The organism is Vibrio sp. Isolate34 (assembly GCF_022397915.1).
Lineage (GTDB): Bacteria > Pseudomonadota > Gammaproteobacteria > Enterobacterales > Vibrionaceae > Vibrio.
The window spans coordinates 1-57,671 of sequence record NZ_JAKEUO010000023.1; the positions used below are offsets into that span (position 1 = coordinate 1).

At 44.3% G+C, this 57,671-nt stretch carries 47 protein-coding genes, 1 rRNA gene and 1 other annotated feature (1 of these 49 running past the window's edge); of the genes, 17 read left to right on the forward strand and 31 right to left on the reverse strand.

The window, feature by feature from the left end:
- From L1D22_RS19280 to rluD, 4 genes are all read right to left on the reverse strand, one after another.
- Positions 1–195, reverse strand: a 16S ribosomal RNA gene (locus L1D22_RS19280); the annotation flags it as partial.
- A gap of 668 nt (positions 196–863) precedes the next feature.
- Positions 864–3,437, reverse strand: a complete 2,574-nt coding sequence (gene clpB, locus L1D22_RS19285; RefSeq protein ID WP_239830897.1) for an ATP-dependent chaperone ClpB — start codon at positions 3,435–3,437, stop codon at positions 864–866.
- A gap of 142 nt (positions 3,438–3,579) precedes the next feature.
- Positions 3,580–4,320, reverse strand: a complete 741-nt coding sequence (pgeF, locus tag L1D22_RS19290) for a peptidoglycan editing factor PgeF (RefSeq protein WP_239830898.1) — start codon at positions 4,318–4,320, stop codon at positions 3,580–3,582.
- Positions 4,321–4,322: 2 nt separating this feature from the next.
- The gene (gene rluD, locus L1D22_RS19295) at positions 4,323–5,297 is read right to left on the reverse strand and encodes a 23S rRNA pseudouridine(1911/1915/1917) synthase RluD (RefSeq protein ID WP_239830899.1); all 975 of its coding nucleotides are present in this window, start codon (positions 5,295–5,297) and stop codon (positions 4,323–4,325) included.
- 137 nt (positions 5,298–5,434) lie between these two features.
- Between rluD and bamD the strand changes: the two genes are divergently transcribed.
- From bamD to yjjX, 6 genes are all read left to right on the forward strand, one after another.
- Positions 5,435–6,163, forward strand: coding sequence for an outer membrane protein assembly factor BamD (bamD, locus tag L1D22_RS19300; protein ID WP_239830900.1), 729 nt, complete (start codon positions 5,435–5,437; stop codon positions 6,161–6,163).
- 138 nt (positions 6,164–6,301) lie between these two features.
- A complete protein-coding gene (locus tag L1D22_RS19305) occupies positions 6,302–7,726 on the forward strand; it encodes a lytic transglycosylase F (protein WP_345772816.1) in 1,425 nt (474 codons plus the stop codon).
- Between the two features lie 408 nt (positions 7,727–8,134).
- Positions 8,135–8,470, forward strand: a complete 336-nt coding sequence (raiA, locus tag L1D22_RS19310; protein WP_239830901.1) for a ribosome-associated translation inhibitor RaiA — start codon at positions 8,135–8,137, stop codon at positions 8,468–8,470.
- Positions 8,471–8,580: 110 nt separating this feature from the next.
- Positions 8,581–8,702: a sequence feature (Phe leader region), on the forward strand.
- 12 nt (positions 8,703–8,714) lie between these two features.
- Positions 8,715–9,890 (forward strand): prephenate dehydratase, encoded by a 1,176-nt coding sequence (gene pheA / locus L1D22_RS19315; RefSeq protein WP_239830902.1) that lies wholly within the window; start codon positions 8,715–8,717, stop codon positions 9,888–9,890.
- A gap of 331 nt (positions 9,891–10,221) precedes the next feature.
- Complete coding sequence (locus L1D22_RS19320) at positions 10,222–12,600, forward strand: EAL domain-containing protein (protein WP_239830903.1); 2,379 nt, start codon at positions 10,222–10,224, stop codon at positions 12,598–12,600.
- Positions 12,563–13,084, forward strand: coding sequence for an inosine/xanthosine triphosphatase (gene yjjX, locus L1D22_RS19325; RefSeq protein WP_239830904.1), 522 nt, complete (start codon positions 12,563–12,565; stop codon positions 13,082–13,084). The genes L1D22_RS19320 and yjjX overlap by 38 nt, the downstream gene beginning before the upstream one ends.
- Positions 13,085–13,190: 106 nt before the next feature.
- Here the strand turns inward: yjjX and trpR are convergent, their stop codons facing one another.
- Positions 13,191–13,484: a trp operon repressor gene (gene trpR / locus L1D22_RS19330; RefSeq protein ID WP_048615039.1), complete on the reverse strand. Its 294-nt coding sequence runs from the start codon at positions 13,482–13,484 to the stop codon at positions 13,191–13,193.
- A 173-nt stretch (positions 13,485–13,657) separates the two neighbouring features.
- Positions 13,658–15,607, reverse strand: a complete 1,950-nt coding sequence (gene sltY, locus L1D22_RS19335) for a murein transglycosylase (protein WP_239830905.1) — start codon at positions 15,605–15,607, stop codon at positions 13,658–13,660.
- Between the two features lie 263 nt (positions 15,608–15,870).
- Here sltY and ettA point away from each other — a divergent pair, with 263 nt between their 5' ends.
- The 3 genes from ettA to L1D22_RS19350 all read left to right on the forward strand — a co-directional run bounded on the left by ettA (position 15,871) and on the right by L1D22_RS19350 (position 19,058).
- Positions 15,871–17,538, forward strand: a complete 1,668-nt coding sequence (gene ettA / locus L1D22_RS19340) for an energy-dependent translational throttle protein EttA (protein WP_239830906.1) — start codon at positions 15,871–15,873, stop codon at positions 17,536–17,538.
- A 90-nt stretch (positions 17,539–17,628) separates the two neighbouring features.
- Entirely contained in the window at positions 17,629–17,997 is a 369-nt protein-coding gene (locus L1D22_RS19345) for a PilZ domain-containing protein (RefSeq protein ID WP_239830907.1), read from the forward strand.
- 50 nt (positions 17,998–18,047) lie between these two features.
- Complete coding sequence (locus L1D22_RS19350; RefSeq protein WP_239830908.1) at positions 18,048–19,058, forward strand: M23 family metallopeptidase; 1,011 nt, start codon at positions 18,048–18,050, stop codon at positions 19,056–19,058.
- Between the two features lie 164 nt (positions 19,059–19,222).
- Here L1D22_RS19350 and tyrA read toward each other — a convergent pair whose 3' ends face one another.
- From tyrA to nagZ, 3 genes are all read right to left on the reverse strand, one after another.
- Positions 19,223–20,350, reverse strand: a complete 1,128-nt coding sequence (tyrA, locus tag L1D22_RS19355; RefSeq protein ID WP_239830909.1) for a bifunctional chorismate mutase/prephenate dehydrogenase — start codon at positions 20,348–20,350, stop codon at positions 19,223–19,225.
- 101 nt (positions 20,351–20,451) lie between these two features.
- Positions 20,452–21,525: a 3-deoxy-7-phosphoheptulonate synthase gene (locus L1D22_RS19360; protein WP_017629783.1), complete on the reverse strand. Its 1,074-nt coding sequence runs from the start codon at positions 21,523–21,525 to the stop codon at positions 20,452–20,454.
- Between the two features lie 246 nt (positions 21,526–21,771).
- Complete coding sequence (gene nagZ / locus L1D22_RS19365; protein WP_239830910.1) at positions 21,772–22,761, reverse strand: beta-N-acetylhexosaminidase; 990 nt, start codon at positions 22,759–22,761, stop codon at positions 21,772–21,774.
- A 100-nt stretch (positions 22,762–22,861) separates the two neighbouring features.
- Here nagZ and L1D22_RS19370 point away from each other — a divergent pair, with 100 nt between their 5' ends.
- Positions 22,862–23,998 carry an anhydro-N-acetylmuramic acid kinase gene (locus tag L1D22_RS19370; RefSeq protein WP_239830911.1) on the forward strand — a complete coding sequence of 379 codons (1,137 nt, stop codon included), beginning with the start codon at positions 22,862–22,864 and terminating at the stop codon, positions 23,996–23,998.
- Between the two features lie 44 nt (positions 23,999–24,042).
- On the forward strand, positions 24,043–24,963 hold the full coding sequence (gene murQ / locus L1D22_RS19375) for an N-acetylmuramic acid 6-phosphate etherase (protein WP_239830912.1): 921 nt from the start codon (positions 24,043–24,045) through the stop codon (positions 24,961–24,963).
- A 108-nt stretch (positions 24,964–25,071) separates the two neighbouring features.
- Here murQ and L1D22_RS19380 read toward each other — a convergent pair whose 3' ends face one another.
- Positions 25,072–25,422: a DUF2799 domain-containing protein gene (locus L1D22_RS19380; protein WP_239830913.1), complete on the reverse strand. Its 351-nt coding sequence runs from the start codon at positions 25,420–25,422 to the stop codon at positions 25,072–25,074.
- 354 nt (positions 25,423–25,776) lie between these two features.
- On the opposite strand from L1D22_RS19380, the gene L1D22_RS19385 reads away from it, so the two are divergent.
- From L1D22_RS19385 to btsR, 3 genes are all read left to right on the forward strand, one after another.
- Entirely contained in the window at positions 25,777–27,267 is a 1,491-nt protein-coding gene (locus tag L1D22_RS19385; protein WP_017629791.1) for a carbon starvation protein A, read from the forward strand.
- Between the two features lie 264 nt (positions 27,268–27,531).
- Complete coding sequence (locus L1D22_RS19390) at positions 27,532–29,202, forward strand: sensor histidine kinase (protein ID WP_239830914.1); 1,671 nt, start codon at positions 27,532–27,534, stop codon at positions 29,200–29,202.
- 92 nt (positions 29,203–29,294) lie between these two features.
- Positions 29,295–30,026, forward strand: a complete 732-nt coding sequence (gene btsR, locus L1D22_RS19395; protein WP_239830915.1) for a two-component system response regulator BtsR — start codon at positions 29,295–29,297, stop codon at positions 30,024–30,026.
- A 101-nt stretch (positions 30,027–30,127) separates the two neighbouring features.
- Here btsR and ispH read toward each other — a convergent pair whose 3' ends face one another.
- From ispH to murJ, 6 genes are all read right to left on the reverse strand, one after another.
- Entirely contained in the window at positions 30,128–31,084 is a 957-nt protein-coding gene (ispH, locus tag L1D22_RS19400) for a 4-hydroxy-3-methylbut-2-enyl diphosphate reductase (protein ID WP_029235087.1), read from the reverse strand.
- A 158-nt stretch (positions 31,085–31,242) separates the two neighbouring features.
- A complete protein-coding gene (fkpB, locus tag L1D22_RS19405; protein ID WP_239830916.1) occupies positions 31,243–31,674 on the reverse strand; it encodes an FKBP-type peptidyl-prolyl cis-trans isomerase in 432 nt (143 codons plus the stop codon).
- A gap of 183 nt (positions 31,675–31,857) precedes the next feature.
- A complete protein-coding gene (gene lspA / locus L1D22_RS19410; protein ID WP_004739521.1) occupies positions 31,858–32,358 on the reverse strand; it encodes a signal peptidase II in 501 nt (166 codons plus the stop codon).
- A 158-nt stretch (positions 32,359–32,516) separates the two neighbouring features.
- Positions 32,517–35,375, reverse strand: a complete 2,859-nt coding sequence (ileS, locus tag L1D22_RS19415) for an isoleucine--tRNA ligase (protein WP_239830917.1) — start codon at positions 35,373–35,375, stop codon at positions 32,517–32,519.
- A 63-nt stretch (positions 35,376–35,438) separates the two neighbouring features.
- Positions 35,439–36,374, reverse strand: coding sequence for a bifunctional riboflavin kinase/FAD synthetase (ribF, locus tag L1D22_RS19420; protein ID WP_017062867.1), 936 nt, complete (start codon positions 36,372–36,374; stop codon positions 35,439–35,441).
- Between the two features lie 70 nt (positions 36,375–36,444).
- Positions 36,445–38,007, reverse strand: a complete 1,563-nt coding sequence (murJ, locus tag L1D22_RS19425) for a murein biosynthesis integral membrane protein MurJ (protein WP_345772817.1) — start codon at positions 38,005–38,007, stop codon at positions 36,445–36,447.
- Positions 38,008–38,258: 251 nt separating this feature from the next.
- On the opposite strand from murJ, the gene rpsT reads away from it, so the two are divergent.
- Positions 38,259–38,519, forward strand: a complete 261-nt coding sequence (gene rpsT, locus L1D22_RS19430) for a 30S ribosomal protein S20 (protein ID WP_004739529.1) — start codon at positions 38,259–38,261, stop codon at positions 38,517–38,519.
- A 269-nt stretch (positions 38,520–38,788) separates the two neighbouring features.
- Here the strand turns inward: rpsT and L1D22_RS19435 are convergent, their stop codons facing one another.
- Together L1D22_RS19435 and nhaR are read right to left on the reverse strand one after the other, a co-directional pair.
- A complete protein-coding gene (locus L1D22_RS19435) occupies positions 38,789–39,082 on the reverse strand; it encodes a metalloregulator ArsR/SmtB family transcription factor (protein WP_004735028.1) in 294 nt (97 codons plus the stop codon).
- 100 nt (positions 39,083–39,182) lie between these two features.
- Positions 39,183–40,073 carry a transcriptional activator NhaR gene (gene nhaR, locus L1D22_RS19440; protein WP_017629799.1) on the reverse strand — a complete coding sequence of 297 codons (891 nt, stop codon included), beginning with the start codon at positions 40,071–40,073 and terminating at the stop codon, positions 39,183–39,185.
- Between the two features lie 389 nt (positions 40,074–40,462).
- Here nhaR and L1D22_RS19445 point away from each other — a divergent pair, with 389 nt between their 5' ends.
- Positions 40,463–41,608 (forward strand): Na/Pi symporter, encoded by a 1,146-nt coding sequence (locus L1D22_RS19445; RefSeq protein WP_239830919.1) that lies wholly within the window; start codon positions 40,463–40,465, stop codon positions 41,606–41,608.
- 395 nt (positions 41,609–42,003) lie between these two features.
- Here L1D22_RS19445 and L1D22_RS19450 read toward each other — a convergent pair whose 3' ends face one another.
- Genes L1D22_RS19450 through rppH form a run of 5 tightly spaced genes read right to left on the reverse strand, consistent with a single transcriptional unit; the run spans position 42,004 to position 47,313 of the window.
- Positions 42,004–42,855, reverse strand: coding sequence for a thymidylate synthase (locus L1D22_RS19450; RefSeq protein ID WP_176681996.1), 852 nt, complete (start codon positions 42,853–42,855; stop codon positions 42,004–42,006).
- A gap of 9 nt (positions 42,856–42,864) precedes the next feature.
- Complete coding sequence (gene lgt / locus L1D22_RS19455; protein ID WP_017059338.1) at positions 42,865–43,686, reverse strand: prolipoprotein diacylglyceryl transferase; 822 nt, start codon at positions 43,684–43,686, stop codon at positions 42,865–42,867.
- Positions 43,687–43,742: 56 nt separating this feature from the next.
- Positions 43,743–44,534 (reverse strand): sulfite exporter TauE/SafE family protein, encoded by a 792-nt coding sequence (locus tag L1D22_RS19460; protein ID WP_017630215.1) that lies wholly within the window; start codon positions 44,532–44,534, stop codon positions 43,743–43,745.
- A gap of 8 nt (positions 44,535–44,542) precedes the next feature.
- Positions 44,543–46,792 carry a phosphoenolpyruvate--protein phosphotransferase gene (gene ptsP, locus L1D22_RS19465; RefSeq protein WP_239830920.1) on the reverse strand — a complete coding sequence of 750 codons (2,250 nt, stop codon included), beginning with the start codon at positions 46,790–46,792 and terminating at the stop codon, positions 44,543–44,545.
- Between the two features lie 2 nt (positions 46,793–46,794).
- The gene (rppH, locus tag L1D22_RS19470) at positions 46,795–47,313 is read right to left on the reverse strand and encodes an RNA pyrophosphohydrolase (RefSeq protein ID WP_004739545.1); all 519 of its coding nucleotides are present in this window, start codon (positions 47,311–47,313) and stop codon (positions 46,795–46,797) included.
- Between the two features lie 616 nt (positions 47,314–47,929).
- Here rppH and mutH point away from each other — a divergent pair.
- Entirely contained in the window at positions 47,930–48,595 is a 666-nt protein-coding gene (mutH, locus tag L1D22_RS19475; protein WP_261885264.1) for a DNA mismatch repair endonuclease MutH, read from the forward strand.
- Positions 48,596–48,664: 69 nt separating this feature from the next.
- On the opposite strand, the gene L1D22_RS19480 is transcribed toward mutH, so the two are convergent.
- The 8 genes from L1D22_RS19480 to xerD all read right to left on the reverse strand — a co-directional run.
- Positions 48,665–48,976: a DUF6482 family protein gene (locus L1D22_RS19480; RefSeq protein WP_176681991.1), complete on the reverse strand. Its 312-nt coding sequence runs from the start codon at positions 48,974–48,976 to the stop codon at positions 48,665–48,667.
- Positions 48,977–49,180: 204 nt separating this feature from the next.
- Complete coding sequence (locus tag L1D22_RS19485; RefSeq protein ID WP_004735015.1) at positions 49,181–49,432, reverse strand: hypothetical protein; 252 nt, start codon at positions 49,430–49,432, stop codon at positions 49,181–49,183.
- A 585-nt stretch (positions 49,433–50,017) separates the two neighbouring features.
- Positions 50,018–51,352 carry a cyclic-di-GMP-binding transcriptional regulator VpsR gene (gene vpsR / locus L1D22_RS19490; RefSeq protein WP_239830922.1) on the reverse strand — a complete coding sequence of 445 codons (1,335 nt, stop codon included), beginning with the start codon at positions 51,350–51,352 and terminating at the stop codon, positions 50,018–50,020.
- A 273-nt stretch (positions 51,353–51,625) separates the two neighbouring features.
- The gene (gene lysS, locus L1D22_RS19495) at positions 51,626–53,158 is read right to left on the reverse strand and encodes a lysine--tRNA ligase (protein ID WP_017059330.1); all 1,533 of its coding nucleotides are present in this window, start codon (positions 53,156–53,158) and stop codon (positions 51,626–51,628) included.
- A gap of 98 nt (positions 53,159–53,256) precedes the next feature.
- Positions 53,257–54,355, reverse strand: a protein-coding gene (gene prfB / locus L1D22_RS19500; RefSeq protein ID WP_102300662.1) for a peptide chain release factor 2 whose coding sequence is annotated in 2 segments (ribosomal slippage) — positions 53,257–54,279 and positions 54,281–54,355 — 1,098 coding nt in all. Because the reading frame shifts where the segments join, the coding sequence is not laid out codon by codon here.
- Positions 54,356–54,591: 236 nt separating this feature from the next.
- Positions 54,592–56,328 carry a single-stranded-DNA-specific exonuclease RecJ gene (recJ, locus tag L1D22_RS19505; protein WP_239830923.1) on the reverse strand — a complete coding sequence of 579 codons (1,737 nt, stop codon included), beginning with the start codon at positions 56,326–56,328 and terminating at the stop codon, positions 54,592–54,594.
- Positions 56,329–56,409: 81 nt separating this feature from the next.
- On the reverse strand, positions 56,410–57,189 hold the full coding sequence (locus tag L1D22_RS19510; RefSeq protein WP_239830924.1) for a thioredoxin fold domain-containing protein: 780 nt from the start codon (positions 57,187–57,189) through the stop codon (positions 56,410–56,412).
- Positions 57,190–57,215: 26 nt separating this feature from the next.
- Positions 57,216–57,671, reverse strand: partial view of a site-specific tyrosine recombinase XerD gene (gene xerD, locus L1D22_RS19515; RefSeq protein WP_239830925.1) — the 3' end only. The gene runs 459 nt beyond the window's last position; the window shows 456 of its 915 coding nt (coding positions 460–915); the start codon falls outside the window, past its right edge — the gene reads right to left on this strand; it ends in the stop codon at positions 57,216–57,218.

A 57,671-nucleotide genomic window follows, 5' to 3' on the forward strand; every position in this document is an offset into this window, starting at 1 on the left:
GGTATTAGCGGTATTAGCCATCGTTTCCAATGGTTATCCCCCACATCAAGGCAATTTCCTAGGCATTACTCACCCGTCCGCCGCTCGACGCCCATTAACGCACCCGAAGGATTGTTAGTGTCGTTTCCGCTCGACTTGCATGTGTTAGGCCTGCCGCCAGCGTTCAATCTGAGCCATGATCAAACTCTTCAATTTAAAGTTTTGATTACCTAAATTAATAGGTGTGACTCAACGAATACTGACTTCAAAACTAATATTTACCGCTCTTTCGAAAAAGAACAGAAACATGTAATTCTAAAGCTATTATCTTTCCAACAGAAAGATAATGAATTGACTGTGCTCTTTTTGGCTTTCACTTTAAAAAGTGAAATCAAACAGCTCAAGGCTGTACCAAATTGAATTGGTCACTCAGTTCATTGAAACCAAAGTTGATTCCGAGGAATCTGTTTTACTTCTCTTAATAAAAAAGGAAGATAAAACGTTTTGATATTCATCAACGAGTGCCCACACAGATTGATAGGTTTAAATTGTTAAAGAGCTTTACTTCTTGAGCGTTCCTTTTAGTAAGGAGCCTCTCGAAGTGGACGGCCATTTTAGCGAATTGGGATTCAGTGTCAAACACTTTTTCCTGCTAATTTTTCAAGCATCTTAAATGCTTATTTGCCGTTTCGTTGCTTTGTTCAAACCGCTTGGTTATCCCTGACAACGGAGGCGCATTATAGAGAGAATAATCTTGTGCACAAGCCTTAAAACGAAAAAAAGCCGCCACTGGCGAGCGTTCGGATATTATTTAAACAAAACGTTCAAAATAGGTACGATTACACCTTAATTTAAGTAAATCGTACCTACCGTTCTTGCTTTAACTATTGGTGAGCAATAATTCTGTCGTTGTTTACTAGTAGTTGTACTTTCTTCTCTGGGTTTATTTTTCCAGCCAGTATCGCTTTCGCTAGCGGGTTCTCAACACTCTGTTGAATCGCTCTTTTCAACGGTCGAGCACCATATACCGGGTCGAAGCCAACTTGAGAAATCAGCTTAAGCGCTTTTTCTGATACCTCAAGTTCATAACCATTATCTTCCATACGCTTTTTCAGATGCTCAAGCTGGATAGAAGCAATAGATTGAATGTGTTCTTGGCCTAATGGGTGGAACACAACACTTTCATCAACACGGTTTAAAAACTCAGGACGGAAATGCTTACCAACGACTTCCATCACCTCATTCTTTATCCCTTGATAGTCGAGTGTGTTGAAGCTCTCTTGAATTCTCGAAGAACCAAGGTTAGATGTCATGATCACTACCGTATTTCTAAAGTCGACTGTACGACCTTGTCCATCGGTTAAGCGACCGTCATCAAGAACCTGAAGTAAAATATTGAAAACATCCGGATGTGCTTTCTCAATTTCATCCAACAAAATTACTGAATATGGTTTGCGACGTACCGCTTCCGTTAAGTAGCCACCTTCCTCGTAACCAACATAGCCAGGAGGCGCGCCAACCAAACGAGCGACTGAATGCTTCTCCATGAACTCAGACATATCGATACGAACCATCGCATCATCACTATCAAACATAAAGTTAGCGAGTGTTTTACACAGTTCGGTTTTACCTACCCCAGTAGGACCAAGAAATAGGAAGGACCCAATCGGCTTATTCGGATCAGACAAACCTGCACGGCTACGACGAATCGCATTCGAAACTACTTCTACCGCTTCTGCTTGACCGATGACACGTTTATGCAGAACACCTTCCATTTTAAGAAGCTTCTCTTTCTCCGCTTCTAACATTTTAGAAACTGGGATACCCGTTTGCTTAGATAGCACGTCAGCAATTTCTGCGTCGGTAACTTTATTACGTAATAAGGTCATTTCTTGCATTTCAGCTTGAGTCGCGAGATCTAACTGCTTCTCTAATTCAGGGATTCGGCCGTATTGCAATTCAGACATTCGGTTAAGATCACCAGCACGTCTTGCAAAATCCATATCCATACGAGCTTGTTCTAGCTCTGACTTGATATGTTGCGTGCCAGACAATGCGGCTTTCTCTGCATTCCACACTTCTTCAAGCTCTGCAAAGTCTCTTTCTTTATCAGAAAGCTCAGCTTGCAATGTACGAAGACGTTTTTCACTGGCTTCGTCATTTTCGTTGGTCAGGGCTTGTTGCTCGATCTTAAGCTGAATGATCTTACGCTCGAGTTTATCCAGAGATTCAGGTTTTGAATCAATCTGCATGCGGATACTCGATGCTGCTTCATCAATCAGGTCAATTGCTTTATCTGGCAGTTGACGATCAGAAACATATCGGTGAGATAGTGTTGCTGCAGCGACAATGGCAGGGTCAGTAATTTCAACATGATGGTGAAGTTCATAACGCTCTTTCAAACCACGAAGAATCGCCACCGTGTCTTCAACCGTTGGTTCATCGACAAGTACTTTTTGGAAGCGGCGCTCTAACGCTGGATCTTTCTCTATATATTGACGGTATTCATCAAGAGTCGTCGCGCCAACGCAGTGAAGTTCACCACGAGCTAATGCTGGTTTCAACATGTTACCCGCATCCATAGAGCCTTCACCTTTACCAGCGCCGACCATGGTATGAATTTCGTCGATGAAAAGAATGATATTGCCCTCTTCTTTAGACAATTCATTGAGAACAGACTTCAAACGCTCTTCAAACTCACCACGGTATTTAGCACCAGCCACCAAAGCGCCCATGTCTAATGACAGTACGCGTCGACCTCTTAAGCCTTCCGGAACTTCATTATTAATAATGCGCTGAGCCAAACCTTCAACGATAGCTGTCTTACCTACACCAGGTTCACCAATAATTACTGGGTTGTTCTTAGTACGACGCTGAAGTACTTGGATGGTACGACGGATTTCGTCATCTCGACCGATAACAGGGTCGAGCTTGCCTTGCTCCGCTCTTTCAGTCAGATCGATGGTGAACTTCTCTAATGCTTGGCGTCGGTCTTCGGCATTTGGGTCATCAACTTTTTGACCACCACGAACCTGCTCGATAGCTTGAGATAATTTTTGCTCAGTAAGACCTAGCTCTTTAAGCAGGTTACCTAAAGGACCTTTATCTTCAATTGCAGCAAGTAGGAAGACTTCCGAAGAAATGTATGTGTCTTGGCGCTTTTGTGCCACTTTGTCACATAGATTGAACAGAGTACCCATTGCATTCGAAAGCTGAACATCACCACCGATACCACTTACTTTAGGTACACGGTCTAATATTTCGCTTAGTTTTGAACGCAGCTGAACCACATCAATGTTCAACATGGTAAGTAATGGACGAATCGCACTACCATCTTGATTTAATAGCGACACCATTAGGTGTACAGGCTCTATATATTGGTGATCACGACCTAATGCGAGCGACTGAGCATCAGATATCGCAATTTGAAATTTACTAGTGAATCGATCGAGACGCATGCCAACCTTCCTACTCTTAGATATGTTTATCTTATGCTTAAAAGATGGATGCGGTAACGCAGATTTTCAAGGGATAAGAATGAAGAATAGAGCTTATCTAAAAATATAAATGGGCTGGATGAGTAGTTGCACTAGTTAGAGATTACTCTAACCAAATAAAAGTAGCTTGGCGTCCAGTAATACCATCACGGCGATAGGAATAGAAAGCGTCTGAATCTGCGTATGTACATAAATTCGAGTATGTCACTTGTGACACGCCCACGTTCGCGAGTCTTTGTGTTGCAAGTTGATACATGTTCGCTAGCCATTTTCCTGGTTCAGCTTTGGCTTGAAATGCTAATTGAGCTTGAGGGTCAAAACGAACAAACGCTTCTAGCACATCATCACCAACCTCAAACGCATCTTTACCAATAGCAGGACCAAGCCAAGCCATAATTTGATTATCTGAATCTAGGTTTGAAAACTTTGCGACTGTATTTTCAAGAATACCACCAGCAAGACCACGCCAACCGGCATGAACTGCAGCGACTTGAGTGCCTTTGGTATCAGTAAGAATGATTGGTAAACAATCGGCCGTCATTGCAGAACAGACAACACCCGTGGCCGTGGTAAATGCACCATCAGCATCGAGAATTACCGTCGTTGGCTCTAAAACCGTAACAACATCCGTTGAGTGAGTTTGATTTAACCAGACTGGTGAAGTAGGCATGTTCGCTTGTTGCTTAAGCCATGCTCGGTTTTTTTCAACAAGCGAAGCATCATCCCCAACATGCATACCTAGGTTTAACCCTTGATACGCCCCCGTTGAAAACCCCTCGAAACGTGTCGAAGCAAATGCCTTCACGTTTTTAGGCGCATTCCAGTTAGGGATGATCATTGACATAATTAAATGTCGTCTTCTAGGTTTTCGCGAGCATCAACACGTAACGCTTCAGCCATCACAACCATGTCATTTGGCACTGGTGCGTGGAATTCAACTTCTTCACCAGTAATTGGGTGAACAAATTTAAGCATAACCGCGTGTAGAGCTTGACGATCAAAAGAACGAATCATTGTCGTTAGTTCTTCAGATGCACCTTTTGGAATACGTGCACGACCACCGTACGCCACATCACCTAGCAGCGGGTGCTGAAGGTATGACATGTGCACACGGATTTGGTGAGTACGCCCTGTTTCTAGACGCAGACGAATACGCGTATGTTCACGAAAGTGCTCAGCAACACGGTAGTGAGTTACCGCAGGCTTACCTACTTCATTTACCGCCATTAACGTACGCTTAGTTGCGTGACGGCTAATGCCTTTTTCTACCACGCCACCCGCAGTCATTTTACCGATAGCAATCGCTTCGTATTCACGAGTAATGCGACGCTTAGCCAGTGCACGTACAAGACGAGTTTGAGCTGGTACCGTTTTAGCGACAACCATAAGACCGGTTGTGTCTTTATCAAGGCGGTGCACAATACCTGCACGAGGCACTTCAGCAATTTGTGGGTAGTGGTGCAGCAACGCGTTTAGCACGGTTCCATCCGGCGTACCTGCTCCAGGGTGAACAACAAAGTCGCGAGGCTTGTTGATAACCAATAAGTCGTCATCTTCGTAAACAATGTCTAGAGGAATGTCTTGTGCTTCCCAGCGCTCTTCATCTGCAAGTTCAGCTTGCAAGATGATCTCTTCACCGCCCAAAACCTTAACGCGCGGCTTAGTGATAACTTCGCCATCCACTTGGATTTTGCCGTCAAGAAGCCACTCTTTAATACGAGAGCGAGAAAAATCGGTAAATAGTTCAGCGACAGCTTGGTCTAAACGTTGACCTAACTGGCTGCTTTTTACTGTGTCTGTTAATGTGATCTGCTGAGCCATATCGAACTTTTTTAAAAACCGTGAGACTAATACCCATTAGTATGGATAAAATAGAATAATTGCATCATTGTATCTGTTACTGGTTAGAAAGTAACGGAAGCTTACGAAATATTTAATTCAAGGAATCGACGCCTGACATGAAACACCTTACTTTATCGGGTCTATTAGCCGTATCACTCTTGGTTGGTTGTTCAAGTAATGAAGAGATAGTGCCAGATGTACCACCATCGGTTCTCTACTCTGACGCTCAAGAATCACTGCAGAGCGGTAGCTGGCTTTCTGCAATCGAAAAGCTAGAAGCACTAGACTCTCGTTACCCATTCGGCGCCTATTCTGAGCAAGTACAGCTCGATCTGATTTACGCTTACTACAAAAATGATGACTTGGCGCTTGGCCTTGCGACCATTTCACGATTCCTGCGTTTAAACCCTACTCACGAGAAACAGGACTGGGTTCTTTACATGCGCGGCCTAACGCACATGGCACAAGATCGAAACTTCATGCACGATATTTTAAATATCGACCGTAGCGACCGAGATCCAGAACCAGTGAAGCTTGCTTTTGCTGACTTTAAGCGACTACTTGAGCGTTTCCCCGCAAGTCCATACGCGGAAGATGCGCAAAAACGCATGTTCGCACTTAAGAACCGCCTAGCAGAGTACGACTTAGCAACAGCGGATTTCTACTTACGCCGTGAGGCTTGGATTGCTGCAGTAAACAGAACTCAAGAACTGCAAAAGACTTACCCTGACACCATTGCAGCGCGTAAATCTTTGAAAATTCAGCTCGAAGCCTACAAACAACTTGGCCTAGAAGATGCGGTTTCAAGAACAGAAAAGTTGATTGCATTAAACCCACTACCTTAATCAACCATTTACATATCAATCTAAAAAGCGCGCTAATTTACTAGCGCGCTTTTTTCATCTACATATCGCAAACTTGATGGTTCGCATAATACACGGTATCTTCAAAAGATAACTTTTAACAAAACATCAACATGGAGTGTGGATGTGAGTAGGCTGTTATTATTTATCTGGATATCGCTATTTAGCCAATTATCCTACGCATTAGAACTGTCCCCATTAAGCAATAAGCCTTACATGGGAGACTTGGATGTGCTCAAAACCAAAGGAACGGTTAGAGTGCTCGTATCTGCCGATCTTGGTTTCTATTACATCGAGGATGGCAAGCCAAAAGGCATCGTGGCAGAAATGCTCTACCACTTTGAGAAAAGCCTTCGTAAGAAACATCCCTATCTCAATGTTCAAATCATCCCCGTGCAACGAGATGATCTACTTCCCTCTCTAGAGTCTGGCTATGGTGATGTCGCTGTCGCTAACCTAACGATCACCGACAAACGACTACGAACCATCGATTTTTCAGATCCGATGATTAAAGATGGTAAAGAACTCATTATCACAGGAAAAAAAGCCGAACCTATAACCGAAATCAAGCAATTGAGCGGCAAAGAGGTGTGGATACGAGCAAGCTCGAGTTACTTCGAGAGTGTACAAAGAGTCAATAAGGAGCTTAACGAACTAGGTTTACCACCACTGCATGTCCACTTTATCGAGGAGTCATTACAAGACTACGAGCTGATAGAGCTGGTTAACCAAGGTTATATACAAGGTACAATTCTTGATAACCATAAAGCCAAGCTCTGGATCGATGTAATGGAAAACATTCAGGTTCATAACGACTTACCTTTGCGAGAAAATGGTCGTATTGCTTGGGCTTTAAGAAAAGACAGCCCTCAACTGAAGAAAGAGATAAACAAATACGTCAAGACAGCACGAACAGGCACCCTGCTTGGAAACGTCATCTACCAAAAATACATCGACAATACTCGCTGGTTAGGCCGAGCACTCAATCCCAATAAAGTAGACCGAGTGGCTAAACTCTCAGATGTCTTTGAAAAGTATTCGAGCAAGTATGAATTTGATCCTTTGATGATGTCAGCTCAAGGTTTCCAAGAATCAGGACTGGATCAGAGCCGGGTTTCTCATCGCGGGGCTATTGGTGTGATGCAGGTATTACCGAGTACCGCCAAAGATAAAAACGTCAACATCAAGAACATCCATAAGGTGGATAACAATATCCATGCGGGTGTGAAGTATATGCGCTTTATCAAAGACCGGTATTTTGACGACCCGGCAATATCACCCGACAATCAAATCTACTTTACCTTGGCTTCTTACAACGCAGGCCCCGCTAAAATCAGAAAGATGAGACAGGTGGCCAAGAAACAAGGCTATAACCCCAACATCTGGTTCAAGAATGTCGAAATCATCACTCGTAAATATGTCAGTAAAGAGCCTGTGACCTATGTTGCTAATATCAACCGTTACTTTGTTATCTACAAACAGCTAGCGGCGATTAATGCTACTCGAGAAAACGGAACCGCGAGACTACTGCAAACCAACGATTAACGCTTTTTGGCATTCTTAGTCATAACAACAAACGCTTGAGAACGGACTAAAAACACAAAAGCCGCATAAGAAAACTTATGCGGCTTTTGCTTATAAAATTGGTAGAGGTTTTGAGTGTGACTTCAATCACGAAAGCGTATTGAGTAAATTTTCATCAAGCACTTTCAATAAGCTGTAAGACGCCCCTAAAAACCGTTTTAATTTTTAGCGAAGCCTTGCCTCCAAGTTATCGTTTTTCATAGGGATAACAAGCATTTTTCGACAAAAAGATACCAAGACTTGCGTAAGATCACATTTGATTTTAATGCTTACCCCACCCAACAAAAACAAGATCTAGATCACATTCTTTATTCCTAAAAGTCGTAATCTGAAGTTAACCCATGAGGGATACAACAGAGGAAAACTTCTATGAAAATGAACATCACTGGTAAAAACATCGACATTACCTCTGCAATCCGTGATCACATAGAAAACAAATTTAAGAAGCTGGATAAATGGCAAGTAGACATCATTGGCTGCCAAGCGAGCTTTAGCGAAGAACCAAACAAGAAGAAGAAATTTGAAGCGGTACTAACCGTACCAAAAGGCCAACTTGTTGCTTCATCAATCCATGACGACCTCTATGTTGCCATCAACGAAGTAGAACAAAAACTAGAGCGTCAACTCAACAAGCTACGCCATAAACCTGAAGCGCGCCGCGCTGAAAAGCCTGAAATCGAAGAGCTAGAAGCTGAAGTAGAATAAGGAAAAATAACAGATTAAAAAATAGCGCCTCAGGGCGCTATTTTTTTGCTTGACGCTCGTAGCTCGCTTGCTTATTGTGTTTAAACATTCATAAAACAATCACTTTTTATGCACACTCAATCTTTGTTTATTTTTGACTTCTTTTTTCTTCCGTAAATCGGAGGCTAAGTCGTTTTAGAAAAACAAGTCAAAAACGAACAAGAAGCCTCCCACACTAGGGAGGCTTTTTTATAAGGACACATTTATGACTGACCGCTCAATTTCACTGGATGATATCCGCCTTCGTCTTAATGATTTAGACGACGAACTCCTGAAGTTACTTTCAGAGCGTCGCAAGCTAAGCATCGAAGTTGCCAAAAGCAAGGTAGAAACATCAAAGCCAGTTCGTGATGCAGTAAGAGAACAACAACTATTAGTAAAACTGATCAATAACGGCAAAGACAAATACGAACTTGATGCGCAATACATTACTAAGCTGTTTCACACCATCATCGAAGATTCTGTTTTACTGCAACAGTCATACTTACAAAACCTAGCGAACCCGCAAAGTCGCAAGCCATTGGCTCGTGTTGCGTTCTTAGGCTCTAAGGGATCTTATTCTCACCTTGCGAGTCGTGAATACTTCAGCCGCAAGAATATGGAATTGATTGAGCTAAACTGTAATCACTTCAAGGAAGTCGCCTCTACGGTAGAATCTGGCCATGCCGACTACGGTGTGCTGCCTATTGAGAACACCAGCTCTGGTTCAATTAACGAAGTCTACGACCTACTGCAACACACAACGCTTTACATCGTTGGTGAGCTCTCTCAACCAATCGAACACTGCCTAGTGGCAAAAAGTGATATCCGTCTAGAAGACATCAAAACACTTTACTCGCACCCACAACCACATCAGCAGTGCAGTGAGTTCTTGAGCCGCCTCAAAGGTGTGACTCTTGAATCTTGCGCAAGCACAGCCGACGCAATGAAAAAGGTTAAAGATCTAGATGGTGATGATGTTGCTGCAATTGGTAATGCGTCTAGTGGCAAGTTATACGGACTTCAGCCAATTCAAGGCAACATTGCAAATCAAACAGAAAACCACACACGTTTCATCGTAGTAGCTCGTAAACCTGTTGAAGTATCGACTCAGATCCCTGCGAAAACGACACTGATCATGTCGACCTCTCAAGAAGCGGGTTCTTTGGTTGAAACACTACTTATTCTGCAACGCTTGGGTATCAACATGACCAAGCTAGAGTCTCGTCCTATCATGGGCAATCCGTGGGAAGAGATGTTTTATGTCGATCTAGAAGCACACCTAGATTCAGATAATATGCAGCAAGCAATCACTGAATTAACAGCGATTACTCGTCACCTGAAGGTTCTGGGCTGCTACCCAAGTGAGAACATCAAAGCCACTCAAGTTAAGTTGTCATAGCTTTGAACTAGTCTGAATTTTAGCTTCACAAGCATTTGGCCTACTGAAGGCCAAATGCTTTATTCACTAGCTAATGAATACAATTCGAACCAAAACGGTTAACCTAGCACCTCTTAGACACAATTTATTTGTTTCGCAGGCCCTGCATATCTACCAACCACTATCGTTTTGTACCTTTCTAGAATAAAACTCACTAGTGGATTTTTTATCAATTAAGACAAAACCTTACACCCTTCACAGGAAATCACCGAACATCGTCTAAATAATAGCGAGCTCCTGCCAAGTAACATAAACTTACGCGCTTAAATTATAAATAGTGTTGTCATTAACTATGAAGCTAAGTACTAAAATCTTACTACTGATAACCCCTGTGATACTGATCAGTACCGCGGCTTCTAGCTATATTATTTATTCGACGCAAAAAAGCAGCTTCATCAAACGCGAAGACAACGCACTTCAACTGAACATGGAGAAACTAGCCGGTTACTTTCGCCAATCTCGCTCGTTCCTCAATAGCTACTCTTACACCTTAACTCAAAGTGATATGGTGAAGCGTTATTTTCTCACTGATCAAAATCTATCTCGCGATCTTGAACTGGTCAATAACCTTCGAGAAGCCATACATTTCCTTCAAGATGACGATGAAAGCTATACAGGTTTAGCACTTCTTAATAGTGATCGAAAACTGCGTTATTACGCGGATAATAGCAACGACTCACGCACTCAGATTGACAGTAAAATATTGGAGTATGTTGACCAGCACTATCAAGACACCCTAGCAACATCGAGTACCAACTATATTCAAAACTCCCAAGGCGAAGGGATGTTGGTTCACTATGACAAGGTAGATAGAAAAGCGATTTTCCCAACCGCAAGCAATCAACCCGACGATGTGTTCTTTGTTGTTGTCTCTGTCTCTCTCGACAAATTTAACGCGTTGAGAAAACAAATAGAGTTCGATTATCAAACCAGCTTGTTCTTCACATCCATAGCGGTTTCTTTGGAAAATGATGTCACCCACTCAGTCAAGCTTGCACCAGAACTGTACGCCACGGTCGATCCGGCGCAATTCCTGTTGGAAAACAAGCTCGATTCGATTTGGAACAAGCTGAGTTTGTCATTTGCACTGTCTGCGTTTGTGACTGTCGCTCTGCTACTCATGCTTCTGTCTCGCACCGTGATTACTCCAATAACACGGCTCGATCGTCAGCTACAGCAAGTCGAAAAAAAACAACGTAAGAACATTGAACGGTTGGGCACTCGTGATGAGCTTGGCCGCCTATCACAACGTTTTTATGACATGTACCAAGAGCTAGACAATACCTACCAACAAACCAAGCTCTTGGCAGAAAATGATCAATTAACCCAAATAGCCAATAGGCATCAATTTCAAACCTTCGTTCAGCAATCGTTGCCAAAACCGAGTTCGAATACCGAAACCTTGGTTCTCTATTTTGACTTAGATAACTTCAAATTTGTGAACGACAAATACGGGCATCAAATCGGAGACTCAATTCTGATCTCTTTTGCTCAGCGTATTTCAGATATTTGTCGTCACTATAAAGCGGAGTTCGACGCTCATTGCATGCCCGCCCGACTTTCTGGAGACGAGTTCGTCGTCTACATTAACGCTCCTAGTCACCGAGGTAATATTGCGCATCGATTCTCGACTGATTTACTGACTCCCCTACAAAAAGGCTTTGTCACCGAATCAGGCAGCTTTCCGATCACGGTCAGTATTGGTATTGCAACCTACCCCAATGATGGTGACTCAATCGAGAAACTACTATCGAACGCGGATACCGCGATGTACCAAGCCAAGCGTGCCGGTAAAAACCAATTTGCTAACTATTCACGGGATTTAGACAAAGCCATTCAGCGCCAAGCAGACATTGAACGTGCGCTTAGAGACAAGAATTTTGATGATGAATTCAGGCTCGTTTACATGCCTTATATGGACTCAAGTGGCCGTGAGGTTATTGGCGTAGAGGTACTGCTGCGTTGGGAGTCGAGTCACCTTGGACTGGTTCCGCCGAATGAGTTTATTCCAATAGCCGAACAAACCGGTTTATTTGAGCTTGTCGATCGCTGGGTAATTAAGAATGCGCTTGCCTCATTTCATCAACTGCAGGCTCAATTTGATCACTCTATTCAATTATCAATCAACTTGTCTTCAGCCGGGATAGAAACCACGCACCTCGCCGAATTTATTGATCAACACGCTGGGATTCAAAACATTCCACCAAGTTTGATTGATTTTGAGATCACCGAGACTTTCTATTCAAACTCACAAGGTTTCCCGCTGCTCAACGAACTGTCTAGAATGGGCTACCGATTAGCGATTGATGATTTTGGTTCGGGTTACACATCCATAACCCAATTAGTTGAGTATCCAACTCAGAAAATCAAATTAGATAAAGGTTTTTTAGAAACCTTGATCGAAACAGACAATCAGAACATAGTTAAACCCGTGATAGAACTGTGTCATGCACAGGGCAAAACCGTTACGGCTGAAGGCATCGAAACCAAAGAGATGCACAAATGGCTGCAAGATGCCCAATGCGACATGTTGCAAGGTTATTACTTTGGTAAACCCATGCCACTAGAAGAGTTGAGTGAATGGTACCGACAACATCAGCTCAATCTAATCGACAACAAAAAGAATCCAACACATGACATCTGTAATCATCGCATCGTTGAACCCAGCTAAAATTAACGCCGTTAAAAGTGCGTTCTTATCTGCTTTTCCTGATACTGAATTTGATTTCAAAGGCATCAACGTCCCTAGCGGTGTCGCCGATCAACCGATGAGCAATGATGAAACCTATCAAGGTGCGGTGAACCGCGTGCATAACGCAACGCAAGCGCAGCCCAATGCTGACTTTTATGTTGGTCTAGAAGCAGGAATAGAAAGAAACGTCACCTTTGCATGGATGGTGATTGAATCCAACGGGCAACGAGGTGAGTCGCGTTCAGCAAGCCTGATGCTGCCACCAGCCGTGCTTGAAAAGCTAGAGCATGCAAACGAGCTCGGAGATGTAATGGATGAAGTGTTTGGTACCGATAATATCAAACAGAAAGGCGGTGCCATTGGCTTACTGACACATAACCAACTGTCTCGCAGTTCGGTGTATCACCAAGCTTTAATCTTAGCGCTAATCCCGTTTGTGAACCCAGAACACTTTCCTATTTAGTGTTCAACTCAAGCTCAATAAAATCTGAAATGAATGCTCACAAACAAAAAAACGCTAACAGTCAGTTAGCGTTTTTTATCGAATTCTTACTCTCACAACTTAACGACTATTTGAGCAGCAGATCCGCAATCACGGCTTTCTCTTGTTCCGATTTTGCCTTTAGCTCATTCGAGCCTCGAGTAATTGTCGCTACACCTACTCCTAGCATTTGGCTTACTTGTCTTTGAGACATATCGCCTTTCATCAGCTCACAAAAGATATTAATTCGAGCAACCAGAGCATCTCGTTCGTCAGGTGTCATCATCATAGTCAACAACAGCTCGTGCTGATCTTTTTCGACAGCCGTCTTTACCAAATCCATTAGTTGTTGCCAATTATCATATTCAGGTTGTGATGCCATATCTCTACACTTACTTTTAAATTCAGACTTTAAAGAGTCGCTTAACGATTGAAAGCGTTTAACACTTTATACCGCAACACTTGATGCAATCCAATGTAAAAAGGCAGTAAGTGGAAATGGTTCGCACTCACTGCCTTTAATATTTACTCAGTTTCGGACAAAGCGCCGAGACCTTAGTATTTCGTTTTTGCCTCATGAGGCGCTAAAAACTCACCCTGCTCACCCAAGATGTCTCGATAGTAAGTCTCAAACATTAAGATGTTCTGAACGTATCCGCGTGTCTCTTTGAATGGAATCATCTCAATGAAAGCGAAGGCATCAAGCTTTTCATCACTGCGAGAACGCCACTGTTTCACACGGCTTGGACCTGCATTGTAGGCTGCAAAAGCAAAGATACGGTTGTTGTCATATTGAGAGAGCAAGCCATCTAAGTAGTGGCTGCCAATTTCGATATTCTTGCCGACATCGTAAAGATCATCGCTACCCTTGTACTTAATCTTGTGTTTGTTCGCGGTGTATTGCGCTGTCTTTGGCATAATTTGCATGACACCACGTGCGCCAACAGGAGAGCGAGCTTCAGAGTCCATCGCACTCTCTTGTCTTGCTAGAGACATCAAGGTGATTGGGTCAATATCATGCCTCTCCGCGTAGAAGTTAAACCACCACTTATGAGCAACCGGAAAACGCAGCGCAATGTTATCCCACATTTTCGCTGAAATACTCGCAATCACAGTGAAGTGATTCCAACGCTGTGTCGCAGCGTAAGCGGCAAGCATCTCTTTTTGCTCTTTATCTGCATTGGTCAGTAGCCAGCGCCATTCACTTTTGGCGGCGGCAATTTTATCGCGAGTGATCAGCTCATCTATACGAATCAGAGAAGTACTAAAAGGCTTCACTGTTTCTGGGTTGTATTTCAACGTAGAAGTTGGATATTGAATCGGTTTACCTAACTGCTTTGCCGCCGCAACACTGTAGAAATTACGCTGACCTAAAATATCAGACAGACGTTGGTTACCCTTTTCAGTATCACCTGTTGCTATTTCAGTCCTGCCTAACCAGTATTGCCAACGCAATGACGCTTGGTGCTTGTCGTCTAAGCGTGCAATCCACTCTTTCAATCCAGTCCAATCTGCATGCTGAATAGCCAAACGGGCACGACGTTCGAGTAAGACTTGTTTCGACGAACTCGCCAACATCTCGTCTCGCCACTCCATCAACTCTTCAGAATCGGTATTGATTAAACGGAAAGTCAGGTAATCAGCGAGCTCTTGAGATTTATCTTCAGAAAACTTCTGAGCTTTGATGACATCATCGAATACTTCTTGGGCACTGCTAGCCGACTTTCTCGCGAGCTTCTCAAAAGCAAACTCCGTTTGAGCTTGGTAAAACTCATTGGCTGGATGCTTCTTAGCGAATGCGAGCACATTTTCAGGCTTGTTGTACAACGTCTTCATCTGCTTTGCTTGAGCAATTGACTCATCATGATCCAATTGCTTAGTCAGATAAGTCATCAGCTTGCCGTTACGACTCTCAAACGCTAACAACATACGCTCTAAAATCAGCTCATCAGTTCTTAAGCCAGCTTGATCCCAACTCTTAAATAGCGGGTCGCAAGCGTCATCAACACCATCGCCGCTCAACCAAAGCTGCTTCGCTCCTTTGAACGCAAGCTCTTTGTTACCTTGCTCGTAATGCGCTCGGTAATAGATACATTGGTATTTCTCACCGACAGGCTCTTTGGTTTGAAACTCAAGGATAGTCTTCCACTGTTTTTGAGAAGCCAGTGAGTCCAAATAAGGTGCGCGCATTCGATTAGAAAAAGGCAGTGCCTTGTTCTTTTCAATAAAAGCATCGACCTCAGCAGGAGTGCGCTCACCTAAGCCAATCAAAAAGGCTCGATAATCGGTGTAAGGTGTTAAAGGGTATGTTTGAATTTTGTTACGCAGCGCGGAGTAGGCTTTTAGATCACGGTTGTCTAAAACCTCTTGCGCTCTATCATAAACATCACGCTGCATTTCAAGCTCTGAGGTATTGCTAGCTATAGCGACCGGCGCCAGTGAAACCGAAGACAAAATTGCCGATGCAGCCACAGCAATTTTCGTATTACCAATGCGGAAAAACATTCGCTCTTTCCTTAGTGCGTGTATGAATACGTGAAGTCTATTTACGCCCGACATCACATGAAATGTAAAGGAATTGAGTGTAAATATTATTAATATTTAACACTTCATCTAAGAAGCATATTAAATATAGTTTTAATAACCAATGTGACAATAGTAAGTAAGGATTCGTTCAAGAGTGGCTTTTCTTTCCTAGGAGTAACATCTTTAGGGATATTGGTATAAAATAGCTAACAATTTTGAACAATAATTAGGATCGATCGGCAATGGCTGAATACGTATATACCATGTCTCGGGTGAGCAAAACTGTTCCACCTAAGCGTCAAATTCTTAAAGACATTTCTCTTAGCTTTTTTCCTGGCGCTAAAATCGGTGTTTTGGGTCTAAATGGTTCAGGTAAATCTACCCTACTACGTATCATGGCTGGTATTGATACTGATATTGATGGTGAAGCTCGTGCACAGCAAGGCCTTAAAGTAGGTTACCTACCGCAAGAACCTGTACTAGACGAATCAAAAACAGTGCGTGAGATCGTAGAAGAAGCGGTTTCTGACGTTGCTGACGCACTTAAGCGTATCGATGCAGTTTACGCAGCTTACGCAGAACCAGATGCTGACTTCGATGCACTAGCAAAAGAGCAAGGCGAACTAGAAGCGCTTATCCAAGCAAAAGACGGTCACAACCTAGAAGCAGCTCTAGAGCGCGCGGCAGACGCACTTCGTCTTCCTGAATGGGACGCTAAAATTGAACACCTTTCTGGTGGTGAGCGCCGTCGTGTTGCTATCTGTCGTCTACTTCTAGAGAAGCCAGACATGCTGCTTCTTGATGAACCAACCAACCACCTGGATGCAGAATCAGTTGCATGGCTTGAGCACTTCCTTGTGGACTACAGCGGTACTGTTGTGGCGATTACCCACGACCGTTACTTCCTAGATAACGCTGCTGGTTGGATTCTAGAGCTTGACCGTGGTGAAGGTATCCCATGGCAAGGTAACTACACGTCTTGGCTAGAGCAAAAAGATGAGCGTCTAAAGCAAGAGAAAGCTGGCGAAAGCGCACGTCAAAAGACCATCGAGAAAGAACTTGAGTGGGTTCGTCAAAACCCTAAAGGTCGTCAAGCTAAGTCTAAAGCTCGTATGGCTCGTTTTGAAGAACTGACGACTGGCCAATACCAGAAGCGTAACGAAACCAACGAACTGTTCATCCCGCCAGGTGAGCGCCTAGGTGACAAAGTTCTTGAAGTTAAGAACCTAACTAAGTCATACGGTGACCGCGTTCTTATCGATGACCTATCGTTCAGCATGCCTAAAGGTGCAATCGTGGGTATCGTAGGTGCCAACGGTGCGGGTAAATCAACACTATTCAAGATGCTAAGCGGCGCAGAGCAACCAGACTCAGGTACGGTTGAACTGGGCGAAACCGTTAAGCTTGCTTCTGTTGATCAGTTCCGTGACAGCATGGACGACACTAAGACAGTATTCCAAGAGATCTCTGAAGGCGCTGATATCATTAAGATCAACAACTTCGAAATCCCAGCACGTGCATACTGCTCTCGTTTCAACTTCAAAGGCAACGACCAACAGAAGATCATCGGTGAGCTTTCTGGTGGTGAACGTAACCGTGTTCACTTAGCTAAGCTACTAAAAGCAGGCGGTAACGTACTGCTACTCGATGAGCCGACCAACGACCTAGACGTTGAAACGCTACGTGCTCTTGAAGAAGCACTGCTTGAGTTCCCTGGCTGTGCAATGGTTATCTCGCATGACCGTTGGTTCCTAGACCGTATTGCGACCCATATCTTAGACTACCGTGATGAAGGTCAAGTTAACTTCTACGAAGGTAACTATACTGAGTACACTGAGTGGCTGAAGCAGACTCTGGGGGCTCAAGCGGCAGAACCGCACCGCATCAAGTACAAGCGTATATCTAAGTAAATTAGCTTGTATTCTGAACAAAGGCCGCGATAATAGCGGCCTTTGATATATCTGGCTTACTATTTACCTATTGATATAGAGATATTACCTATGGTTGAAAGACGTCAATTTTCACGAGTTATTTATCAAGTCCCGACTGAGATCTCACAAGGACAAGTAAATGTATCCGGCTCAGTGCAAGATTTGTCACTCCATGGTTTACTCATTCAATGTGAGGAATGGCAACAACTCAGCCACGATATGCCTGTTCACGTGAGCTTTACGCTGACAAACAGTGATATCAATATTCAGTTAGAAGCAACGATAGTCTCTACCATCAATACCTCAATGCGTTTACGCATAGAGCATTTAGATATTGATAGTATTAGCCACCTTAAGCGCCTTGTGGAGCTTAACGTTGGTGACGATGAACTGCTTTATAGAGAGATTGAACACCTTACCGACTTAGGTAGTGAGTGATATCTCCGTAACCCATTTGTCTATTAGAAGCATTTAGTTAATACAGAACCATGTCTAAAACAATTTCCATCACTATTCCCTCTAGTCAGGGGGAACAGACGTTTTACTTCGGCCGAAAAGCCGTGCTCATGTGCACCACTGCTATTTTTTCAGTACCACTACTGATTGGCGGCGCTGCCTACATGCACTTCGAGAATCAACAAGAGCTCGCGATGCAAGCGGGTGACGCACAAGAGTTGATTGAAACCCTGATTGTTGAAAAAGAGCAAACTGAGTTTCTTTATGCAGAACAAGTAGAAACCAACCACTCTTTGTCGCAAACCTTAACCGAAAAAGAAGGCACGATACAGCTGCTTGGTAAGCGTGTATTTGATGTGGAATCAGTACTTGGCCTTGCCGATGAAGAACTACTTACTGATGAAGTCTCTTTAGAAGATCGCATTGATGCTGCAGCCGTCGATTCAGCGGTAAGAGCAACCATGTTCCGTTTGATTCCAAACGACAGCCCAATGGCGTACCAACGTATCTCATCTTCTTACGGTCACCGCACCAACCCAATTACAGGTAAGCGCCACAACCATACCGGTATCGACCTGACCTGTAAGCGCGGCGAAGATATCTTAGCGCCTGCAGATGGTGTGATTGAAACGGTTCGCCCAAGTAATAAAGGCTTCGGCAACTTTATTACCATGCGTCACTCGTTTGGCTTCATGAGTTCTTACGCTCACCTACAGAAATTCAAAGTTCGCAGCGGTCAGTTCGTGAGTAAAGGCGATGTGATTGCGAGCTGTGGTAACTCAGGTAACTCTACCGGTCCACACCTACACTATGAAGTACGCTTCCTTGGTCGCTCGTTGAACCCTCAATACTTGATGGATTGGACACCTGAGAACTTCAACTACGTGTTCGAGAAAGAGAAAAAGGTTAAGTGGGGTCCACTGGTTCAACTGATTGATAATGTGGTTCGTTTGCAGATAAACCTAACAAACGTACCTTACATCAGTTCGACTATCGACACGGTATCAAGTGAAGATACTAAAAAGCCTATCGCGACTAACTAGTCATAAGCTGTTGGTTATTAGCTATTGGTTATTGGGAACAGTTGGTTTGGTCTACGATGATCTAATTGCTTTTAGCCTACTGTAAGCCAAATACTTTCATAGCGTTCAGCACAAACAAAAAGAGCGACCAAATGGTCGCTCTTTTTTATGATTTTAAACTGTACTTAGCCACGGTGAATCGAGTCATGTGCTTGTTTTAATAGGCTTTGACTCTCTTGCAAGAATTGCTGTGAGTAATCACCAAACCAGTCACTCACCTGGTTAAAACTCTCAACGAACTTGGCTTTATCTTTTCCATCTAAGATCTCAAGAGCTTCACCAAAACAACGGTGGAAGCGTCGAATCATCTCAATGTTCTCATCTGAAGAGAGGATGATGTCGCCGTACAAGTTCGGGTCTTGAGCAAACAGACGGCCAACCATCGCAATCTCTAGACGGTAGATTGGCGAGCTTAGCTTCAGAAGTTGATCGATGTTCGGATTCTCTTTGCTTAGGTGAAGGCCGTAAGCAAAAGAGGTGAAGTGGCGAAGTGCTTGAATCAAAGTCATACCGTGGTCGTGCTCAGCAGCATCCATCTGACATAGGCTCGCACCCCAGATACCAAATTGATTCAGTAGCCATTGGTAGTTTTCAGAACCACGGCCATCACTGTAAACAATCACTTGTTTCGCTAGGCTTGGTACATCAGGGCCAAACATTGGGTGTAAACCAACTACCGGGCCTTGGTGCATGTTCATCATTGCTTGCAGTGGTTTTGACTTAATCGATGTTAAATCACAAAGAATACAATCGCTTGGTAAGTTACCCAGTTTTGCAATTACACCTTCCGTCAGGTGAATTGGGACGGTAACAACCACAAGCCCTGCGCTATCTAAGATTTCGTCGGCTCTATCCCAATCTTGGCTGCCAAGGATTTTCACTTCGTAGCCAGAAAGCTTAAACATACGGCCAAACAGACCGCCAAGTTGACCATTACCACCAACGATAACCACTGAACGTAACTCTGGGTTAAGACACTTAAAACCAGAATCTTTTTCGCTGGCATAAGACTCACGCATAGTACGACGCAAAATATCTTCGATTAGCTGTGGTGGAACCCCTATCTTCTCGGCTTCTTGACGACGGGATGCCAGCATTGCCGCTTCGCGCTCTGGCACATAAATAGGTAAACCATGTTCACTTTTTACTTCACCAACTTTCTCTACTAGAGCCAATCGCTGAGCAAGTAAATCCAGCATTTGTTTATCGACAGCATCGATTTGGTCGCGTAATTCGTTCAGTTCAACGGCCATTTTATTCCTTACTAATCTATAAGCCCGTACTAACGCTGATTTCGCTAGTAACAGATCTTAAAATGCCCCATTAGATGAGGCACTTAAATTTAAAACTCTGACTAACCTTTCAAGCGGTTCTCTAAGAACGGGACTAATTCCGTATGTGCATGTTTCAATAGTGCCTCAGTTGAATCCCAATTGATACACGCGTCGGTAATAGATACGCCGTATTTCATCTCATTGAGAGGTATATCCGAAGATTGGTTTCCTTCGTTAATATGGCTTTCAATCATAAGACCGATAATCGACTTGTTGCCTTCACGGATTTGGTGAATCACATCTTCTGCAACTAAAGGTTGGCGACGGAAATCTTTGCGAGAGTTCGCGTGGCTACAGTCAACCATCAGCGCCGCTTCTAAACCTGATTTACCAAGCTCTTGTTCACATTCGTGTACTGATACTGAATCGTAGTTCGTTTGCTTACCACCACGTAAAATAACGTGACCATTTGGGTTACCTTGAGTCGTAAGTAGCGCAACTTGACCTTCGCGGCTGATACCCATAAAGCGGTGGCTAGAAGAAGCTGCCTGCATTGCATTGATTGCTGTACCTAAATTGCCATCAGTACCGTTTTTGAAGCCGATTGGCATTGAAAGACCACTTGCCATCTCACGGTGAGTTTGTGATTCAGTCGTACGAGCGCCGATTGCAGCCCAGCTGAACGTGTCGGCTAGGTATTGTGGGCTGATTGGGTCTAGTGCTTCTGTTGCGAGTGGAATTTCCATCTCAGCAAGTTCAACCAATAGCTCACGACCAACATGCAGACCATGCTCAATATCGAACGTACCATCTAGGTGAGGGTCATTAATCAAGCCTTTCCAACCAACCGTGGTACGAGGCTTTTCAAAGTAAACACGCATTACAATATACAGTTGATCGCTCAGTTCTTCAGAAAGTGCTTTTAGGCGTTTCGCGTACTCTTTCGCAGCTTCAATATCATGGATAGAACATGGGCCACATACAACAAGCATGCGATGATCTTTCTTATGAATGATGTTTGCGATAGTTTGACGAGACTCTTGAATGAAACGACGAGCATTATCACTCAAAGGCAGTTTTGCTTTTAACTCCTCAGGAGTAATCAGTACCTGTTCGTCGATGATATTGACATTGCTTAATTCACTTTTCTGCATAACTCAACCTGTATATTTATTTTTACACCCAACATTTCCATTTGGGCTAACAATCTTTAAAAACACAATAACAGCTACAAAAACGATTGCAAGTGTAAACAATAAAAAACATTTAATGTAAATTTAAATTTACACTATTAGTTTAACTCGTTCGGGCTATCAAATAGCTCTAAACCACGTCCTACACATACAAAAAAGGCGATATTTACCATATCGCCCTATCTAAAATTATTATGTGTTTATTTATCACTCATTGCTTAGCATTCGCTTAATTTGCTCTGAAGCCTCTTTCCATCGGCTGTCTGAGTGAAGAGTCGATAAATCAAAACTGTGTTTTTTAAGCAATGAGTTGGCTAAAGGCACCTCTTGAATAGCTAAGTGATCGAGAGCCTCTATTTGTGCATCTCGTTTATTACACATTAACACCATGTCGCATCCTGCATTCAAGGCTGCCTTTGATCTGTCAGCAGGACCGCCCATAATCGCAGCGCCTTCCATGGTTAAATCATCAGAGAAGATTAGGCCTTTAAACCCAAGCTGCTGCCTTAATACTTTCTGCAGCCAATATTGTGAACCGCTTGCAGGTTGATCATCATAATGAGAAAAAACCACGTGCGCAGGCATCATCGCATCCAATATTCCGGCTTCGATTTGAGCCTTGAAGATCGCCATGTCAGTTTCAAAGATGTCGTCTCTTGGGTCATAAGGCGTTTCAAGGTGTGAATCAGCAATCACACCACCGTGTCCAGGGAAATGCTTTCCAGTTGTCGCCATTCCAACCGACTTCATGCCCTTAATAAAAGCACTACTGTGACGAACAATGGTATCGATATCTTCACCAAATGCTCTGCTACCAATCGCTTTACAATCATGGCCTTTATCTAAAACAGGCGCAAAGCTAAGATCGATATCATGGGCAATCAATTCCGCTGCCATCAACCAACCCGCTTGTTCTGCTAATTGTTCGCCATTGTTTTTGGTCGCAAAGTCTTGAGCTGCTGGGATAATTGAAAAGCCGTCACGGAAGCGTTGTACTCGCCCGCCCTCTTGGTCAACACCAATCAAAATAGGACGTTTCGCAACTTTACGGATCTCTTTGTTTAACGCCGATAGTTGCTTACTATCGTGGTAGTTTCGAGCAAATAAGATGAGACCACCAACAGTTGGATGCTCTAAAATTTCTCTGTCTTCAGCGGTCAGTTCGTAGCCTGCAACATCAACCCACAACGGTCCCATATTTATCCCTTATTTAGCCTAATTTCATAAACTTCCCGAGATTATTCTCTTTAAATTTGCTTTACAATGTTTTTAAACCAATCTGTGGAAGACTTTAGAAATGCAGTGCAAGAGCGTAGAGTTAAATCATAAAGAACTGTATATCGGCGTGATGTCGGGCACGAGTATGGACGGCGTTGATACAGCCTTAGTGTCGATAGAAGGTGCTCGTATCACATTGCTCGCGCATGATGAGTTCCCTATGCCTGATGATCTAAAAGCGCGTCTGCTTGAAGTCTGTATTGGTCAGAAAACGGATTTGATTGCTATTGGTGAACTCGACCACCAGCTTGGTCATTTATTTGCTGATGCGGTTCTGCAACTTCTCGAAAAATCAGGAACTCCAGCATCTTCAGTTACGGCTATTGGGAACCATGGTCAAACGATATTCCACCAGCCAACTGGCGAGTCACCCTTTACCATGCAGTTGGGTGATGCCAATATCATTGCAGCGAAAACAGAGATACAAACCGTCGCCGATTTCAGACGCAAAGACATGGCGCTTGGCGGGCAAGGTGCTCCACTCGTACCAGCATTTCATCATACGATCTTTCACCCACAACACAGCTCAGTTGTTGTGTTGAACATTGGTGGTATCTCGAATATTTCAGTGCTGCGCCCAAATCAGCCAACGCTTGGTTATGATACAGGCCCGGGCAATATGTTGATGGACGCGTGGGTAGATAAACACACTGGTGAAAAGTTTGACCGTGATGCGCAGTTCGCTCTTAAAGGCCAACTAAACCAAGCTTTACTCGAACAGCTGCTGAACGAATCTTATTTATCTCAGATGCCACCCAAAAGCACCGGTAGAGAGTTGTTTAATCTGCCTTGGTTAGAGCAACAATTAACAGAATTTAACGACATCTCAGCAGAAGATGTTCAGCGCACGCTTTGTGAATACACCGCATTGACGATAGCCAATGAAGTAGAGACTTATCGCTTAGGTAATCAACCTGCACTCTATGTGTGTGGCGGCGGTACGAGAAATCCATTGTTGATGAAAAGGTTGGCTGAACTGCTTCCGAGTTGGGAAGTGGAATCGACCACCAGTAAAGGCGTTGATGCCGACTACATGGAAGCGATGGCCTTTGCGTGGCTTGCTCAACGTCATGTCCATCAACTGCCAAGCAATTTACCCGAAGTGACTGGCGCAAGCAGGGCTGCCTCTCTAGGCGTTCTTTATCGTGCTGACTAAACAATTTAGAACCATCATTTTAGAATCACCATTTAAGGATCATTATGAGTAACGACGCTCTCATATCAGCACTCTCGCACCTCGTTTCGGAGAGGAGAAATCCTGATACTATGGATATTGATCTACTCACCTCTCTCGAAGTGGTTGAAAAGATTAACCAACAAGACAAACAAGTACCACTCGCTATCGAGGCCGAGCTGCCACAGATCGCTCAAGCCGTTGACAAGATCGCTCACGCCTTCCAAAACGGCGGTCGACTGATTTATATGGGCGCAGGCACCAGTGGTCGATTAGGTGTGTTAGATGCATCAGAATGCCCACCGACTTTCGGTGTTTCAGACAAGATGGTTATCGGCCTAATCGCTGGCGGGCCAGAAGCCATTTTAAAAGCTAAAGAAGGCGCGGAAGACTCGCTGACTCTAGGTATTGAAGATCTGAAAGCGATTCAGTTTTCAGAAAATGATGTTGTGGTTGGCATTGCAGCCAGTGGCCGTACACCTTACGTGATTGGTGCACTTAACTATGCCAATCAAATCGGGGCGGTGACCGTAGCCCTGTCTTGTAACCCTGACTCTCCAATTGCCGAGATCGCGCAGATTGCAATTAGCCCAGTGGTTGGCCCAGAAGCATTAACGGGATCAACGCGTTTGAAATCAGGTACGGCACAAAAGCTGGTACTTAACATGCTGACGACTGCGAGTATGATTCGCATTGGTAAAAGCTATCAGAACCTGATGGTCGATGTAAAAGCGACTAATGAAAAGTTGGTTGCCCGCGCCGCTCGCATCGTGATTCAAGCGACTGAGTGTGATAAAGCACTGGCCGTGGCGACGCTAAAAACCACCAATTATGACGTGAAGCTCGCTATTTTGATGATTCTAACCGGGCTTGGTTTTGAAGCGGCCAAGGCTCAGCTTGATCAACAAAATGGCTTTCTGCGAAAAGCGGTTGAGAATAATCAGTAAGATGTCGAATTAATCCTCGATACAGATGAAAGCTTGATACAAAAAACCAGTACACATGAAGTACTGGTTTTTTATTTAAACGAGATAACGAATTAACCGTAAGCCAGATTAATAGTCGTTCGAGAACTCATCCCAGCCACGCTGCCATTCCATACGGAAACGTTGAGCGTCTTCCGTACCAGAACATACACCTTCATACACCTGACCAGACAAGCCAATCTGATAAGCATGGTTAGGGTTACAGTATTCAATCACACCTGAATGATAACCTTCTGTGTAACTTGCTTGGTCAACAGCGCCAAGCGCAGCCATCTCTTGATAAGAACGCTGAGTGTGGCCTTTAATACCATCACGGTAACCAATCTCTTTCCAGTTACCTTCTGCCGCTAAATCTTTAATATTGGCGCTGCATCCTGCAAGGCTAAATGCCACTGCGAATAGTGCGATTATTTTTTTCATTTCAATCCTTTATATTGTTACTTCACCACTTTCTGACGAAGCTCTGCCTTTGTGCTGATTCTCCGCTGAACGCCTGTCGATGTCCACTTATTGTCTAATGTTCGCCACTTTCGGCCAATTTCGACCGCTCGGAATCAGTAGTCGCCGCTAAACCAGCTCAAGTAACCTCTCTATAGAGCTAATCGGCCTCTCGATAGAAATATCCGCCACTCAGCACAGTGAACAAACCACTCAATCAGTTATAACACCGTTAAATTGGCTATTCGACCACTCACTCTTGTAGTGGAAGTTTCTTCTCATCGACTCCTTTAATATACACCCTGACTTAATTAATACATTCAGGGATAACAAATTATGATGTGGTTTCTTACCTGTGTTGCAGCACTCATTGGTGGCTACTTTATTTACGGTACCTTTATCGAGAAGATTTTCGGTATCAATGAAAAGCGCCAAACACCAGCCCACACCAAGCAAGATGGCGTGGACTACGTTCCAATGTCGACACCAAAGGTTTACCTAGTTCAGCTGCTTAACATCGCAGGTGTAGGTCCAATCTTCGGCCCGATCATGGGTGCCCTTTACGGCCCAGCAGCAATGCTTTGGATCGTTCTAGGTTGTATCTTCGCAGGTGCAGTACACGACTACTTCTCAGGTATGTTATCTATCCGTAATGGCGGAGCTTCGGTTCCAACCATCACTGGACGTTACCTAGGCAATGGCGCAAAACACTTTATGAACATCTTTGCCATTGTTCTACTGCTTCTTGTTGGTGTGGTATTCGTATCTGCTCCAGCAGGTATGATCACTAACCTAGTGAACGACCAAACTGATTTCGCGATGTCTGCTACTACGATGGTTGTTATCATCTTTGCTTACTACATCATCGCAACGATTGTCCCTGTCGATAAAATCATTGGTCGCTTCTACCCACTATTCGGTGCGCTGCTTATCTTCATGTCTGTTGGTCTTATCACTGCGATTGGTCTATCTGACGAACACCAAATCATGGGTGGCTTCGAGATGAGCGACATGTTCACCAACATGAACCCGAATGACCTACCACTTTGGCCTGCTCTATTCATCACTATCGCATGTGGTGCTATCTCTGGCTTCCACGCAACTCAGTCTCCACTGATGGCGCGTTGTATGGAAAATGAGAAGAACGGTCGCTTCGTATTCTACGGTGCAATGATTGGTGAAGGCATCATCGCTCTAATCTGGTGTGCGCTTGCTCTGTCTTTCTTCGGTTCAGTTGAGTCTCTGTCTGACGCGATTGCAAACGGCGGCCCGGGTAACGTGGTATACAGCGCTTCATTTGGTCTACTGGGTGTATTTGGCGGTATCCTTGCTTTCCTTGGCGTGGTTATCCTACCAATCACTTCGGGTGACACAGCGTTCCGTTCAAGCCGTCTTATCCTTGCTGAATACTTCAACATGGAACAGAAAACACTGCGTAACCGTCTACTAATGGCGTTACCACTGTTCGTTATCGGTGGCATCCTGACTCAAGTTGATTTCGGTATCATCTGGCGCTACTTCGGTTTTGCTAACCAATCAACAGCCGTAATGATGCTGTGGACAGCTTCAGCTTACCTACTTCGCCACAACAAACTGCACTGGGTAACAACAGTTCCAGCTATCTTCATGACGTCTGTGTGTATCACATTCATCCTGAACAACAGCCAACTGGGCTTCGGTCTACCAATGCAAATCTCAACCATCATTGGTGTGGTGAGTGCGCTTGGTGTTGCGGCTTACGTTATTAAAATTTCAAAAGGCAAAGGCGATATCGACCTGGCTGATGAAGAAGAGAAAGAAGCAAAAGGCGTCACCAAAACAGCCTAGTTCTTTAAGGCTCTTGGGAACAAGAGACCAATCTTCAGAGAAAGAGACAACAGAACAGTCAAACACAACTTCGCTTGCTCCCGTAATCACTCAGTGATTCGTGGAACCTAAGACTAAAGCCCGTCCACTGTGATGGGCTTTATTGTTTTCAGGCGTTAATGCTTTCGACTCTGGGAAGTGAATATAACCCACTAAAACACAAGCAAAGCTACCGTTACCAAGCAATGAGCTTTACACTTAACAAGCGTCTCAATAGGTGAAAATATGGAACTCATTCTCTCTCTGCTACAACAAACCTGCGTCTACTTAGTGATTGCTTACATGTTAAGTAAAACCCCACTAATTCTCCCTTTGTTGAGCATCTCTTCGCGCTTAAGCCATAAGATCAGCTGCTACGTTCTGTTTTCCCTGTTCTGTATTATGGGCACCTATTTCGGACTGCAGATCAATGACGCCATCGCCAATACGCGAGCGATGGGCGCAGTAATGGGCGGCCTGTTTGGTGGTCCTGTGGTTGGCTTTGCGGTCGGGTTTACTGGTGGGATTCATCGCTACTCATTGGGTGGCTTTACGGACTTAGCTTGTGCTATCTCGACTACAGCAGAGGGCTTGATTGGTGGCCTACTGCACGTTTACCTAGTCAGAAAGAACAAAGCTAGCCAACTGTTTAACCCGATGGTGGTGTTCTCTGTGACGTTATTTGCAGAGATGATTCAGATGTTGATTCTGCTTGCGGTCGCCAAACCGTTTGAACAATCTTATGCGCTGGTTTCTGATATTGCTGCGCCAATGATCATTGCAAACTCAGTGGGTGCGGCGCTGTTCATGAGCATCATCCAAGATAGAAAAACCATCTTCGAGAAATACTCCGCCACCTTCTCGCGCCGCGCACTCACCATCGCCGAGCGTTCCGTGGGTATTCTGCATGGCGGCTTCACTTCCGATAATGCACAAAAGATCGTGCGTATCGTTTATGAAGAAACCAACGTTGGTGCTGTTGCGATTACCGACCGAGAAAAAATCCTCGCGTTCGTCGGCATTGGCGATGAACACCATATTCCAAATACCCCGATTTCATCGCAGAGTACCCTCACTTCGATGGAAAAGAACGACATCATCTACCTTGATGGTAAAGAGAACCCATACCAATGTTCTCTATCTCAAGATTGTAAGTTAGGTTCTGCGCTTATTATCCCACTGCGTGCAGGTAACGAAGTGGTCGGTACCATCAAACTGTATGAGCCTAAGCTGAAGCTATTCTCGACTATCAATATGTCGATGGCAGAGGGTATCGCTCAACTATTATCGAGTCAGATCCTGTTCAGCAACTATCAGCAGCAGCAAACCCTGCTCACTCAAGCTGAGATCAAACTGTTGCACGCTCAAGTGAACCCCCACTTCTTATTCAATGCGCTCAATACCATCAGTGCTGTTACACGTCGCGACCCAGACAAAGCGCGAGAGCTTATTCAACACCTGTCTCACTTCTTTAGAAGCAACCTTAAGCAGAACATCAACACAGTGAAACTCAAAGACGAGCTGGCACACGTCAATGCGTACCTCACCATTGAGAAAGCACGTTTCACCGACCGATTAGAAGTCGAATGGGACATAGACCCACAGTTGTACGAATCACAACTGCCGAGCTTTACTCTGCAACCACTGGTTGAGAACGCCATCAAACATGGTATTTCGAATATGTTGGAAGGTGGCACAGTGAAGATCTACAGCGAGGCTTTCCAAGGTGGATTCAAACTGATCGTCGAAGACAATGCAGGCAACTATCAGAAACCATCTCAAGATCATGTCGGATTAGGCATGGAGATTGTTGACAAACGACTCACTAATTTCTTTGGACAAGACTCAGCACTAAAAATAGAATCTCAACCACAGCAATTTACTCGAATGAGCTTTATCATACCTATACTGAAATAGCGGTCTTTTCGTAGGTGATAGCTTCTCGGTAAGCATATTTAGAAGACATAGATAGAAACAAGCAGGGATAGAATCAAAATGAAGATTGTAGGATGTTAAAAGCACTAGTTGTCGATGATGAGCTTTTTGCTCGCGAAGAGTTGATCGAGCTGCTGACTGAAACTGGAGAAGTGGAAGTCATTGGTCAAGCGAGTAACGCAATTGAAGGGCTTAAGCAGATCAACCTTCTCAAGCCTGATGTGGTGTATTTGGACATTCAAATGCCTCAGGTCACTGGGATTGAATTGCTGAGCATGCTTGACCCGGAAACCATGCCCTATGTGGTGTTTGTGACCGCCTACGATCAATATGCGATTCAAGCCTTTGAAGACAATGCCTTTGACTACCTACTCAAGCCCGTTGAACCTTGTCGATTAAACAAGAGTGTTTGTCGTCTGAATAAGGTCATCAAGCAAAACCAGAAAGCACCTGAACAAGACATCTCTGCGATTGCTCCCTGCCACTTAGAGCAGATTCCGTGTATTGGTCATAACCGAATTGTGATCATGGCAAGCCAAACGGTTGAATGCGCCTATTCTGATATCAGTGGTGTGCATGTTCGCAGCTCATCACAAACGGCAACCTCACAGTTAACCCTGAAGGTCTTGGAAGAAAAGACCGATTTAATCCGCTGTCATCGACAATATTTGATCAACATAAAATCGATCCAAGAGATCAAGTTACTAGAGAATGGATTAGCCGAGATCATCACACTGACGGGCTTTGAAGTCCCTGTGAGTCGTCGCTATCTCAAGACCTTAAAAGAGCAACTCGGCCTCCAGTAAACACCTTTCAGGACAGGACATAAAGTACGATCAAAAAAGCCAACGCATTAACGTTGGCTGTTTACTGTTTGCGAATCGCTAGTATCACAAGTCGATAGAGATTAGTCGACTTGCTTAATCTGTAGCTCTTTCGGTACTTCGAAGAACATGTTCTCTTCACGACCTTGAATTTCTTCAACGTCAGTCGCACCTAGCTCGCGGATACGGTCTAAGATTTGGTTTACTAGCTCTTCAGGAGCAGAAGCACCTGCCGTTACACCGATCTTCTTCTTGCCTTCAACCCATTCAGTTTGAATGTCTTCAGGGCAATCCGTTAGGTAGCCTGGTGTACCAAGCTTCTCAGCCAGCTCTTTCAAACGTGTTGAGTTCGATGAGTTCTTAGAACCAACAACAATCACTACGTCGACGTCGTTTGCCATCTCACGCACTGCGTCTTGACGGTTTTGAGTTGCGTAGCAGATGTCGTCTTTACGAGGGCCTTGAATCTCAGGGAACACACGACGTAGCTCTTCAATCACATCTGCCGTCTCATCAACAGACAGCGTAGTTTGGCTCACGTAGTGCAGGTTACTTGGATCATTCACCACTAGGTTTTGTACGTCTTCTGGTCTTTCAACCAAGTACATACCACCAGTTTGGCTAGCGTACTGACCCATAGTACCTTCAACTTCAGGGTGACCTGCGTGACCAATCAGTACCACTTCCATATGTTTGCGGCTCGCACGAGCAACCTCCATATGAACTTTAGTCACCAAAGGACACGTTGCATCAAACACTGTAAGTTCACGCTCTTTCGCTTCTTTACGAACAGCTTGAGATACACCGTGAGCAGAGAAAATTACGATGTTATCGTCTGGCACTTCACTCAGCTCTTCGACAAAAATAGCACCACGTTGCTTAAGCCCTTCAACAACAAAGCGGTTATGTACCACTTCATGGCGAACATAAATCGGTGGCTGATACATTTCAAGTGCGCGCTCTACGATGCTGATCGCACGATCGACACCGGCACAAAAGCCACGAGGGTTAGCTAACATTATTTTCATTTCATTGCTCATCATTTACCGCGGTACTTAGGTTGTTTCTATAGAGTTCGCCGTCAGCGAGGTTCGCATTCTACAGTGAAGCGCCTAGACAGTGAAGCTCTGGGTTGAGTGTCACAACTGTAAGGCTATCTTATTCTAGCGTGAAGACAGCTATTCTAACGTTAAGAGAGCTATTCGACAGCTAAGATATTGACATCAAACGTAACGTCTTGGCCTGCAAGTGGGTGATTAAAATCAACCGTCACTGAGTCACCCGCGATATCTGCAATAATACCTGGGATTTCCATACCGTCAGGGCCAGAGAATGCCATGATAGTACCGACTTCAACATCTGTACCACCAGCAAATTTTGCTTTATCCATATGGTGAATATGGTCTGGATTAGGCATACCAAACGCGTCTTGTGCTTTCAGTTCGATAGACTTTTCTGTGCCTTCTTCAAGTCCAAGCAGGCATGCTTCGAAGTTCTCGCTTAGGCTGCCATCACCCATAACGAACTTCGCTGGTTTGCCCATATTTTCCGTACTATCGGCAACTGAACCATCCTTCATCTTAATCGTAAAATGTAGGGTTACTGCTGAATCATTTTTAATTGCTGCCACGTTACTTTCCTTAGACTTCTTTATTATTTGAGAACGCATTCTGCTTTGCTCTCATATTAGTTGCAGCATAAAAAAAAGCGCCACCGGAATCAACCGACAGCGCTTAGGGCTATTCTATTCTGTGAGTCATAGACTGACTTTAAGGCAATCTATTTCAAAGCGTTTTACTTAAGGCTTATTCGCCTATTTGCTTTCATCTTTCTTGCGGAAACCATCGAGGATGATCATCGCAGCACCGATACAGATTCCCATATCCGCTAAGTTGAATGCAGGCCAGTGGTAAGTGCCCCAGTAGAAATCTAAGTAATCGACAACAAAGCCGTGTACTACTCGGTCAAATACGTTGCCAACCGCACCACCGATGATGATGGCGTAAGCAATGTTGTTCCACTTTTCTGTCGCTGGTAGCTTGCTCATCCAGTACGTCAGCATGCCCGTTACTGCAAATGCGATACCGGTAAATAACCAACGCTGCCAACCACTCTGATCGCTCAAGAAGCTAAATGCTGCGCCGTAATTATGTACGTACAAGAAGTTAAAGAACGGCAGCACCTCAATACGGTTTGCCCAGCCATAACCCATGTTGTCCATCACGAAAAGTTTAATGCCGATATCTGCAAGGAAGACTAATAGAGCCAACCATAACCAACGCACACCAGATTGTTTTAACGAAACTTCACTCATTTCTATTCCTAGTATTTACGAAGCTGGTATTCATTCTCACCTGATTTAAGTGATCATCAGTACCCAACTTGGCGAAACACATTTCCTATAATTAAAAATAACCCCAGTTGATACTGGGGCTATAATTTTTACAAAAAGTTCAGTCTTTCTCTGAGCGGTTATGCGAACTTACGCACTTCGCCTTCACCGTCGATGTTCGACACACAACGACCACAAACTTTCTCGTGACCTTCGATAGTGCCTACATCTGGAGTGTGGTGCCAGCAACGGTCACACTTCTCAGCTTCAGTCGCCGCTACTTCAACGAATAGACCTTCAACGTCTGTCGCTTGAGCTGCATCAGACTTCTCACTTAGTGGCTTAACAACCGCAGCAGAAGTGATAAGTACGAAACGTAGCTCATCTTCTAGCTTGTTGATCTTAGCCGCTAGTGCATCGTCAGCGTATAGAGTAACTTCAGCTTGCAGTGCACCACCGATCGTTTTCTCTTTACGAGCGTCTTCAAGAAGCTTGTTCACTGCGCCACGAACAGTCTGGATTTCAGCCCAGAATTCGTTGCTTAGCTCTTCGCCTTCAGCAAGACCAAATAGACCTTCGAACCACTCACCAGTGAATACGAACTTGTCACGTTGCTCTCCAGTTGGTAAAGAGCTTGGCATCTCGTTCCAGATTTCATCTGCAGTGAACGACATGATAGGCGCCATCCAACGAACTAGAGCTTCTACGATGTAGTAAAGCGCAGTCTGACAGCTACGTTGAGCATGACTGCCCTGCTTCGCTGTGTACTGACGGTCTTTGATTACGTCTAGGTAGAAAGAACCCATTTCGATAGAACAGAACTGCATTAGACGCTGAGTTACACCGTGCGTGTTGTACTCGCCGTATGCTTTAACGATCTCTTCTTGTGCAGCTTGAGCACGGCCAACAGCCCAGCGATCAAGTGCAACCATCTCTTCAGCAGGCACTAGGTCAGTTTCAGGGTTGAAACCGTTCAAGTTCGCTAGGAAGAAACGAGCTGTGTTACGAATACGACGGTAAGCATCAGCTGAACGCTTCAGGATTTCATCAGAAACCGCAACTTCACCCGTGTAGTCTGTAGAAGCAACCCATAGACGCAGGATATCTGCACCTAGCTTGTTGGTTACATCTTTAGGTGCAACAACGTTACCGATAGATTTAGACATCTTACGGCCGTTACCATCAACCACGAAACCGTGAGTTAGTACTTGCTTGTATGGTGCTTCGTCTTTCATCGCGATAGATGAAATTAGAGAAGACTGGAACCAGCCACGGTGTTGGTCTGAACCTTCAAGGTAAAGATCTGCACTGTTACCGTTGTACTCTTCACGAGAATCCACAACAGAGAAGTGCGTAACACCTGAGTCGAACCATACGTCTAGCGTATCCATTACTTTTTCGTACTTATCAGCGTCTTCAGCGCCCATAAGTTCAGCAGCGTCTACATCCCACCAAGCTTGAATGCCTTTCTCTTCAACTAGCTTCGCTACTTTTTCAATAAGCGCTGGGCTATCAGGGTGAAGTTCTGACGTTTCTTTATGAACGAACAGAGCAATTGGCACACCCCAAGTACGTTGACGAGAGATACACCACTCAGGGCGACCTTCGATCATACCTTCGATACGGCTTTGACCCCACTCTGGCATCCACTCAACATTCTTAGTTGACTCTAGTGCTTTTGCACGTAGGCCAGCTTGATCCATAGAGATGAACCATTGTGGTGTTGCACGGAAGATGATTGGAGTTTTATGTCTCCAACAATGTGGGTAACTGTGCTCGTAAGCGTGGTGATGCAGAAGTGCACCTTTCTCTTTTAGAACTTCTAAAACAGAGTCGTTCGCTTTGAATACGTGCTGACCAGCAAATAGCTCTGTATCTGGCAGGTAAACGCCGTTAGAGCCTACTGGGTTAGCGATTTCTAGGTTGTACTTCTTACCAACCACGAAATCCTCTTGACCGTGACCAGGTGCAGTGTGAACCACACCAGTACCTGAATCCGTTGTAACGTGGTCACCAAGAACAGCTGGAACAGTAAAGTCGTAGAACGGGTGGTTGAACTGAGAAAGCTCAAGATCAGCACCAGTAGCAAAACCAAGGTTATGGAAGTGCTCGATACCTGCACGATCCATTACGTCTTTTGCTAGTTCAGAAGCAACAACGATACGTTGAGCTGGCTGGTCGCCATTTGCTTCAACTTGGATAAGCAAGTATTCAAGATCATCACGTAGACATACTGCGCGGTTAGCTGGCAGAGTCCATGGTGTTGTTGTCCAGATAACGATAGAAATTTCGCCCTGACCCGCGTGGCCTTCAGCTAGAGTAAATTTCTCTAGAAGTGCCGCTTCGTCAGCTGCTGTAAATTTCACATCGATAGATGGAGAAACTTTATCTTTGTATTCAACTTCAGCTTCAGCCAGAGCAGAACCACAGTCAGTACACCAGTGAACTGGTTTGAAACCTTTAAGAAGGTGACCTTTGTCTGCGATTTTACCTAGAGAACGAATGATGTTCGCTTCTGTACCGAAATCCATAGTGCGGTAAGGTTTATCCCACTCGCCCATGATACCAAGACGTTTGAAGCTCTCTTTCTGACCTTCAACTTGGCCCGCAGCGTACTTACGACACTCTTCGCGGAATTCAGCAGCCGAAATCTTCTGACCAGGCTTACCTTTCTTCTTCTCAACCATTAGCTCGATTGGAAGACCGTGACAGTCCCAACCAGGGATGTACGGTGCATCAAAACCAGAAAGGGTCTTAGATTTAATAATAATGTCTTTAAGAATCTTATTCAGCGCGTGGCCAATGTGAATGTCGCCGTTCGCGTATGGAGGGCCATCATGCAGTACGAAAGATTTTTTACCTTTCTTTGCCTTACGGATTTCGCCGTAAAGATCTTCTTTGTACCAACGCTTAAGCATTTCTGGCTCACGATTTGCCAGATTGCCGCGCATTGGGAACCCTGTTTCTGGTAAGTTCAGGGTATCTTTATAATCACTCATCGATTCTTAATTCCGTTATATTGGGCGAAGTTAGACATTATGTTAATCGGTGGAATCATCCGATTAATTCTTTAGCTGAAGCAGCCACACCCTTGCGGCTTCAGCATCCAATTCTATTTGATTCTTTAATGCGTCGAACGATTCAAATTTTATCTCGTCGCGCAGTTTGTGCAAAAGTCGTACTTCTAACTGTTTACCATACAAATTGGCTTTAAAGTCAAAAAAGTGCACTTCTAATTGCTGCCTTACACCATTAACTGTTGGTCGTTGTCCAATATTAGCAACGCCACCGACAGGAACCCCGTCGATATCCAATGCTTCAACAACATACACTCCCGATACAGGAGAAACACAACGCTTTAATGGAATATTAGCGGTAGGGAAACCTATGGTTCTCCCCAGTTTACGACCATGGGACACACGACCACTAATACTGTAATCACGTCCTAACATGGTAGCACTTGCAGCCAAGTCATCGACCGCTAATGCATTTCGTATCTCAGTACTGCTGACTCGTAATTGATTTAAGCAATAACTTTGGGTGCTTACCACCTCAAAGCCATACTTTTCGCCCGCTTCTTTAAGCATAGCGAAATTACCAGTGCGGCCTTTGCCAAAGCAAAAATCGTCACCAACCACCAAGAACTTCACACCAAGCTTATCAACCAAAAGATCTTTAATGAATGCTTCTGCGGATAAACTTGCAAAATACTGATTAAAATTGACACACAATAAACGACTGATATCTAGCTTGCTCAGTTGCACGTACTTATCGCGTAAGCGAGTTAAACGTGCTGGCGCTCTATCTCGGGCAAACAGCTCCATAGGTTGCGGCTCAAACGTCATAACAACAGAAGGTAGCCCTAATGCTGCAGCTTGTTTAGAAACCTGACTCAGAACCTCTTGATGTCCTAAATGAACACCATCGAAGTTACCTATGGTTAATACACAGCCATGATGCTGCGCTTTAATATTGTGTATACCTCGGATCAGTTCCATTATGATCAGCTAAAACCTGTTATTTGCATCATTTATTGTGTGAAACCGACGGATTATATACTAATCAGTATTAATCTGTCGCTGCTTTTAAATGTTTTACTCGGATACCTAAAATCAATACCGAAACAATATAAACAAAGCCACCAAGTCCAATCAAGCCTGTTAATGTCAGCGCTCTCTGACTGAAGCTCCATTCAAGCCAATGTTGCATATTATCCAATTGCCACAAAATAGCCGCTACCATCACCACACCTGACATAATCAATTTGGCACTGAACAATAAGGTTGTCTTCGTTAATTGATATACGCCCGCCAGATGTAATCCACGATATAACAAGGCCATATTCACAAAGGCAGACAGGGCTGTCGCAATCGCCAAACCAACATAACCATAGAAATAAGCAAAGATCGCGTTAAACACCATATTGGTCACCATGGCGATAATGCCGTACTTAACCGGTGTTTTCGTATCTTGCCGAGAGTAGTAACCCGGAGCCAATACCTTGATCAGCATGAAATTAAGCAAGCCAGACGCGTAAGCAACCAAAGACATCGATGCCTGTTGTACATCGTGTGGAGAGAACTCACCACGCATGAAAAGCACCATCAGCATGGGTTTAGCTAAAACGATAAGACCTAACATCGCAGGAATACCGAGAAGCAAAACCATGCGCACGCCCCAGTCCATGGTATGTGCGAACCCTTCCCCTTGAGCGTCTACGTGTTTACGAGATAAAGCAGGAAGAATTACCGTCGCAATAGCGATACCGAATAAACCGAGTGGAAACTCAAGTAGTCGGTCTGAGTAGTACAACCAACTGATAGAGCCCGTTGCTAGGAAACTGGCAATGAAGGTATCAAACAATAAGTTGATTTGACTAACAGACACACCAAACAGTGCTGGGATCATTAATGTGCGGATCTTAACAACGCCCGGATCTCTCCAGCCCCACTTCGGCTTAACCAACACACCCGCTTTTATTAAGAAAGGCATTTGGAATAGGAATTGGACTAAACCACCGAGGAATACACCGATAGCCAAGCCAATTTCAGGTTGTTCTAGATTAGGAGAGATAAACCATGCTGCGCCGATGATCATTACGTTCAAGAACACGGGGGTAAAAGAAGAGACCGCAAACTTACCTAATGTATTAAGAATCGCACCAGATAAAGCAACAAAGGTGATAAACCATAAATAAGGGAAGGTAATCTTAAGCATGAAGCTCGCCAGCTCGAATTTAGGCGCCGCAGGGCCATCATTCAGCCAGTCGATAAACCAACCAGCACCAAACATCGCAGTGATCACACCAGAGCCTAAGACCCCGATAACCGTGACGATAGACACTAAAACCCCGAGCGTACCCGACACCTTAGCAATTAAATCTCGAGTCTTATCTTTATCACCTGCGGCGTGATATTCCGTTAATACAGGAACAAACGCTTGAGAAAACGCACCTTCTGCAAAAAGTCGACGTAAGAAATTAGGAATTTTATTAGCGAAGAAAAATACGTCGGCACTCGCTCCAGCCCCCATCAAATTTGCTACTACTACATCACGTACTAGCCCCAATACACGGGAAACAAAAGTCATAGCGCTGACAATCAGGCCTGACTTTAATAGTCGTTTACTCACAGAAACCTCTGACACTGGTTGATTACTTTCAAGCGAGGATAAATACTATCCTATCCTAAGAAGCATATTTATTAGCATTGGTCTAAAAATGCTGTTAGAATCCCCGCCATCTTAACCGCGATGACCTTTCCATACCAAAGTTTGTTTGGCTACGATTGGTTTTTGCACAAATCATTTGACAATTAAGCGCTAATGAGGGATAGTCCTCGCCCTTAAATTGTCACCGAACTAAGTTTTTGGGAGTTAGACCCTTGGCAAACAGTAAATCTGCTAAGAAGCGCGCTATCCAAGCTGAGAAACGTCGCCAGCACAATGCTAGCCGTCGTTCTATGATGCGCACTTACATGAAAAAGACTATCGCAGCTATCGCAGCTGGTGATAAAGAAGCTGCAACTGCTGCTCTTGTAGAAGTTACACCACTTCTTGACCGTATGGCGACTAAAGGCCTTATTCATAAGAATAAAGCTGCACGTCATAAGTCTCGTTTCGCTGCTGCAATCAAAGCTCTTTAATAGAAATTTGATTACAACGCAAAACGAAAAAAACCGGCCTAGGCCGGTTTTTTTATATCTAAATTTTGAGTAACGCTGCTATTTACTTACTAAAAGCTATTTTACTCACTGAAAACGGTTTTGCTTATTCACCGAACCTGCTTTTCAATAAACAGAATAAGTCGATAGGAAAACAAGCTATTTAGGATTAACGTTCGACGTGAAATACTGACACTTCCTTGTGTCGACCTTATCCCTGAAAAGAAATCATCTCTCTCATCAGTAATAAGCTACTTGCAGTAAATACCATGCAGTAGGTTAATCATCGCTTTTACTTCTTCACTGCTCAATGTGTAATACACAGTTTGAGCTTCTTTGCGAGTTTCGACCAAACCATCTCTTCTCAACCAAGCAAGATGTTGAGATAAAGCAGACTGACTCAGTTCCAACTTGCCGCACAACTCCCCAACCGACAGTTCAGTACCATGTAATAGGCATAAGATCTGTAAGCGACGCTCGTTGGCCATGGCTTTGAGTAGAATCACAGCTTGTGCTGAGTTCTTCTCCATCTCTTTTAAGTTCATAGTTTGGCTCCCTACAACCTTTGCGCCAACTACGGGCTATCAGTATTTCCGGCGTATTGCGGAGTTATGATAATCGATATCAATTCATTAACAAACTATCTCACTCGAACAATTTGCTAAAATCTGCGTCACATACGTTTTTAACTGCTGGATGTTGGATCATCCTCTCAGCAAATATGACGTAGTACTCCTCTTTTAACTCTTCAATACCACCCAATAATTGCAGTGAGGTATCTTCTTCCACTTCAGACATATACAGCGTCGGTGCCAAGAAAATAGCGTCATGATGATAACGAGCAAAAGCTTTCATCAATGCAGCATCATCAAACTCACCTAAAATATCAGGTTTAAGCCCTTGTCTATCAAACCATTGCAGCACTTTACGCCCCATAGAGGTTCGGCTACCTGGGATCAAAAGCTTCCTTTGTTCTAATACTGCTGGGAAGTTAACGCCTTCAACCTTGCCTGAACTGAAAAAGCTCATGCCACTCTCACCCAGCTTCTTACTAAACAAGCCCGGGCTTTGGCTAGAGTCCACCGGACAGTCAGACAAAATCATATCCAGCTTATGTTGAGAGAGTTGCTCAAGCAGCATTTCGTGAGTCGATTCAAAACAACGAAGGTGGATACTGTTATCTTCTGGAATCGTCGACATTAAGATCTTGCTCACGAGCCTTTTTGACAGCGCATCCGCAACACCCACATCAAACAGAATATTTGAGTGCTGGCTGTAATTCACGATATCGAGCATTTCGTAACTCAGGCCAAACATACGATCGGCATACTTAAAAACCAGCTGCCCAAGCTCTGTTGGCTCAACACTACGCCCGTTGCGCTTGGTCAGCTTGCCGTCCATTCGCTCTTCTAATGCTTTTATCTGACCCGTTACCGTTTGAGGAGTAAGAAATAAAGCTTCTGCCGCTTTGGTAACAGAGCCTTGCTTACAGACCATCCAGAAGTAATAAAGGTGGTTATAGTTGAGGTGCGACATAGGTGTGCCGTAATAAAGGAGTAGATACCCTTTTATATCAAATATGACACTCCCGCTCAACAAACTCGGAAAAACCTAATTCAAACCCTGGTTACCACTTATTTTTTCGAAGTGTGTGATTTCATAATGTAATATTTGAGCGATTATTTTCAATTTTTTTCTAACTTTTAAGATCTATATCACCTATAGAAAAACCCTTTAAACCCATTTAAAAACAATCACTTAAAACAACCACATTAGCTATGGGAATATTTAAAGAGTAAATCATCACAAAAAAGCCCCACCTAAACCAAAATGTAATATTACTGAAATATTTCCCCTCTAACATCACGCTCAGATTAAACAAACAGACCAAACACAGACTTAAACGGTCCAATGGAGAAAACATTATGAACCAAGCTACTACTGCAGCAGCGCCTATCTCGAGCACAACTCGTTGGCTACGCTGGGCTAACTTGGCATTCATGCTTTACCTACTATTACTTTCAGTTTCAATGGTTGGTACAGGCTTCAAATGGGCAACAGGCGAGCAAGCAAAGGTTCTTTTCGAATTTGCTTCACACCCAGTTGCAGGCTTAATGATTGGTTTAGTGGCAACAGCACTTATTCAGTCATCAAGTACAGTTACTTCAATTATCGTTGGCCTTGTGGCAGGTGGTTTACCTGTTGAGCTAGCAATCCCTATGATCATGGGTGCAAACATTGGTACTACGGTAACCAATACGCTAGTTAGTCTTGGTCATGTTCGTTGTAAAGAAGAGTTTAAGCGTGCGTTCGCAAGTGCGACCATTCACGACTTCTTTAACTTATTAGCCGTTGCTATCTTCCTACCACTAGAGATGGCGTTTGGTATTCTAGAGAAGATTTCTCACTGGTTAGTGTCTCCAATGCTAGCAACAGGTGATATGAGCATGAAGGGTCTTAACTTCATCAAGCCAATCACTAAACCTGTCGTAAGCGCGATTAAAGAGCCACTATCAACATTTGGCGACACTGTTGGCGGCATCATGCTTATTGTTCTTGGTATCGCGACTATTTTCGTAGCTATCACAGTAATGGGTAAGCTAATGAAGAGCCTAATGGTTGGCCGCGCTCGTGAGATTCTAAAGAACGCAATCGGTCGTGGTCCAATCCACGGTATCGCTTCTGGCTCTATCGTGACTATCCTTGTTCAGTCTTCTTCAACGACAACAAGCTTGATGGTTCCGCTAGTAGGTTCAGGTGTTCTTAAAGTACGTGACGTTTACCCATTCACTCTAGGCGCAAACATCGGTACATGTATTACCGCTCTACTAGCAGCAACAGCAGTATCTGGTGAGTTCGCAGTATTCGCACTACAGATTGCTCTAGTACACTTGGTGTTCAACATCATGGCGACAGTATTCATCTTCGGTATTCCGTTCCTACGTGAACTACCAGTGAAAGCCGCTGACATCATTTCTGACATGGCAGTGAAGAACAAATCTGTAGTCGCTGGCTACCTTGTTGCGGTATTCCTTGTACTGCCTGGTACCGTGTTAGCTCTAACTGCTTAACAGCAAAACAAACATCGCTTATAGCAAAGCCCGCAACCTCTTAGGTTGCGGGCTTTTTCTTTTCTGAAAGGCAGATACGAGTATCAAAAAGAAGATGTGGGGCACAGGTAAACAAATAACGAACAGTCCGGTTACTCGTGTCTATATACCCTAGTCATCCCCTACAACGATGAACGAGCGTAATAGGGAATCCCACAAACACACCACGAAAGAGATTCCCTACTCCCTCCTTCGTCAGTCTAGGGAATGGCGAATTGAAATACAGATTCGGGTTTTAGGTGCCGAAAAACTCGCACTCTTAAGAATTTCTTTGGCTCTGTGTATCTCGTTACTGCTCTGCAGATATAAAAAAGACTGCACAGTGGCAGCCTTTCTATCAAACAAAGCGAATTAGATTAAACCGAGAATGGGTACTTAATCGCTTCGTGGCATTCGTAACCTTCAACCCAAAAGTCATCCATCGTTACCCACGTTTCCAAATCTTCTAAAGACTTAATTTCAGGATTGATATGGAATGTTGGGCCAGCCAGAGGCTCACGCTTCAGCTGAATATCACGCATTGGCGCTAATTGGTCTTCATAAATATGAGCATTCACAAGCTTGTGGTAAGCCACACCCGGTTTCTTGCCAGTGATTTGCGCCATAATAGCCAAGAACACATACACTTGAACCATGTTGAAGTTCAGACCTAGCGGCACGTCACAAGAGCGCTGAGTACTATTTAGGTACAGAGTGTCACCAAGCAGAGAGAAGTGGTGGCTGTACATACACGGACGCAAGCAGCCCATGTGGAACTCGCCAGGGTTGTAGAAGTTTAAAATTTCACCACGGTCATCGATACCGTTCGTTAGATCATCAACAATCTTCTTCAGCTGGTCGATATGACCGCCATCAGGCTTTGCCCATGCTCGCCCTTGAACACCATAAACACGGCCCATGTCATCTTCACCCTTACGGTAAGGATTGTTCAGCCATGCTTCGTTCAAGTTAGAGTTCGCATCCCAAGTTTTAGTGCCTAGTTTACGGAAGTCTTCAGCATTGTCGTAACCACGGATGTAGCCAAGCAGTTCAGCAACCGCCGCTTTCCAGAAGCTCTTGCGCGTTGTGACTAGAGGGAACTGGTTATTACCAACATCATATTCCAGGTCAGCATTGATAACGGTTAGGCAGCGCTTGCCCGTACGTTCATTTTCAATCCAAGTACCGTCATCAACGATACGCTGACAGAGATCTAAATACTGTTTCACACCAATTCCTTACTTCGTTTGTTGTGGTAATTCGTCTTTGTAGTGACCGCGTTTGTATGCCCAAACCATCATCAGCACACCGATGATAACCATTGGCAGTGACAGGATCTGTCCCATCGAGATAAATCCGCCGAACAAGCCAAGGTGAGCATCTGGTTCACGTACGTATTCTACTAAGAAGCGGAATGTACCATATCCTGCTAGGAATAATCCTGATACAGAACCAAGAGGACGCGGCTTTTTAATAAACCAGTTCAAGATGAAGAACAGAACAATACCTTCAAGCGCCATTTCATAAAGCTGAGATGGGTGACGAGGAAGTGGACCACCATTCGGGAACACGATTGCCCATGGCACATCAGTCACTCGGCCCCAAAGCTCGCTGTTCATGAAGTTACCTAAACGGCCCATACCTAAACCAAATGGTACTAATGGCGCAATCATGTCTGCTACGCCAAAGAAGGTGCGACCGTTCTTTTTCGCATACCAAAACATTGCAGTGATAACACCAAGCAAACCACCATGGAAAGACATGCCGCCAGTCCATACCTTAAATAGGTAAAGTGGGTCTGCTAAGAAAAGGTCGAAGTTGTAGAAAAGTACGTAGCCAATACGACCACCAAGAACCACACCTAGAAAGCCAGCAAACAGTAAATCTGATACTTGCTCACGAGTCCAGCCACTACCTGGCTGATCAGCTCGGCGATTTGCTAACCAAAGAGCAAACATAAAACCGACGAGGTACATTAGGCCGTACCAACGAACTGAGATTGGTCCTAGTTCAATAAGAACAGGATCGATATTTGGGAATTCGATAAAACCCTGAGACATACTTGGCTCTCTATCTAAATTGATCAACGGTTAGCTCACAGCTAACAGAAAAGACACTACAGCAGCATTGTGGCTGCTATAAACATTAAAAATACCGCAAAGAATTTCTTTAACACAGGGGTTGGCAATTGAGTAGCCAGCTTCGCACCCACTCGCGTCGTCAGAACGGAAGTGCAAGATATCGCAATCAAAGCCGGCAGATAAACATAACCCAAGCTAAATGCAGGCAGATCATCGACAGAAGAACCATGCCAGATGAAACCGAGCATTCCCGATATCGCAATAACACAACCACACACCGAAGATGAGCCAACCGCTTTGCGCATTTCCACACCGTGATGGTTAAGAAAAGGCACAGACAACGATCCGCCACCAATACCCGCTAAGCTTGATACCAAACCAATACCGCCGCCACATAACATGGTTTTAGCTGAACCTGGCATTGCCTTCTGACTCTTAGAGCGAATCGACAATAGCATTTGCAAAGCCAAGACCAACACGATCATACCGAATACTTTTGGCAGATACTGAGCCGGAATCACTTCGGCCACAAAAGAACCGAGGAAACCACCGACAACCACTCCGGGCATTAACCACTTAACGACAAAGATATCCACATTACCCAATTTTAAGTGGTTAATCGCAGACGATCCTGACGTAACAATAATGGTGGATAGCGACGTGGCCAGTGCCATTTGCATTGCAAACTCTTGAGGGATACCCGCTTTAGGAAGCAAAAACAGTAAGGCAGGAACCACCAGCAAACCACCACCAATGCCTAGCAAGCCAGCTAAAACACCAACAATAGCACCAAGGCCTGCTAGCAAGCCTATCAGTTCATATGACACGTTAAATCCTATTTTTTACCTGCTCGAATGAAGCCTGTAAATTCACGCTCTTCGAAATAGTTCAGCATCATACTATAGATGTCACTACCATACGGTTTTGAAAGTGCCTTATTTGCCAAATCCTGTAATTCACCTAAGTTAGATTGACGAATCAGATATTTGGTTCTGGCCACATTCGAGGTATTCATACTTAGTGTCTGATACCCCAACCCAATCAGTAACAGTGCGCCCATAGGATCACCGGCTAACTCTCCACAAATACACACGGGTAATTGATACTGCTTACAAGTATCATGAATTTGTTTTAATGCCATGATCACCGCAGGGTGCATTGATTCATAGACATCGGAGACTCGTGAATTGTTCCGATCAACGGCTAATAAATATTGGGTTAAGTCATTGGTACCGACGGAGACAAAATCGACCTTGTCGGCAATTAGTGGCAGCAGATAAAGCATTGATGGTACTTCGATCATGATACCAATGCGTGGCATACGCACTCGGTTATCAAGCTCGTGCACTTCGTCATAGGCTTGTTCAATCAGTTGTAACGCATCATCGAGCTCTTGAGCACCGGAGATCATCGGTAGCAAAATGCTCAAGTTATGGCTTTCACAACTCGCACGTAGCATAGCGCGTAACTGAATAATAAAGATGTCAGGATGATCGAGTGTAAAGCGAATACCACGCCAGCCAAGGAATGGATTGTCCTCTTCGATAGGGAAATAAGGTAAGGCCTTATCTCCACCAATATCGAGCGTACGCATCACAACTTGCTTCTTAGGATAACTTGCTAGTACAGAACGATACTGTTTGAATTGTTCGTCCTCTGACGGAAACCTTTGTTGCAACAAGAAAGAGATTTCCGTTCGGTACAAACCAACGCCATCAACACCTTGGTTGATAGCAATATTGGTATCAGCGCTCAAACCTGCATTAAGTAGGATTTCGACCTGTTGGTCATCTTGGGTTTTCGCAGGTAGATACAGTTCTCGATTGACCATAGAAGAGAGTTCACTCTCCTCAAGAATCAGCCCTTGATACTCTTTGAGTAGGTTTTTCGTCGGCTCAATAAAGATCTCACCGCTGTACCCATCAACAATCGCTTGCTTGCCATTGGCTTGAACAAGGTTGAGGTTAACCCCCATTACTGAAGGAATGCCTAGAGCGCGAGATAAAATCGCAGCGTGCGAGTTCGCCGCCCCTTCCAAGGAGATCACTGCCAGCAGCTTCTCTTTTGGAATCGACGCTAATACCGAAGCCGTTAATTCACGCACCACCAGAATGATAGGTTTATCTAAGGTGCGTAGCTCGTATTCTGAGTTATGAAGGAAATACAACAGCCTTTGACCGAGTTCTCGAATATCCTGCGCCCTTTCACGCAAATACACATCCGACATACGAGCAAAGCGATTGGAATAGCTTTCAACCACCTGCCTTAGTGCCCAGTCCGCTTTATCGCCTTTTTGAATTTGGCTCTTTAGATCCTTACGTAACATAGGATCGTTGAGTAAGTGCGTAAACAGGTCAAAGATCGCCAATGCGTCTTTATTGATTTCACTGTCTAAGCGCTTTCGCATGCGCTTGAAGTCATTGAGGGCATTCTCAACCGCCACTGCCAATAACTCTTGCTCGCGCTCGATATTGAGCGTCGAAGCAGGGTACACATCCGTTAATTCAGGTTGGGTGTTGTCCCACCACAGATCACCAATCGCTACCCCAGATGAAGCTGCAATACCTTTGATGCCTGGCAGCTTTTGTTGTTCCAACAGCCAATGACCTTGGGTTTGAGCGTGCGCCACAATAACCGCAAGTTGAGCTGAGAGCGTAACGAGGAATGACTCTTCCATCTCACTAAATAAACGAGGTGTTTTTTGTTGAATAACCAATACGCCAAGCACTTGCTTGCGATGGATAATAGGAGTACCAAGAAAAGAGTGGTAAATGTTTTCTCCAAGTTCTGGAAAAAACTTATAAGCAGGGTGAGCAGACGCTTGTGCAAGGTTAATAGGTTCAGCACTTCGTTTCACGAGGCCAACTAAGCCTTCGTCGAAACCAATGTGAATACTATTACCTTCAAAGATCAGGCCTTGAGTTGCCATCAACTCAAGGCGCTGCATATCATTATTGGCTAAATACACGGTGCAACATTCCGTCTGCATCGCACTGCATGTCTCTTTAACTAGAATATCAAGTGCCGTCGATACATCTTCAACTCTTGATACGTGTTCAACTATTTCCCTTAGTTGACTGAGCATGCTTAACCTCTACGCAATTTGCGTTTTCCTTTTGTTTTTCGCTCTTTAAACGGCATTGCTAAAGATGCGAACTCTTTCATCGCTCGACGGTAAACATCTCGCTTAAAAGAAACAACTTGTCGAACTGGGTACCAGTAACTCACCCAACGCCAACCATCAAACTCAGGTGTACTTCCACGCTGCATATTGATACGCGATTCATCGCAATCTAAGCGCAAAAGGAACCACTTCTGTTTTTGTCCAATACAGACAGGTTTCGAATCCCATCGAACCAGTCGTTTGGGTAGCTTATAGCGTAACCAATGACGACTTGTCGCGACGATCTTTACATCCTTTTTAGTAAGGCCAACCTCTTCATACAACTCGCGGTACATTGCCTGTTCCGGAGTCTCACCTTCATCTATTCCCCCTTGAGGAAATTGCCATGAATGTTGTCCGTATCGTTTAGCCCAGAAGACCTGACCATGGTTGTTACAGATTACAATACCAACATTTAATCGGTAACCATCGCCATCTATCACTGGCCAACCTCTATCTAAATTTTTAATTACACTGATTTTTCCACATATCCCCAATCGGAGCAAACTTAGTGACGTGATAAGCGCTATATTTATGAATATTAACTAAGAATATGGATAAGTTTTGCTCAAAATTTAGTTACCCACACAATAGTGAGACATAGACCACATTTATTCACCTTTTCTGTGAATAACTATGTGAAGAATTACCCGCAATCGTTTTTTTTAATCCATAGATTCATCAACACCCAAAACAACAAACCTATAAATTAAATTTAAATTAATTTAAAATCAGGCAGTTAAAAATAAAAATCAATTTTCAAAAACAAGATAAATGAAAAAGATCTTTTAAAATTAGAACATGGTTAAAGATCAACCACTCCGGTGTTTATCCACACTACCAATCGAAAGATTCATTTTAACCCCTGTTTGGCAAGCATTTTATCCACCACAAACCCCTGTTTATTTATCCACTAAATTAATATTTCAATTAATTACGTTCATGTCCTGTGGATAACCCTGACTTTGATCCCTTTAGTCGCAATGAGATCATTTCTTAACCAGTCGTCATATGGTGATAACTTCTGATAAAATCATTTTTTTGATCATGCCTTTTATTATGAAACCAGAACCACAAACACAACAAGAGCTGTTAGACAGAGCCTACGCGATTGCCGGAATGACTTTCAAAGAGCTCGCTGACGAAGCCGAAATGGACATGCCAAACGACCTAAAGCGTGATAAAGGCTGGGTTGGACAGCTTTTGGAATGGCACTTAGGCGCACCTGCTGGCAGTAAGCCAGAACAAGATTTTGCGAAGCTAGGTATTGAGCTCAAAAGCATTCCGATTGGCTACTCTGGAAAGCCACTCGAAACCACGTTTGTTTGTGTCGCACCGCTAATGGGCGTGCAAGGCATTACCTGGGAAACCAGTCACGTTCGTAACAAGCTATCTAAAGTGTTGTGGATCCCTGTTGAGGGAGAAAGAGAGATCCCACTGGCAGAAAGGCATGTAGGATCCCCTTTGCTATGGACACCAAGCGAGGCTGAAAACGAGCTTCTAAAAAGGGATTGGGAAGAACTGATGGAATTGATCGTGTTAGGCAATGTTGAACAGATAACAGCAAGACACGGTGAAGCGCTGCATCTACGACCAAAAGCCGCCAACAGCCGAGTGTTAACGGAAGCTTACGGTGCAAGTGGAAAGCCCATCAAGACTAAACCGCGTGGTTTTTACCTAAGAACTCAATTCACCCACAAATTGCTGACGACACACTACGCATAAATCGTTTTAACACACCTCAAAGATCGGGTGATCAATGTGTTATCAACCGTCGGTAATAAGAAACGAGTTTTAATGAGGTTTGAGCGCCAGTTCAATATCGCAGTAGCTTTGGCTTGGTTCACTACCAAACTCATCATACGCGTTATGCAAGCGAAGGTAGGCCTTTTCAAAGCCGAGCCGGAGTAACTCCTCTTTCACTTGATCCAAGGATCCAAAGTGAAGCGGCTCGCCGTCTTGCTTTACTGGTTCTAGCTTGTGTTTGTACTCCACCGCCAATAGATACTCTGAGATATCAGAACAACCAATAACGTACACTTTGGGTGTTTGATAAGAGTCTTTGTGCTCTCCATGTAACCACATGTCTAATTGATGCTTTTGCATAGCCGGCCTCCCTTGCTCTCTAAAGCTTAGTAGAACTCTATTTCTTTACTAGGGCGCGTTGATTTTTCTCGATTAAAAAACCAAAAAAGAGAAGCAATAGCTTCTCTTTTTTGGTCAGTTCTAGTTCAAAAGCTTACACTTTCGACGCCATAACTATCCCTGTGACTTATCTAAGGGGTTGAAAGGTGCTATCAACCCCGCAGATTACGTCGGTATTCGCGCACTTAAGACACGACGAAGGTGACGTACTCGACGTTCAATAGTAACGACTTCAGGTTCAGAAAAACCAATAGGTCGACCATCTGCTTCAAGACCAATATCTCTTAGTAAGTGAGTATTGTTCCATGGTAGATCATATGAACTACGACGAACTTTTCGTTGCCATTCACGCTCTTCACGACGAAGGTCTGCACGGATAAGGACTGTTGCTAATTTTAAATATACTGAGTGACGCATAATAACTCTCCAGTTGTTGAATAAACTGAGGAAAAATAGCGTGTTAGATAGTATGAGGGCTTCTCATTTAGCTGCTATTTTTCCGCAGCCAAATAAGGATACGGATCTATTAGTTAGGTTTATCTTGGGTGTTTCGATCAGCCATGGCTGATGTTTGTGACATAACAGTCACCATGTCAGAACACGGATCAAACGAAGCGCAAATATGCTGTATAAAATCGAAATGTTTCATTTGCGCCTCCAAGCTAACTAAAAAATCCAAAAAGAAATGGGTAGTAAAAGCAGACAAGTCTTTGTTAAACCTCTGCTTTCACGGTTAAAGTCTAACCAAGTGAGTATATTATTCAACCGATAATTGGTTAACATTTTCAAAACAATGCATTCACCTAAAATATCAGTTGCATATTCATTTATATATAAGATATTCACTATGATTATATAAAATCACAGCATATCTCTCTTAGTGACTGAGAGTTCATCTCTCGATTGTTCGAGCATAAACGCAGCGATTAGCAACAAAAAAGCCACGCATGATGCGTGGCTCTTAAATTTACACTAGCAGATTGAATGACTTACAAGAGAGTTCTACACAACACCCTCAGAAATAAGGCTGTGTTTATTGAGCAAACGGTACATGGTGGCTCGTGATACGCCAAGCTCCTTAGCCGCCAACGAAACCTGTCCACCATAAGACTCCAATACAATCAGCAATGCATCACGCTCTGAACGCTCACGAATGCTTTTCAAGCTACGGCGATCATCATTCTGTTTTGGTAAATCAAGTTGGTGATCTTCGATGATCACCGCATCCGACATCAGAACAACACGCTTAATCTGATTCATCAGCTCACGGACGTTGCCTGGCCAGTGATAGCGATTCATAGAACGAATAGCATCGTCTGAAAAGCTCTTAGCCTGAGCATTAAACTCTTTCGAGTACTCGCGCAGGAAATGATTCGCCAGTACCGAAATATCACTCACACGCTCTTTAAGGCTCGGAACATGAATACGCAGAACATTGATGTAGTGATAAAGCTCTTCATTAAAGTCACCTTCAATCAGTGCTTTTTCGATATCAGAAGAGTTCGCAGCAAGAATACGTACATCGACCGATTTTGGTCCGTTCGCTGTTTCAATTTTTCCTTCCTGCAAAAAGCGCAGCAGGTTCAGCTGCTGATTACGTGGCATCGCCAACACATCATTGAGTAGGATGGTTCCGCCATCGGCTTCTTCCAACATACATGGTGCTGTCGCTTGTTGTGCTGAGATACCAAACACTTCAGCTTCTATTCTCATTTCAGACAAGGCGCGGCAATTCACCGTCAGAAATGGTTTCTGTGCTCGCGAAGAGTTTTGATGAATCGAGCGTGCAATCGTCTCTTTGCCTGCCCCACTCTCGCCGTAAATTAAGATACTGACGTCAGTCGGCCCAATACGCTTCACTTGGTCTCTCAAGCGCTTCACAGCCACAGAGTCGCCCAGTAGGCCCATATTGTTGTTAATGCCGTAGTTTGGCCATACTTTCTGCTCAAGCTTGAGCATACCCAACTGGTGACCAATGGTACTCAATAGCTGAGCATCTGGAATTGGCGCTGTGAAAAAGTCGATACAGAAGTTAACGATAAACTGGCAGATCGTATCAGAGCTTAATTGCGATTCACGAATGAAGGCGAGCCATCTCACCTGTTTGTTATTGCTCACAAGGTTAGCAATACCGTTAAGGCTGAACTCATCATGGCTAAGATCCACAATGCCAATGCATGGGCCAATGTCAGCAATCAAGGCATCAGCTTTTCGTAAATCTGCACATTGGGTGCATTGCCAACCCACTTGTTCTAATACAGATAACCAGGGTTCGTACGCACCACCAACGACGATAAGAGAACCTGGTAAGGAATCCATCTTAAATTGAGTTCCCATCCTTCTTCCTTATTCTATTTTTATTTAAATCAGGCTAATACGAGTCACTGCTTCATCGTTCCACAAAATGCCGCGAGATCGTATTCAGCGCAGAGGCGTATAGTAGTGAGACTATCTTAGATTTTATGTCTCAATAGTAAGACTATGTCAGAAATAACGATTTTTCGAATCAAGAGTGCGGTACAGACTAGGTTTTGAAGCCCACAAAATTTAGAAAGCCACCCGAAGGTGACTTTCTAAATTTTGTGGGCTGTTAAGACCCTTAAGCGAAAGTTACGCTTGTGGACGCATTGCCGGGAACAAGATCACGTCACGGATTGTGTGCGTATTTGTAAATAGCATAGCTAGACGGTCGATACCGATACCTTGACCCGCTGTTGGCGGTAGGCCGTGCTCAAGCGCTGTGATGTAGTCTGCATCGTAGTACATTGCTTCATCATCGCCTGCGTCTTTCGCATTAACTTGCGCTTTAAAACGCTCGTCTTGGTCTTGTGCATCGTTAAGCTCAGAGAAACCATTCGCTACTTCACGGCCACCGATGAAGAATTCAAAACGGTCTGTGAAGAACGGGTTGTCATCGCTACGACGAGCTAGAGGAGAGATGTCCGCTGGGTAACCAGTGATGAACGTTGGTTGAATTAGCTGAGGCTCAGCCGTTTCACCAAAGATCTCTTCCAGAAGCTGGCCACATGTCCAGAACGTTTCTACGTCTACGTGTACAGATTTAGCGATAGCTACCATCTTCTCACGGTCTTGTAGATCTGCTTCTGTTAGCGCTTGAATCTCTGCGTGCTCAGGGTTGTAGTGTTTGATTGCATCGAACATGCTCATACGAGCGTAAGTGCCACCGAACTCAACGGTTTCGTCACCGTAAGGCATAGAAGTTGAACCAAGAACGTCCATTGCTGCCGTGCTTAGCATCTCTTCAGTCAGATCCATAAGGTCTTTGTAGTCAGAGTACGCTTGGTAGAATTCCATCATTGTGAATTCTGGGTTGTGACGTGGAGACAGGCCTTCGTTACGGAAGTTACGGTTGATCTCGAATACACGGTCAAAACCACCAACCACTAGACGCTTAAGGTAAAGCTCAGGTGCAACACGTAGGTACATGTCGATGTCTAATGCATTGTGGTGAGTGATGAATGGACGTGCAGTCGCACCACCAGGGATCACGTGCATCATTGGCGTTTCAACTTCTAGGTAGCCTTTAGCGCTCATGAAGTTACGGATTGAAGATACAAGCTTAGAACGCACGATGAATGCATTGCGAGAATCTTCGTTCACGATTAGGTCAACGTAACGCTGACGGTAACGCATCTCTTGGTCAGTTAGACCGTGGAACTTCTCTGGTAGAGGGCGAAGTGCTTTAGTCAGCAATTCAAACTCTTCCATGTTCACGTAAAGGTCGCCTTTACCCGATTTGTGAAGCGCACCTTTAACACCGATGATGTCACCGATATCTAGGCCTTGGTACTTCTCTTTCAGTACTTTTTGTACGTCTTTCGCTGCGTATGCTTGGATACGACCAGAAGTTTCTTGAATCGCAAGGAATGGACCACGCTTCGCCATAACACGACCAGCGATCGCAACGATGTGGTTGAGCTCTTCTAGCTCTTCCTTAGTCTTCTCACCGAATTCCGCTTGAAGATCGCCAGCTAGGTGCTCACGACGGAAGTCATTTGGGTGACCGTTAGCTTTGCAGTTTTGGCGGATGTGATCCAGCTTGCTGCGGCGCTCAGCGATTAGTTTGTTCTCTTCAGGTGAAGAAGCTTCTTGTGCGTTTTCGTTTTGAACAGCATCAGTCATTAGAGATGTACCCTGCTTTTAAAATTTGGACAGCTATATTTTTGCAAATATAGGCATTTTTACCAATATTATTGGTAAAGCTTAATAGTTGGTAAAGCTTACAGACCTGATTTCAGGCTAGCTTCAATAAACTTGTCTAAGTCACCGTCAAGAACCGCTTGAGTATTACGGTTTTCGATGCCGGTGCGTAAATCTTTGATACGAGAATCATCCAGTACGTAAGAGCGGATTTGACTGCCCCAACCGATGTCTGATTTGGTTTCTTCGCTCGCTTGTTTTTCAGCATTTTGTTTTTGAATCTCAAGTTCAAAAAGCTTAGCACGTAGCTGCTTCATCGCTTGATCTTTGTTCTTATGCTGCGAACGGTCATTCTGACATTGAACCACTGTGTTGGTTGGAACGTGAGTAATACGTACCGCCGATTCAGTGGTGTTTACGTGCTGACCACCAGCGCCAGAGGCACGGTATACGTCAATACGTAAGTCAGAAGGATTAATGTCGATCGTAATGTTGTCATCAATCTCTGGGTAGATAAACGCAGATGCAAATGAAGTATGACGACGACCACTTGAGTCAAATGGCGACTTACGAACTAGACGGTGAACACCTGTCTCTGTGCGTAACCAACCGTAAGCGTATTCACCAGAAATACGTACCGTTGCGCCTTTAAGGCCAGCAACATCACCATCAGACACTTCGATAACTTCAGTTTTGAAACCTTTCGAATCTGCCCAACGTAAGTACATGCGCAACATCATTGAAGTCCAGTCTTGAGCTTCTGTACCGCCCGAGCCTGACTGCAGATCGATGTAGCAATCTGATGCATCGTGATCACCAGAGAACATACGACGGAATTCCAGCTTCTCTAGCTTAGCTTCTAGCTCAGCCAGTTCTGGTTCAATTTCGTCAAACGTTTCTTGATCTTCTTCTTCAACCGCAAGCTCTAATAGGCCATCAACATCCTCAACACCTTGGTCAAGTTGGTCGATCGTTTCTACTACCGCTTCCAATGCAGAACGTTCTTTACCTAGCGCTTGAGCACGTTCAGGTTCGTTCCATACATCCGGTTGTTCTAATTCTGCGTTTACTTCTTCTAGACGCTCTTGCTTAGCGTCATAGTCAAAGATACCCCCTCAGGATATTTGTGCGCTCAGACACATCCTGCAGACGGTTTTTTATAGGATTGATTTCAAACATTTTAGCTCATCATTTATGAGTAGAATTTAACCGGAGAATTGTACTCAAAAGTGTGACGGAGATACAGAAATTTTTGGGGTTCGAAACAAGATTCAATCACTTAGAAGAATATAATTTTGAACACTGGGGAAATCATGCCATTCAGGCAATCACTGGAAGGAAAACAAGCCCTGTATTATGTACAGAGCTTGTTGAATTTAGCGCTAAATGTTTAACATTAATCAGTCGAGATTTGGCTATTTAGCTTCGATGTAATCAATCATCAACTGCAACGATTGGTTGCCACGAAATTCGTTGATATCGAGCTTAAATGCAAGGTGAACCGTTTTCACTGACGCATCTGGCCAGCGACGCAAATCTACATTAAAGGCAATACCATCAATCATCACATTGGTTGGGTGACCTTTGTATAACGGCTCAAGCATCAGCTTAAGGTGCTTTTCACCCACCAGCTTTTGGTGCAGCACTTTAAACTCACCATCGAAGATTGGCTCAGGGAAAGCTTGTCCCCACGGGCCACCAGCACGCAACGTTTCAGCGGTGTGCATTGAAAATTCTTCAGGTAGCAACTCACCGTCAGACAAGATAATGCCTTTCAGTGCCGTTTCTCCCAGTTCTTTCTTCACCACGTCATTGAACAGCTTACTAAAGCGTTCAAAGTCCTTTTCCATGATGGTTAAGCCCGCCGCCATTGCGTGGCCACCAAACTTTAGAATCAAGCCTGGATTTTGAGTGTCAATACGGTCTAATGCATCACGCATGTGCAACCCCGGAATTGAACGACAAGAGCCTTTGATGGTGCCTTCCCCGCCGTCTGCAAACGCAATCACTGGGCGGTGGTATTTGTCTTTGATACGCGAAGCCAAAATACCAATCACGCCTTGGTGCCAATCTCGCTGGAACAAAGCTAGACCAGAAGGCAGGTCGTCTTTACCAAACTCAAGACGCTCACAGAAAGCCATCGCCTCTTGTTTCATGCCTTCTTCGATCTCTTTACGTGTTTGGTTCAAGCCATCTAACTCACTCGCCATTCGACGTGCTGCATGGATGTTGTTACTCATCAGCAATTCAACACCAAAGGACATATCATCTAATCGGCCAGCAGCGTTAATACGAGGACCTAACGCAAAACCAAAATCAGAGGCGACCAAACGCTTAGCGTCTCGCTTGGCAATTTCGATCAAGGCCTGAATACCCGGACGCGCTTTACCCGCGCGAATGCGTTGCAACCCTTGGTGTACCAAGATTCGATTGTTCTCATCGAGTGGCACCACGTCGGCTACGGTGCCTAGCGCCACAAGGTCGATCAACTCCATCAGCTTAGGCTCGGTCATGCCACGCTCTGCAAACCAATTCAGCTTACGCATGTGGACACACAGTGCCATCATCAGGTAGAACGCCACACCCACACCTGCTAGAGCTTTTGAAGGAAAAGCGCAGCTTTCAAGATTCGGATTCACCATCGCATCAACCATTGGCAGTTCGTTGCCCGGCAAGTGGTGATCGGTAACCAGGACTTCTAGTCCTTTCTCTTTGGCAAAACGCACACCTTCAATCGAAGATACACCGTTATCAACCGTCATGATCACTTCAGCGCCAAGCTCGATTGCCTGTTCGACAACCTCAGGGCTCAAACCATAACCATCTTCAAAACGGTTTGGTACCAGATAATCGACGTTAGAGCTACCCAGCATACGCAAAGCAAGCACTGACAAGGCTGAACTGGTCGCGCCATCAGCATCAAAGTCACCGACAATGATGATGCGTTTTTGCTGCTGAATCGCGTTGAACAACAACTCTACCGCAGCATCAATACCGCCCAGTTTCTGATAAGAGTGCAAGCCTTTCGCAGCAGTCTCAAGTTGGTCAGCACTGTCGATACCACGACTCACATAGATGCGCTTTAACAAGTCAGGTAAGTGAGCAGGTAAAACTGAAATGTCGACCTCAGGACGGCGTTGGATCTCTATCATATAAAAATGGGCCCAATATCAATCAGGCCACTCCTTAAATCAAAAACATGGGGGGATAAATTGGCAATACAGAAAACGAGATTATTGCTCTAAACGTTGAAGCAGTTGTGCTGGCGGTAAGTAACCACTCACCAACTCACCACTTTCTAATACGATAGCTGGCGTACCATTGATACCAAGCTCTCGGCCTAGTTGGTATTGTTTCGCGATGATCTGTTTCTGCTCAGCAAGGTCTTTGCCTGATGCAGGCATCTGACGTTCTACTTTCGCATTGTGCATAGCTGCTTTTGGATCTTCAGAAGCCCAAATCGCTGCCATTTGGTCTGCAACTTGACCCGTTGCACCTTGGCGTGGGTAAGCCATGTAACGAACAGTAATTCCTAAGTCGTTGTAGCCTTGCATTTGGCTGTGCAGACGAACACAGTAACCACACGTAATATCAGTAAACACAGTCACAACGTGCTTTTCGTTATCCGCTTTATATTCGATAACCGTATCGGACAGTGCTGCTACTTTTTCAGCATTAAGCGGCGCTTGTCGCTCAGCCAATACATCACTGAATTTGCCGTTCTCATCCAAAGAGTAAAGTGTGCCCGCTAGAAAGTGATCACCTTTGGGAGAAGAGAAGATAATGCCGCTGTTGGTTTGAATCTCTAACAGACCATCGATATCCGAAGGAACAATCTTATCAACTTTGATACCGATTTTTTCAAAACGCTTAGTTAACGCTGCTGTATCAATCGCCTGAGCTGGAGCAACTTCTGCGGCTGTTGATGTTTGTTCTACTTTAGCTTCTGATGCATTACATGCAGTAATCATCAGTGGAAGCGCTAATAGAGGAAGACGGCGTAATACGCTCATTAAGTTCACCTTAAAAATAAATGGATTTAAGCACGAGGGTGATGCTGCGCGTGAATTTGCTTCAGCCTTTCAGTCGCCACGTGAGTATAAATTTGGGTTGTCGATAAGTCACTATGCCCAAGTAACATCTGTACGACCCTGAGATCTGCGCCATAGTTCAGTAAATGCGTCGCAAAAGCGTGTCTTAATACGTGTGGTGACAATAGCTCCGTGTCGATACCAGCGACGACCGAGTAATGTTTGATACGATACCAAAACGTCTGACGGGTCATTTGCTTAGCGCGTTTACTCGGAAAAACCACATCAGAACTGTTTTCACCAAGCAACTGCGGGCGACCTTGTTCAATAAATGTCTCGATCCAATCCACAGCATTTTCGCCCATTGGCACCAAGCGCTCTTTGCCGCCCTTACCAATAACTCGCACCACGCCTTGTCTTAGGCTGATGTTTTCCATCGTCAAACTAACCAGCTCGGTCACACG

What these genes read in the sequence shown, in the direction of transcription:
- clpB (WP_239830897.1), bottom strand. Translation starts at nt 3,437, where the DNA reads ATGCGTCTCGATCGATTCACTAGTAAATTTCAAATTGCGATATCTGAT.
- pgeF (WP_239830898.1), bottom strand. Translation starts at nt 4,320, where the DNA reads ATGTCAATGATCATCCCTAACTGGAATGCGCCTAAAAACGTGAAGGCA.
- rluD (WP_239830899.1), bottom strand. Translation starts at nt 5,297, where the DNA reads ATGGCTCAGCAGATCACATTAACAGACACAGTAAAAAGCAGCCAGTTA.
- bamD (WP_239830900.1), top strand. Translation starts at nt 5,435, where the DNA reads ATGAAACACCTTACTTTATCGGGTCTATTAGCCGTATCACTCTTGGTT.
- raiA (WP_239830901.1), top strand. Translation starts at nt 8,135, where the DNA reads ATGAAAATGAACATCACTGGTAAAAACATCGACATTACCTCTGCAATC.
- pheA (WP_239830902.1), top strand. Translation starts at nt 8,715, where the DNA reads ATGACTGACCGCTCAATTTCACTGGATGATATCCGCCTTCGTCTTAAT.
- L1D22_RS19320 (WP_239830903.1), top strand. Translation starts at nt 10,222, where the DNA reads ATGAAGCTAAGTACTAAAATCTTACTACTGATAACCCCTGTGATACTG.
- yjjX (WP_239830904.1), top strand. Translation starts at nt 12,563, where the DNA reads ATGACATCTGTAATCATCGCATCGTTGAACCCAGCTAAAATTAACGCC.
- trpR (WP_048615039.1), bottom strand. Translation starts at nt 13,484, where the DNA reads ATGGCATCACAACCTGAATATGATAATTGGCAACAACTAATGGATTTG.
- sltY (WP_239830905.1), bottom strand. Translation starts at nt 15,607, where the DNA reads ATGTTTTTCCGCATTGGTAATACGAAAATTGCTGTGGCTGCATCGGCA.
- ettA (WP_239830906.1), top strand. Translation starts at nt 15,871, where the DNA reads ATGGCTGAATACGTATATACCATGTCTCGGGTGAGCAAAACTGTTCCA.
- L1D22_RS19345 (WP_239830907.1), top strand. Translation starts at nt 17,629, where the DNA reads ATGGTTGAAAGACGTCAATTTTCACGAGTTATTTATCAAGTCCCGACT.
- L1D22_RS19350 (WP_239830908.1), top strand. Translation starts at nt 18,048, where the DNA reads ATGTCTAAAACAATTTCCATCACTATTCCCTCTAGTCAGGGGGAACAG.
- tyrA (WP_239830909.1), bottom strand. Translation starts at nt 20,350, where the DNA reads ATGGCCGTTGAACTGAACGAATTACGCGACCAAATCGATGCTGTCGAT.
- L1D22_RS19360 (WP_017629783.1), bottom strand. Translation starts at nt 21,525, where the DNA reads ATGCAGAAAAGTGAATTAAGCAATGTCAATATCATCGACGAACAGGTA.
- nagZ (WP_239830910.1), bottom strand. Translation starts at nt 22,761, where the DNA reads ATGGGACCGTTGTGGGTTGATGTTGCAGGCTACGAACTGACCGCTGAA.
- L1D22_RS19370 (WP_239830911.1), top strand. Translation starts at nt 22,862, where the DNA reads ATGCAGTGCAAGAGCGTAGAGTTAAATCATAAAGAACTGTATATCGGC.
- murQ (WP_239830912.1), top strand. Translation starts at nt 24,043, where the DNA reads ATGAGTAACGACGCTCTCATATCAGCACTCTCGCACCTCGTTTCGGAG.
- L1D22_RS19380 (WP_239830913.1), bottom strand. Translation starts at nt 25,422, where the DNA reads ATGAAAAAAATAATCGCACTATTCGCAGTGGCATTTAGCCTTGCAGGA.
- L1D22_RS19385 (WP_017629791.1), top strand. Translation starts at nt 25,777, where the DNA reads ATGATGTGGTTTCTTACCTGTGTTGCAGCACTCATTGGTGGCTACTTT.
- L1D22_RS19390 (WP_239830914.1), top strand. Translation starts at nt 27,532, where the DNA reads ATGGAACTCATTCTCTCTCTGCTACAACAAACCTGCGTCTACTTAGTG.
- btsR (WP_239830915.1), top strand. Translation starts at nt 29,295, where the DNA reads ATGTTAAAAGCACTAGTTGTCGATGATGAGCTTTTTGCTCGCGAAGAG.
- ispH (WP_029235087.1), bottom strand. Translation starts at nt 31,084, where the DNA reads ATGAGCAATGAAATGAAAATAATGTTAGCTAACCCTCGTGGCTTTTGT.
- lspA (WP_004739521.1), bottom strand. Translation starts at nt 32,358, where the DNA reads ATGAGTGAAGTTTCGTTAAAACAATCTGGTGTGCGTTGGTTATGGTTG.
- ileS (WP_239830917.1), bottom strand. Translation starts at nt 35,375, where the DNA reads ATGAGTGATTATAAAGATACCCTGAACTTACCAGAAACAGGGTTCCCA.
- ribF (WP_017062867.1), bottom strand. Translation starts at nt 36,374, where the DNA reads ATGGAACTGATCCGAGGTATACACAATATTAAAGCGCAGCATCATGGC.
- L1D22_RS19435 (WP_004735028.1), bottom strand. Translation starts at nt 39,082, where the DNA reads ATGAACTTAAAAGAGATGGAGAAGAACTCAGCACAAGCTGTGATTCTA.
- nhaR (WP_017629799.1), bottom strand. Translation starts at nt 40,073, where the DNA reads ATGTCGCACCTCAACTATAACCACCTTTATTACTTCTGGATGGTCTGT.
- L1D22_RS19445 (WP_239830919.1), top strand. Translation starts at nt 40,463, where the DNA reads ATGAACCAAGCTACTACTGCAGCAGCGCCTATCTCGAGCACAACTCGT.
- lgt (WP_017059338.1), bottom strand. Translation starts at nt 43,686, where the DNA reads ATGTCTCAGGGTTTTATCGAATTCCCAAATATCGATCCTGTTCTTATT.
- ptsP (WP_239830920.1), bottom strand. Translation starts at nt 46,792, where the DNA reads ATGCTCAGTCAACTAAGGGAAATAGTTGAACACGTATCAAGAGTTGAA.
- mutH (WP_261885264.1), top strand. Translation starts at nt 47,930, where the DNA reads ATGAAACCAGAACCACAAACACAACAAGAGCTGTTAGACAGAGCCTAC.
- L1D22_RS19480 (WP_176681991.1), bottom strand. Translation starts at nt 48,976, where the DNA reads ATGCAAAAGCATCAATTAGACATGTGGTTACATGGAGAGCACAAAGAC.
- L1D22_RS19485 (WP_004735015.1), bottom strand. Translation starts at nt 49,432, where the DNA reads ATGCGTCACTCAGTATATTTAAAATTAGCAACAGTCCTTATCCGTGCA.
- vpsR (WP_239830922.1), bottom strand. Translation starts at nt 51,352, where the DNA reads ATGGGAACTCAATTTAAGATGGATTCCTTACCAGGTTCTCTTATCGTC.
- lysS (WP_017059330.1), bottom strand. Translation starts at nt 53,158, where the DNA reads ATGACTGATGCTGTTCAAAACGAAAACGCACAAGAAGCTTCTTCACCT.
- recJ (WP_239830923.1), bottom strand. Translation starts at nt 56,328, where the DNA reads ATGATAGAGATCCAACGCCGTCCTGAGGTCGACATTTCAGTTTTACCT.
- L1D22_RS19510 (WP_239830924.1), bottom strand. Translation starts at nt 57,189, where the DNA reads ATGAGCGTATTACGCCGTCTTCCTCTATTAGCGCTTCCACTGATGATT.